The organism is Moraxella sp. CTOTU49803 (genome assembly GCF_032097965.1).
Taxonomy (GTDB): Bacteria; Pseudomonadota; Gammaproteobacteria; order Pseudomonadales; family Moraxellaceae; genus Faucicola; species Faucicola tetraodonis.
Genome location: NZ_DAMCJP010000001.1, coordinates 865,073 through 922,743 on the forward strand (window position 1 = coordinate 865,073; position 57,671 = coordinate 922,743).

The 57,671-nt window shown below is 44.9% G+C and carries 46 protein-coding genes, 1 tRNA gene and 1 other RNA gene (2 of these 48 running past the window's edge); 22 read left to right on the plus strand and 26 right to left on the minus strand.

Features of this window, described 5'->3' with window-relative positions:
• Nucleotides 1-579, minus strand: the 5' portion of a protein-coding gene (locus RT422_RS03795) for an NAD(P)H-binding protein (protein ID WP_313421347.1). The gene continues 135 nt to the left of window position 1, outside the view; only the first 579 of its 714 coding nucleotides appear in the window; its start codon is at nucleotides 577-579; its stop codon lies off the left edge, out of view.
• Between the two features lie 350 nt (nucleotides 580-929).
• On the opposite strand from RT422_RS03795, the gene rpsT reads away from it, so the two are divergent.
• Nucleotides 930-1,199 (plus strand): 30S ribosomal protein S20, encoded by a 270-nt coding sequence (gene rpsT / locus RT422_RS03800; RefSeq protein ID WP_007117302.1) that lies wholly within the window; start codon nucleotides 930-932, stop codon nucleotides 1,197-1,199.
• Nucleotides 1,200-1,363: 164 nt separating this feature from the next.
• Here rpsT and adk read toward each other — a convergent pair whose 3' ends face one another.
• The 6 genes from adk to RT422_RS03830 form a co-directional block, all read right to left on the minus strand.
• Nucleotides 1,364-2,020, minus strand: a complete 657-nt coding sequence (gene adk, locus RT422_RS03805; protein ID WP_007115277.1) for an adenylate kinase — start codon at nucleotides 2,018-2,020, stop codon at nucleotides 1,364-1,366.
• Between the two features lie 245 nt (nucleotides 2,021-2,265).
• Complete coding sequence (ccmI, locus tag RT422_RS03810) at nucleotides 2,266-3,546, minus strand: c-type cytochrome biogenesis protein CcmI (protein WP_313421348.1); 1,281 nt, start codon at nucleotides 3,544-3,546, stop codon at nucleotides 2,266-2,268.
• Nucleotides 3,546-4,121 (minus strand): cytochrome c-type biogenesis protein, encoded by a 576-nt coding sequence (locus tag RT422_RS03815; RefSeq protein WP_313062576.1) that lies wholly within the window; start codon nucleotides 4,119-4,121, stop codon nucleotides 3,546-3,548. Before RT422_RS03815 ends, ccmI begins: the two co-directional genes overlap by 1 nt.
• Entirely contained in the window at nucleotides 4,118-4,693 is a 576-nt protein-coding gene (locus RT422_RS03820; RefSeq protein ID WP_203171998.1) for a DsbE family thiol:disulfide interchange protein, read from the minus strand. Before RT422_RS03820 ends, RT422_RS03815 begins: the two co-directional genes overlap by 4 nt.
• Nucleotides 4,680-6,764 carry a heme lyase CcmF/NrfE family subunit gene (locus RT422_RS03825; RefSeq protein WP_309596583.1) on the minus strand — a complete coding sequence of 695 codons (2,085 nt, stop codon included), beginning with the start codon at nucleotides 6,762-6,764 and terminating at the stop codon, nucleotides 4,680-4,682. Before RT422_RS03825 ends, RT422_RS03820 begins: the two co-directional genes overlap by 14 nt.
• Nucleotides 6,765-6,834: 70 nt before the next feature.
• The gene (locus tag RT422_RS03830; protein WP_050325582.1) at nucleotides 6,835-8,145 is read right to left on the minus strand and encodes a hypothetical protein; all 1,311 of its coding nucleotides are present in this window, start codon (nucleotides 8,143-8,145) and stop codon (nucleotides 6,835-6,837) included.
• 482 nt (nucleotides 8,146-8,627) lie between these two features.
• Here RT422_RS03830 and mrdA point away from each other — a divergent pair, with 482 nt between their 5' ends.
• Together mrdA and rsmD are read left to right on the plus strand one after the other, a co-directional pair.
• Nucleotides 8,628-10,607, plus strand: a complete 1,980-nt coding sequence (mrdA, locus tag RT422_RS03835; RefSeq protein ID WP_144917782.1) for a penicillin-binding protein 2 — start codon at nucleotides 8,628-8,630, stop codon at nucleotides 10,605-10,607.
• Nucleotides 10,608-10,642: 35 nt separating this feature from the next.
• On the plus strand, nucleotides 10,643-11,266 hold the full coding sequence (gene rsmD, locus RT422_RS03840; protein ID WP_313421350.1) for a 16S rRNA (guanine(966)-N(2))-methyltransferase RsmD: 624 nt from the start codon (nucleotides 10,643-10,645) through the stop codon (nucleotides 11,264-11,266).
• 108 nt (nucleotides 11,267-11,374) lie between these two features.
• Here the strand turns inward: rsmD and RT422_RS03845 are convergent, their stop codons facing one another.
• The gene (locus RT422_RS03845; protein WP_007115268.1) at nucleotides 11,375-11,620 is read right to left on the minus strand and encodes a hypothetical protein; all 246 of its coding nucleotides are present in this window, start codon (nucleotides 11,618-11,620) and stop codon (nucleotides 11,375-11,377) included.
• Nucleotides 11,621-12,009: 389 nt separating this feature from the next.
• Between RT422_RS03845 and RT422_RS03850 the strand changes: the two genes are divergently transcribed.
• Both RT422_RS03850 and RT422_RS03855 read left to right on the plus strand, forming a co-directional pair.
• Nucleotides 12,010-13,398 (plus strand): deoxyguanosinetriphosphate triphosphohydrolase, encoded by a 1,389-nt coding sequence (locus tag RT422_RS03850; protein WP_313421352.1) that lies wholly within the window; start codon nucleotides 12,010-12,012, stop codon nucleotides 13,396-13,398.
• 94 nt (nucleotides 13,399-13,492) lie between these two features.
• Entirely contained in the window at nucleotides 13,493-14,116 is a 624-nt protein-coding gene (locus tag RT422_RS03855) for a TetR family transcriptional regulator (protein ID WP_062330883.1), read from the plus strand.
• A gap of 97 nt (nucleotides 14,117-14,213) precedes the next feature.
• On the opposite strand, the gene RT422_RS03860 is transcribed toward RT422_RS03855, so the two are convergent.
• Both RT422_RS03860 and RT422_RS03865 read right to left on the minus strand, forming a co-directional pair.
• Complete coding sequence (locus tag RT422_RS03860; RefSeq protein ID WP_284034168.1) at nucleotides 14,214-18,995, minus strand: translocation/assembly module TamB domain-containing protein; 4,782 nt, start codon at nucleotides 18,993-18,995, stop codon at nucleotides 14,214-14,216.
• A 160-nt stretch (nucleotides 18,996-19,155) separates the two neighbouring features.
• On the minus strand, nucleotides 19,156-22,452 hold the full coding sequence (locus RT422_RS03865; protein ID WP_313421353.1) for a BamA/TamA family outer membrane protein: 3,297 nt from the start codon (nucleotides 22,450-22,452) through the stop codon (nucleotides 19,156-19,158).
• Between the two features lie 129 nt (nucleotides 22,453-22,581).
• On the opposite strand from RT422_RS03865, the gene RT422_RS03870 reads away from it, so the two are divergent.
• Entirely contained in the window at nucleotides 22,582-23,904 is a 1,323-nt protein-coding gene (locus RT422_RS03870; RefSeq protein ID WP_313421355.1) for an MFS transporter, read from the plus strand.
• 262 nt (nucleotides 23,905-24,166) lie between these two features.
• Complete coding sequence (locus RT422_RS03875; protein WP_313421356.1) at nucleotides 24,167-24,979, plus strand: peptidoglycan DD-metalloendopeptidase family protein; 813 nt, start codon at nucleotides 24,167-24,169, stop codon at nucleotides 24,977-24,979.
• Between the two features lie 87 nt (nucleotides 24,980-25,066).
• Here the strand turns inward: RT422_RS03875 and pdxA are convergent, their stop codons facing one another.
• Entirely contained in the window at nucleotides 25,067-26,119 is a 1,053-nt protein-coding gene (gene pdxA, locus RT422_RS03880) for a 4-hydroxythreonine-4-phosphate dehydrogenase PdxA (RefSeq protein WP_313421357.1), read from the minus strand.
• Between the two features lie 313 nt (nucleotides 26,120-26,432).
• On the opposite strand from pdxA, the gene RT422_RS03885 reads away from it, so the two are divergent.
• Entirely contained in the window at nucleotides 26,433-26,834 is a 402-nt protein-coding gene (locus tag RT422_RS03885; protein WP_007115259.1) for a hypothetical protein, read from the plus strand.
• A 76-nt stretch (nucleotides 26,835-26,910) separates the two neighbouring features.
• Here the strand turns inward: RT422_RS03885 and RT422_RS03890 are convergent.
• Nucleotides 26,911-26,986: transfer RNA gene (locus RT422_RS03890), tRNA-Arg, on the minus strand.
• 147 nt (nucleotides 26,987-27,133) lie between these two features.
• Between RT422_RS03890 and dnaE the strand changes: the two genes are divergently transcribed.
• The 5 genes from dnaE (at nucleotide 27,134) to cysE (ending at nucleotide 34,308) form a co-directional block, all read left to right on the plus strand.
• Entirely contained in the window at nucleotides 27,134-30,694 is a 3,561-nt protein-coding gene (gene dnaE / locus RT422_RS03895; protein ID WP_313421358.1) for a DNA polymerase III subunit alpha, read from the plus strand.
• 172 nt (nucleotides 30,695-30,866) lie between these two features.
• Nucleotides 30,867-31,211, plus strand: a complete 345-nt coding sequence (locus RT422_RS03900; RefSeq protein ID WP_203172009.1) for an Hpt domain-containing protein — start codon at nucleotides 30,867-30,869, stop codon at nucleotides 31,209-31,211.
• Nucleotides 31,212-31,235: 24 nt separating this feature from the next.
• The gene (locus RT422_RS03905; RefSeq protein WP_313421360.1) at nucleotides 31,236-32,072 is read left to right on the plus strand and encodes an RNA methyltransferase; all 837 of its coding nucleotides are present in this window, start codon (nucleotides 31,236-31,238) and stop codon (nucleotides 32,070-32,072) included.
• 48 nt (nucleotides 32,073-32,120) lie between these two features.
• Entirely contained in the window at nucleotides 32,121-33,269 is a 1,149-nt protein-coding gene (locus RT422_RS03910; RefSeq protein ID WP_313421361.1) for an acyltransferase, read from the plus strand.
• A 112-nt stretch (nucleotides 33,270-33,381) separates the two neighbouring features.
• Complete coding sequence (gene cysE / locus RT422_RS03915; protein WP_409520108.1) at nucleotides 33,382-34,308, plus strand: serine O-acetyltransferase; 927 nt, start codon at nucleotides 33,382-33,384, stop codon at nucleotides 34,306-34,308.
• 59 nt (nucleotides 34,309-34,367) lie between these two features.
• On the opposite strand, the gene RT422_RS03920 is transcribed toward cysE, so the two are convergent.
• Together RT422_RS03920 and gpmI are read right to left on the minus strand one after the other, a co-directional pair.
• On the minus strand, nucleotides 34,368-35,870 hold the full coding sequence (locus RT422_RS03920) for a S41 family peptidase (RefSeq protein WP_313421363.1): 1,503 nt from the start codon (nucleotides 35,868-35,870) through the stop codon (nucleotides 34,368-34,370).
• A gap of 23 nt (nucleotides 35,871-35,893) precedes the next feature.
• Nucleotides 35,894-37,516 (minus strand): 2,3-bisphosphoglycerate-independent phosphoglycerate mutase, encoded by a 1,623-nt coding sequence (gene gpmI / locus RT422_RS03925; RefSeq protein ID WP_313421364.1) that lies wholly within the window; start codon nucleotides 37,514-37,516, stop codon nucleotides 35,894-35,896.
• 303 nt (nucleotides 37,517-37,819) lie between these two features.
• On the opposite strand from gpmI, the gene ssrS reads away from it, so the two are divergent.
• Nucleotides 37,820-38,017, plus strand: a non-coding RNA gene (ssrS, locus tag RT422_RS03930) — 6S RNA.
• A 62-nt stretch (nucleotides 38,018-38,079) separates the two neighbouring features.
• Here the strand turns inward: ssrS and RT422_RS03935 are convergent.
• The 8 genes from RT422_RS03935 to hemW form a co-directional block, all read right to left on the minus strand.
• The gene (locus RT422_RS03935) at nucleotides 38,080-39,378 is read right to left on the minus strand and encodes an NCS2 family permease (RefSeq protein ID WP_060995436.1); all 1,299 of its coding nucleotides are present in this window, start codon (nucleotides 39,376-39,378) and stop codon (nucleotides 38,080-38,082) included.
• A gap of 230 nt (nucleotides 39,379-39,608) precedes the next feature.
• The gene (gene gspK, locus RT422_RS03940) at nucleotides 39,609-40,832 is read right to left on the minus strand and encodes a type II secretion system minor pseudopilin GspK (RefSeq protein WP_313421365.1); all 1,224 of its coding nucleotides are present in this window, start codon (nucleotides 40,830-40,832) and stop codon (nucleotides 39,609-39,611) included.
• A gap of 26 nt (nucleotides 40,833-40,858) precedes the next feature.
• Nucleotides 40,859-41,671 carry a type II secretion system minor pseudopilin GspJ gene (gene gspJ, locus RT422_RS03945; protein WP_313421366.1) on the minus strand — a complete coding sequence of 271 codons (813 nt, stop codon included), beginning with the start codon at nucleotides 41,669-41,671 and terminating at the stop codon, nucleotides 40,859-40,861.
• A complete protein-coding gene (gene gspI / locus RT422_RS03950; RefSeq protein ID WP_313421368.1) occupies nucleotides 41,668-42,090 on the minus strand; it encodes a type II secretion system minor pseudopilin GspI in 423 nt (140 codons plus the stop codon). The genes gspJ and gspI overlap by 4 nt, the downstream gene beginning before the upstream one ends.
• Nucleotides 42,087-42,749, minus strand: coding sequence for a prepilin-type N-terminal cleavage/methylation domain-containing protein (locus tag RT422_RS03955; RefSeq protein WP_313421369.1), 663 nt, complete (start codon nucleotides 42,747-42,749; stop codon nucleotides 42,087-42,089). Before RT422_RS03955 ends, gspI begins: the two co-directional genes overlap by 4 nt.
• A 97-nt stretch (nucleotides 42,750-42,846) precedes the next feature.
• Nucleotides 42,847-43,548 (minus strand): TetR/AcrR family transcriptional regulator, encoded by a 702-nt coding sequence (locus tag RT422_RS03960; protein ID WP_313421371.1) that lies wholly within the window; start codon nucleotides 43,546-43,548, stop codon nucleotides 42,847-42,849.
• A 275-nt stretch (nucleotides 43,549-43,823) separates the two neighbouring features.
• Nucleotides 43,824-44,609 (minus strand): TatD family hydrolase, encoded by a 786-nt coding sequence (locus RT422_RS03965; RefSeq protein ID WP_313421372.1) that lies wholly within the window; start codon nucleotides 44,607-44,609, stop codon nucleotides 43,824-43,826.
• Nucleotides 44,610-44,687: 78 nt separating this feature from the next.
• Nucleotides 44,688-45,836, minus strand: a complete 1,149-nt coding sequence (gene hemW / locus RT422_RS03970; RefSeq protein ID WP_313421373.1) for a radical SAM family heme chaperone HemW — start codon at nucleotides 45,834-45,836, stop codon at nucleotides 44,688-44,690.
• Nucleotides 45,837-46,330: 494 nt separating this feature from the next.
• On the opposite strand from hemW, the gene RT422_RS03975 reads away from it, so the two are divergent.
• Nucleotides 46,331-47,701 carry an MATE family efflux transporter gene (locus RT422_RS03975; RefSeq protein WP_313421374.1) on the plus strand — a complete coding sequence of 457 codons (1,371 nt, stop codon included), beginning with the start codon at nucleotides 46,331-46,333 and terminating at the stop codon, nucleotides 47,699-47,701.
• A 194-nt stretch (nucleotides 47,702-47,895) separates the two neighbouring features.
• On the opposite strand, the gene cysK is transcribed toward RT422_RS03975, so the two are convergent.
• Both cysK and RT422_RS03985 read right to left on the minus strand, forming a co-directional pair.
• Nucleotides 47,896-48,912 carry a cysteine synthase A gene (gene cysK / locus RT422_RS03980; RefSeq protein ID WP_313421376.1) on the minus strand — a complete coding sequence of 339 codons (1,017 nt, stop codon included), beginning with the start codon at nucleotides 48,910-48,912 and terminating at the stop codon, nucleotides 47,896-47,898.
• A gap of 198 nt (nucleotides 48,913-49,110) precedes the next feature.
• Nucleotides 49,111-50,010 (minus strand): LysR family transcriptional regulator, encoded by a 900-nt coding sequence (locus RT422_RS03985; RefSeq protein WP_313421377.1) that lies wholly within the window; start codon nucleotides 50,008-50,010, stop codon nucleotides 49,111-49,113.
• Nucleotides 50,011-50,187: 177 nt separating this feature from the next.
• On the opposite strand from RT422_RS03985, the gene RT422_RS03990 reads away from it, so the two are divergent.
• The 7 genes from RT422_RS03990 to purB all read left to right on the plus strand — a co-directional run bounded on the left by RT422_RS03990 (nucleotide 50,188) and on the right by purB (nucleotide 56,216).
• Nucleotides 50,188-50,679 (plus strand): CidA/LrgA family protein, encoded by a 492-nt coding sequence (locus RT422_RS03990; protein WP_313421378.1) that lies wholly within the window; start codon nucleotides 50,188-50,190, stop codon nucleotides 50,677-50,679.
• A 56-nt stretch (nucleotides 50,680-50,735) separates the two neighbouring features.
• Nucleotides 50,736-51,425: an LrgB family protein gene (locus RT422_RS03995; RefSeq protein WP_313421380.1), complete on the plus strand. Its 690-nt coding sequence runs from the start codon at nucleotides 50,736-50,738 to the stop codon at nucleotides 51,423-51,425.
• A 147-nt stretch (nucleotides 51,426-51,572) separates the two neighbouring features.
• On the plus strand, nucleotides 51,573-52,394 hold the full coding sequence (gene dapD, locus RT422_RS04000; RefSeq protein ID WP_313421382.1) for a 2,3,4,5-tetrahydropyridine-2,6-dicarboxylate N-succinyltransferase: 822 nt from the start codon (nucleotides 51,573-51,575) through the stop codon (nucleotides 52,392-52,394).
• 73 nt (nucleotides 52,395-52,467) lie between these two features.
• Nucleotides 52,468-52,872: a carboxymuconolactone decarboxylase family protein gene (locus RT422_RS04005; RefSeq protein WP_313421383.1), complete on the plus strand. Its 405-nt coding sequence runs from the start codon at nucleotides 52,468-52,470 to the stop codon at nucleotides 52,870-52,872.
• A 74-nt stretch (nucleotides 52,873-52,946) separates the two neighbouring features.
• Nucleotides 52,947-53,669: a 7-carboxy-7-deazaguanine synthase QueE gene (gene queE, locus RT422_RS04010; protein ID WP_313421384.1), complete on the plus strand. Its 723-nt coding sequence runs from the start codon at nucleotides 52,947-52,949 to the stop codon at nucleotides 53,667-53,669.
• Nucleotides 53,670-53,742: 73 nt separating this feature from the next.
• Entirely contained in the window at nucleotides 53,743-54,753 is a 1,011-nt protein-coding gene (locus tag RT422_RS04015; RefSeq protein WP_312176708.1) for a multidrug resistance efflux transporter family protein, read from the plus strand.
• A gap of 80 nt (nucleotides 54,754-54,833) precedes the next feature.
• A complete protein-coding gene (purB, locus tag RT422_RS04020) occupies nucleotides 54,834-56,216 on the plus strand; it encodes an adenylosuccinate lyase (RefSeq protein ID WP_313421385.1) in 1,383 nt (460 codons plus the stop codon).
• Nucleotides 56,217-56,330: 114 nt separating this feature from the next.
• On the opposite strand, the gene nfsA is transcribed toward purB, so the two are convergent.
• Together nfsA and RT422_RS04030 are read right to left on the minus strand one after the other, a co-directional pair.
• A complete protein-coding gene (nfsA, locus tag RT422_RS04025; protein WP_313421386.1) occupies nucleotides 56,331-57,107 on the minus strand; it encodes an oxygen-insensitive NADPH nitroreductase in 777 nt (258 codons plus the stop codon).
• A 55-nt stretch (nucleotides 57,108-57,162) separates the two neighbouring features.
• Nucleotides 57,163-57,671 carry the 3' portion of a CoA ester lyase gene (locus tag RT422_RS04030; protein WP_313421387.1) on the minus strand. The gene runs 355 nt beyond the window's last position, so the window shows 509 of its 864 coding nt (coding positions 356-864); its start codon lies beyond the right edge, outside the window — the gene reads right to left on this strand; its stop codon occupies nucleotides 57,163-57,165.

Genomic DNA, 57,671 nt, shown 5'->3' on the forward strand with positions numbered 1-57,671 from the left:
CATCGCTACCCTATCGGCTTCTATGGGACGGACAGGCAGTTTTTTGGGTACGATAGGTTTGATGAGTTTGTACGCCGTCTGCGCGATGGTTTCAAGTTTACGATCATCGTGTTTGCCAAGCAGCAAAGAGGGACGAAAAATTGCTAATTCTTGAAACCCTAAATTGTCAATCGCAGTCTCAAGCTCACCTTTGACACGGTTATAAAAAAAGCGACTGTCAGCATTGGCGCCCATCGCCGATAACAAAAAAAACCGCTCTACGCCTTTTTGTTTGCAAGCTTTTGCAAAGGCCACATTATAGGTAAAGTCGATTTGTCGAAAGGCGGCTTCACTACCTGCTTCCTTAATGGTGGTACCCAGACAGCTAAAAGCATCGGTGTCTTTACCAATCGACAGCGCAGACACAAATTCATGCATTTGATTAAAATCTTTGAGCTGGTAGAAATGCATCGAGTCACTCAACCCTTTTGGCTGAGAGCGCGCAATGATAATGACTTTTTGATACAAACTGCCAAGTTGAGTGAGTAATGAATTGCCTACCAAGCCGGTTGCACCGATGATTAATGCTGTGCGCTGCATAAAACAATGACCTCAGTATGAATATTTTATGAGTTTGTAATGTCATTTTATTTAATCACAGATAATCAAAACTTTCACCTACAAATACGTTTTTTTCAGCGTTGATGAGCATTGCGCGATGGTTTTTTAGCCAATAGACGAAATACGCTGAATAATCTGCCGAATAAGTTGTTATTGTAGCGTGAGTTTGCTAAAATAGCGGGCTTTAAATCCGCTTGATATCGTTAATTGTGTTTCCGTGTCTAGTGATTCAAGGATTCAAGCAACCCTAACTACCCGTGTCTGTAATAAGCGAATGGCTGCTCACTTACTAACAGATCGATTTATATTGCAAATCCAAGGAGATTTACGTGGCAAATTCTGCACAAGCTCGCAAACGCGCTCGTCAAAACGTTAAACGTCGTCAATTAAAAGCATCACAACGTTCTATGGTTCGTACTTTCATCAAACATGTGGTAAAAGCCGTTGAAGATAAAAACTACGAAGCAGCGACTGAAGCTTACAAAAAAGCAGTTCCAGTGATTGACCGTATTGCTGATAAAGGCGTGATTCACAAAAACAAAGCAGCACGTCATAAAAGCCGCTTAAACAAAGCAATTAAAGCCCTTAAAACTGCTTAATTGTTTGTTTCATTAAAAAAGCCAATTCATATTGAATTGGCTTTTTTATTGAGACTGATTTAGCTATAAAATTGATTTAATTATAAAAAAAGCTGAAATCGAAATTTCAGCTTTTTTTATTTAGCTTACCTAAAGCCCATTGATGCGTTTCATCATGGTTTTAATTATGCTTTTAACTCAGCAAGGACTTGTTCACTGACTTTATCAATCGCTTGTGTACCATCAAATTTGGCATAGCGTGGCGCGTTTTGACCCGATTTTGCCAAGTCTTGATAAAAACCAACCAAAGCTTCTGTTTGGTTATGATAAGTCGCTAAACGATCACGGATGGTATCTTCTTTATCATCCTCACGCTGAACCAAATCTTCACCGGTTTCGTCATCTTTACCTTCCACTTTGGGTGGATTATAGATCACATGGTACACGCGACCTGAAGCAGGATGAGAGCGACGACCTGACAAACGAGACACGATGTCTTCATCAGGTACGGCAATTTCTACCACGTTATCGATGTGTACGCCTGCATCGGCTAACGCTTGTGCTTGTGGAATGGTACGGGGAAAGCCATCAAAAATGCAGCCGTTGGCGCAATCTGGCTGCGCAATACGGGCTTTAACTAGGTTGATAATTAAATCATCTGAGACAAGTCCACCGGCATCCATGATACTTTTGGCTTGTTTGCCAAGCTCAGTACCTTCTTTGATAGCGGCACGTAGCATATCACCTGTTGAAATTTGTGGAATATTAAATTCCTTGGTGATGATTTGTGCTTGGGTACCCTTACCAGCGCCAGGTGGCCCTAAAAGAATAATACGCTTCATAAACCTATTCCTTAAGTCGAAATTATTAAAATCGCCCTATCTCATTACTGCAATAGCAAAAAAGACCCACAAATGGTGTGTTCGAATAACTAACAGTTTTGAAATACTGGGTTAACAATACTCGTTAACCGCTAAAATCTCAAGCAATTTTTGCAAAATAATTTAAATTGATAGGGGTATTAAAAATAAAAATGTGGCAAGATTTAACTCACCACCTATTTAATTAAGAGATTTTTTATAACGATTTAAGGCACGATTTTATCAATCAATACCGTTGTCGAGTCAGCCGTTTTCTCTAGCGGTACGGGGTTACTCGTCAAGTCACCGCTTTGCGGCATGGCATCACCTGAGGCACTAACACGGGCAGTAATCACCAATGGCTCATTCGTGCTAATTGCCGAACTTAAGGTCATGGTCGGCATGATGCTATCGTTATCGCTGATGTTAATTGCCATACCATTGATGGTTAAGCTATCTGCTGACAGTTTTTTGGCAGCAACAGGGGGACCACCTGCCATCTTACGCACATTAACAAATAAGCTTTCCCCTTTTTTCACCCGTCCCAATATCTCAGGGGTGACTTTGACATTGACTATAATCGCCTGTTCGCCTTGGGCTTCACGCTGGTTGATAGTCTGCTCAAGTTCAGATAAGCTGCTTAGGGCTTGGGTATGATCGCCAGGACGCGCTTGGATTTCAGTGCGTAGCAGTTCTACCCATTTTCGAGACTGCGCGTAGTTGCCCGCCCGCATTTCGCCCATTGCCATCAGCATTTGTGCGCCTTGGTGTTTGGGACTTTTGGCTAGAATATGCTCAACCACTTGACGGGTTTTGTCATCCATTACCCCGCCTTGGGTAAAAAAGCTAGTTTGGGCGTAGGTGATGGCAACTTTTTCATCATCAGGATTGAGACGATACGCCCTTGCCAAGGCTTCAATTGCTTGCTCGGGTGCTTGCAAAGCTACAAACACTTCAGACAGACGGAACCAACGTAGCGGATCGGTGGCATGATGATGCACATTGGTTTGCATGGCACTAATGAGTCCCACACTGTCTTTGGTCGCCCATTCGGGTGGCGTATCGATTTTTGCGGTCAGCAAATCATCTGCGACTTGTCCCAAGCGATTTTGTGCATCCCATAACTGATAGACGGGCGTGCGGTCGGCAATCATCACATAAGCCATCGCAGATAACAGCGGAATCCAGATGATAAATATCAGACGGCTTTTCCAATTGGGGGTAAAATGGCTGGTATCTTGATTGTCACTGATGTCTAGTAATTGACGCTCTAACGCCAGTTTTTGGGTTTGATAAGTCGCCTCATCGATTTGACCCTCGCCAAAATCGGCATCAAGTTCTACCAACCGTTGTTTAAATACTTCAATATTGAGCGTTAGTAACTGATTATCAGCGCGATTGGCGATGGCGTGATGGTCTTGGGTTTGCAACCAAGGTAACAAGATAAATACCGCAAGCGTGATAGCAAACAAAAGCGCGACAATGATAAAAATAATTAGCGTTGACATTAATTTTCCTTAGCCGCTGCTTGATTGATTTCACTAGTTTTAGCATTGGCAGCGTTATCATTGGCGTTTAACAAATCTTGTAATCGCTGTTGTTCGGCGGCTGAGAGTGGCGCATAGCCGTCTTCTATGGGATTAGCGATGACAGCGGCACGTTTTGACGAATTACGGTTACGAATAAACCAAGCCAGCATCACAAATACCAACAACACCGGCGGAAAAAACCATAAAATCCAGGTGGATGGGCGCACAGGTGGTTTGTAGCTAATAAAGTCACCGTAGCGCTCATTCATATACTGGCGAATTTCGGCGTCGGAACGACCGTCTTTGACCATATCATAAGTCTTTTGTTTCAAATCTTGTGCAATGGGCGCATCGGAACCTGCCAAGTTTTGGTTTTGACATTTTGGACAACGGAATTCTTCAATGAGCGCACGATACTGGGCTTCTTGGCGCGGGTTGTCAAATTGGTAGGTATCAATATTTGCCCAAGCCGACATGGATAACCCTGCGACTAGCAACACCATAGCCATCGCCCTGACTATCAAATGAAGAATTTTTGCAAATGTGATACTCATTGACACACCTCAAGAATTTTAGCATCAGCGGCTTGTTCACGTAGCGCAGTCATACAAGGCAATACTTGTTTGTTGTAGCGCTCTTCGTTGATTTCACCCAAGATATGCTGGCGCACATTACCTTTGCCATCAACCACAAACGACTCTGGTACACCTGTCAGACCCAAATCAATGCCAAAATTCCCTTCTTTATCTTGCACATTGAGGGTAAATGGGTCTTCATGGGTGTTGAGATAATCGAGCGCGTCTTTGGTTTCATCTTTATAATTGACCCCAACAATCGGTACGCCTGCTTTTGACATTTGCAATAAAAATGGGTGTTCAACTTTACAAGTCACACACCAAGATGCCCATACATTGAGTAAAAATGGCTGTTTGGGTAACTGCGCTTGGGTAATCATTTGTGATGGGTTACCCAAAGACGGTAAACTAAAACTTGGCAAAGCGCGATTGAGCGAGGTGTTGGTGACTACCGTGGTATCTTTGCCCAACCGCGTATAAAACAGTGCAATGATAATCAAAAAAAGCACCAAAGGAATCAAAAACCAAAGTTGTCTTTTACGCATTGCCATGAGCACTCTCCTGACCTAACTCACTGTCATTTTTTACTAATACGGGAGCGATTGCCGCTGGGGTGTTAATCGCTGCCAAATTTCCCAATTTGTCATCACCCATATCAGCGAGTCTCGGCAGTTTACGATAACGTTTATCAAACATACTTAAAATCGCACCGAGCGCAATGACAAAACCACCCCACCACACCCAGCGTACGCCAGGTTTGATATAGATACGCACCGCCCATTTAGTGGCATCGGCTTCGCTTTGATTAACCCCTAAAATCGGCTCACCCATTGCCATATAGATATCTCTAAATGGGTTGTACTGGATAGAAGCTTCAGTCATGGGCATTTGACTGACCACATAATGGCGTTTTTCTGGATAAAGGGTCGCAACCACTTGGTTATTTTTACGAACACTGACCACCGCTTGGGTGGCATCAAAGTTGGCGCCGCGAATTTTTTTTAGCTCATCCATCGTGAACTGGTAGCCCTGCACTTCAACCGATTGGTTTTTTTGCATGGCAATGTCTTTTTCGATACTTAAGCTTGTGGTAATGGCAATGCCCATGACGGATAGCAAAATACCCAAATGCGCCAACTGCATTCCCCAATAGCCCATGTGCAGACGTTTCAGCCCAGCGCCCAGCGAGCGCGCGTTACGGGTTTTGTCTTTGATATCAATCACCATCCATACCAACACCCATAAACACAATGCCGCTGACATAAATATGTTGATGTTAATGTTACTGGCCAAGAAATAGCTTAAAACCCCGGCTAACACAAAACAGCTGGCTAAAATCGCTAGACCTGTACCTAACAATGGACGGGTGTCTTTTTTCCAACGGCTGACAGGTCCAATGGCTAAAAATAACAACAACAACCAAGTTAATGGCACAAATAACGCATTAAAGTAAGGCGCACCGACCGATACTTGACCCAGTTTTAACGCATCGGCCAGCATTGGATAAAGTGTGCCAATGACCACCACGATGGTTGCGACTAATATAATAATGTTATTGATGACCAATAACGTCTCACGAGATTTGAGCTGATAATGGCTTTCTTGGGTCAAACGCCAACCGCGCCACGCAAACATCGCCAGACCGCCACCGATTACCACGCCCAAAATCACTAGGATAAACAGACCACGGGTGGGATCTGCGGCAAATGAGTGAACCGACGTAATGACCCCCGAACGTACCAAAAACGTACCCAATAAACTCAAGGCAAAGGTGAAAATCGCCAACATAATTGTCCAAGCTTTGAACACGCCGCGCTTTTCGGTAACTGCCAATGAGTGTAATAATGCCACCCCACCGAGCCAAGGCATAAACGACGCGTTTTCCACAGGGTCCCAAAACCACCAGCCGCCCCAGCCAAGCTCGTTGTATGCCCACATGGAGCCAAACACGATGCCCAGTGTCAAACAGCACCAAGCCGCTAGTGTCCAAGGACGCGACCAACGCGTCCACACCGCATCTAACCGACCTGCCCACAATGCTGCCATGGCAAAGGCAAACGGTACCACCGCGCCCACATAGCCCATATACAGCATCGGCGGGTGAAAAATCAATCCGGGGTCTTGCAGTAGTGGATTCAAATCTTTGCCATCCACTGGGATGCCAGGTAGACTGCGATTAAAAGGTGACGACACAAAAATCACCATGCTTAGCATCATCATTTGCACAAAGGCTATAATCACCAACACGCGTGCGCGCATGGCAAGCGGCAGGCTTCGACTAAAAACGGCTACCGCCGCGCCCCAAGTGGCCAAAATGGTGACCCACAATAACAGTGAACCTTCATGCCCACCCCACGTGGCGGATAGGCGATAGTACCAAGGCAGCAAAGAATTTGACTGATTAGCGACATAAATCAACGTAAAATCATTGGCATAAAACCCATACATCAAGCACAAAAATGACGTGCCGGTTGCCAAAAACTGCGCAATGGCAAAACTTCCCGCCAATCGTTGCCAAGCAGGTTGGTGTTTGAACACCCCCACTGCTGGCAAAATAACCTGTAAAATGGCAATCACCAAGGCTGAAATAAGCGCAAAATAGCCCAATTCAGTAATTAACATACCCACTGCTCCTATTATCGCTGTAGTGGTTATCACATTGTAGAATTTTCACCAAAAAAAATGGGTCAAATTAATAAAACACCAATATCAAATGTATCCAGCCCGCCAAAAACCCTGTCACACCGCCCAAAATAATCAGTGTTAATTCATCTTCACGAAAGGCAGGACGCAACAGATTTTGAAATTCATTGGGCGTCAATGCGCGAATACGGTCTCGAAACAGCCCAAAGATCTTTTCTGCGCGGCTAAGGTTAAGCTCAGGATTACTCATCGGCACCATGGTCGCTGCAATAGATTTATCAATAATCACGTGTCTGAGCTGACCAAACTCTTTACGACCCAAACCAAATTTCAAGCTGGTTTGAATCACCTGTGATTCCAACATTGGGTTTAGGTGTTTTTTAATCAGCTCACGCGTTTGCATCGCACGGCTGCCATACATCATTTCATACATGATGTTTTTGAGCGTGACCAAATCTTTGACCACAATCTCAGCAAACACCTCAGAGACCTCAGGCTGGCGTTTCATAAAACCACCTTGCCAGTTAAATTGTCCCATATGCGGTTTTTCAAAGCGAATAAATGGCAATGATTTGCTAAAACTAAAAAATTTGGGATAGCGATAATAATGCGGCTCAATTGGATTAAATACCATCCAGATGGCAATCCAGTTGGTCAACAGCCCCCAAATCGCGGCAAAAAACGGCACCGTCCAATGCTGCGGCACAAACCAAAAAATCGCCATCTGCAAAATACCAAATACAAACCCAATCAGCGCACTAATATGCCAAATAAAATTAATCTCTTTTTGACCTACTTTCAAAAACATGCGCACCATCAGCGCACGGTCGCTTTCCATCTTGTTGACAATCATCTCGCGCATATCAACCAAGTTTTCGACATTGTAGGTCAAGTCGAGCACCAGATTTTTCATGATAGCTGGCAATTGCTCGTGTCCATAGGCATAGATACGGCGTTTGACAGCAAAAGGCAGATTCGCCCATAGCGTTGCCGAGCGCTCATTCATGATTTCATCAATCAGCAAATCCAAGTTTTGGTTCATGGTTTGGCTGATAAAATCTGCCACTTCTTCAGGGTGCATGGCTTGGAAAAACTCATCGAGCGAGCCAAGCTTGGATAAAGTTTGGTCAACAATAATCCCCGATATTTTACCCGCTTTGCGTGGCACAATGCCCTGCCAGCCGATACCGCCGCCTGGAAATCCTTGAATCTTAATGCCCCAAAAATGAATGGGATAAAATAGCATCTTGAGCGCCATCCATACATGCGCCCAAGTCACGACTGCTGTCACAAAGGGAATGGTCAGCATGGCGAAAAATTGCGGATGGGTTGCAAGCTTGTGCCAAATTTCTGCAAACATATCAAAAAAGCTCACATGGTGAAAAAGCTAAAATCAAAGGACAATAAAACCGAGATGACATTATAAGGTTTGCTTGAAAACGTCTATAATATAAGTGGGTTAATAGGGGTGCGTTCAAACTGCTAGATTTTAGCACAGAAAGATATATTTTGCCTGAAGAAGTTGTATTTTTAGCGGTTTTGCGTCCCTATGTTATTATCCATATTGCCGTCAATGCTGCTATCATAATTTGATACACTTGTTTTGACAGCAGCCGTTAGTTATTTGCGATTTTGACAGGATTTGGGCATGCTTATTTACCACATTTTATGCTAGTATATCGCTCTTAAATTTTGACTTAAGCCATCAGATTTAAGCCACCCATACTTAAGCCACCCATCTAGGAGCTTAGTAACTGGGTGATATCCCTATATTTGCATTAAGCTAAACGTTCATCACACCGCGACCCTTTTTAAAACCGTTCTAATTGCTGTTACCCGCTTATGAAACCACCCCATTCTTCAGATATGCAACGTGAAAATCTCATCTTTCGCCGCCGGGTAATTTTGGCATCGGTGTTTGTGTTTTTGGGCTTGGTTGGCTTGATTGTACGCTATGCTTATCTACAAATTTATACCCATGACCAGTACGTCACCCAGTCTGACAATAATCGTATCAAGCTGGTTTCTGCACCGCCCAGTCGCGGCTACATTTATGACCGGAACGGCGTGATTTTGGCAGATAACCAGCCTGTTTTTACCGCTGTCATCAGTCCTGATGAAATTGACAATCCTGACAATACCTTGGCACTACTCACCCCGATTTTTCAGTTGACACCTGAAGAAATCAGTGAAGCTTCAAAAGCCCTTAAAAAAAGTAAAAACGAACCTGTCACCATTAAAATTGGACTTACCGAACAGCAAGTTGCCCAGTTTAGTGAACGTAAACCGTTTTTTAAAGGCGTGACGATTCAAAGTAAACTCACGCGCACCTATCCCTACAGTGACTTATTTGCCCATGTGATTGGCTATGTTGGGCGTATCAGCGACAACGACAGTAAAAAGCTGGATAAAAAGCTGTATGCAGGCACCGATTTGATTGGTAAAACAGGGATTGAAAAATATTACGAGTCGCTGCTACTGGGCAAACCCGGTTATCAGTCAATTGAAACCAATGCTTATGGCGATATCATCAAAAAACTCGATACCAAACCGCCCATTCCCGGCAATGATATTTATCTAAGCCTTGATTATGGGTTACAAAAATTGACCAGCGATTTATTAAATGGTAAACGCGGCGCGGCGGTGGCAATTGACCCAAGCACTGGCGAGATTTTAGCCTTTGTCAGCAACCCAAGTTTTGACCCCAACCCCTTTATCACTGGAATTAGTAGCAGAGAGTACAAGGCGCTGCAACAAGACCCCGACATGCCACTGTACAACCGTGCGCTACAAGGGCAATACCCCCCGGGTTCTTCTATCAAACCGATTGAGGGGTTGGCAGGGATTCATTACGGCATAATGGGATGGGACAGTAGTATTTATGATCCGGGTTATTTTAGTCTGCCTGGCGATAGCCATAAATTTCGTGACTGGAAAAAATCGGGTCATGGTAACGTCAATTTGCATAAATCCGTGGTCGAATCTGTCGATACCTACTACTACAAGCTGTCTTATCAACTCGGTATTGACCGGCTTCATGATTGGATGACGCGTTTTAATTTTGGCAGTAAAACAGGGATTGATTTGCCGGGAGAAAAAACCGGCGTCTACCCTTCTACTGAGTGGAAAATGAAAACCTACAAAAAAGCCTGGTTGCCTGGGGAAACCATTTCTGTGAGTATCGGGCAAGGGTATTTTTTGGCGACACCCTTACAGATTGCCAATGGTATCGCCATGCTAGCCGGTGATGGACAACATTTAACCCCCCATCTGCTCAAAAAATCCACCGGTGCCGAACATGTCATCCCTATTGAAAAGCCCGATGGGAAAATTCAATACAACGGTAACCCCAATGATTGGCAGCGTATGCACCTAGCCATGGAAGATGTGGTCAAAAAAGGCACAGCGCATAATATCTATACGCCAACTTATCGCATCGCTGGCAAAACAGGCACAGCGCAGGTCAAATCTATCGCACAAGGTAAACGCTATAACGAAGCCGCGCTTGACTCGCGCCACTGGGATCATGGCTGGTTTGTTGGTTTTGCCCCGGTCGAAAACCCGCAAATTGCCATTGCCGTCATCGTAGAAAATGGGCGCCATGGTGGCTGGGTAGCACCGATTGTGCGTAAAATGATGGATTACTGGCTCATTGATAAAATCAAAAAACCGATTGTGCCCCCATCGCCTGAAGAACTTGCCAAAATCAACGCCGAAAAACAAGCCGCCAAATTGCAACGGGCAGCGTTAGTTTTGTCGGGTAAACCTATTATCTCAAAACCCAATACCGCCAAACTCCCTGCGGTGGGTGGCGCTGACTAACGTAATGTAGATGTCCAAACTATGATTTCTAAACCATGATGTCCAAAATTAGCAAACGAGCCAATAAAGCCACCAAATCCCCCCCTATTTCTCACGTCCGTATCATCGGCGGCGAGTATCGGCGGCGTTTGGTAGCGTTTATCGATGCCGATGGGTTACGACCGACACCCGACCGTGTCCGAGAGACAATATTTAACTGGCTTGCCGATGATTTAGTCAATGCCAAGGTACTAGATTGCTGTGCTGGTAGTGGGGTGCTCGGTTTTGAAGCCTTGTCGCGGGGTGCCAAGCAGTTAACTTCTATCGAGCCTAACCATGAGCAATGTAGGCACATTAAAGCCACCCAATCCCTGTTAGGTATTGCTGATACAAAAATTGTGACAATGGAAGCTACGATACAACATGCCTTAACACAATTGGCAAACACTGAGCCGTTTGATGTGGTGTTTATCGACCCGCCTTATCAACTAGCGTTATGGGATACAATTTTGCATGGGTTAATAGACCATCAGTTAATCCATCCGCAGACATTACTGTATATCGAAAGCGATCAAGATCATAGCCACCTGTTAGAATCTTTTACCGCGTCACTTGAGCCACTTAAATATAAAAAAATGGGGCAAATTTTTGCCGGCATTTATCAGCTAAAAGCGCTTTAATTTAAAGCATTTCAATTCAAAGCCCTTGAACTTAGCCATTAAAAAACCGACTGGATTAACCCAGTCGGCAGATATAATAACCATTCACGCCTAATAGCAAACCCACTATTAGCTTTTAATGCATATACCCACTTGTACGGCAGAAGCTGACGGACATAAATATTTTGATGACTGTCCTTTTAAGTTGTTGGCTTCATACAGATAACTGACCCCAACCACCATCAAAAATGTCACCACGAGCGCTAACATAATCACCAGCACAACACTATGAATGTTGATTTTGGATTGATGGCGCGTCACTTCTACACTATCATCGGCATCTTTATCGTTCGTATTGTTAGCTTGATGGATCATAAATTGTGTCCTAAAAAATTTGAAATTTAACCGATTAAATTTCATTGTGTTACTTTTTTTAGCAAACAACCATGGGCTAAAGCTATAGGTTGTATTGCCACAAAAGCTATGTACATATGTACAAAGGTAATCAAACATTACATTTATCTTATATTGATTACATTCTACAATGTATTTGTTACTAAATTATAACAATAATAAAAAATTACACAATTGTTTTATCAGAAAAATTCCTATTTGGTCATTTTTTTGCGATAAATGGTATAGTGTCATCAAACTTTTGAAAAAATATTCATCCAAACTGGTTAATAATCAATTATCTAGCTAGAATCAATTAGCTAGTTAGTTAATCCTATCCACCCCATTTTTCTGTAAGACTGAAAATAATAATGAAAAAAAATACACACAAGCAATGGCAAGCGCTGTTATCTGCCAAACCTATCTATCATGGCAATCAGTTCACCCAATCCAAGAGCTCAAGGACAGCATTTCATAAGGACTATGACAGGCTGGTTTTTTCGCAATCTTTTCGCCAATTGAATCAAAAAACCCAAGTGCATCCGTTAACCCATGAGATGGGTATTCATACCCGCTTAACCCATTCGCTTGAAGTATCTTGTATTGGTCGCTCGCTAGGGATGATGAGCGCGGAGAAACTCGGTAATGACTTGCCAAGCGGCTTTACGATTTCGGACATGGGAGTCATTGTGCAGGCAGCTTGTTTGGCACATGACATCGGTAATCCCCCGTTTGGGCATACGGGTGAACAGGCGATTCGAGATTGGTTTTTTCAGCCTGCCCAGCGCCAGTATCTAAGGCGGCTTACCCCACGCCAGCAAATAGATTTATTAGCGTATGAAGGCAATGCGCAAGGCTTTCGACTGCTGACTCGTAACGAGCATCATCCCGATGAAGGTGGCATGCGCCTGACAGCGGCGACACTGGGCGCTTTTATGAAATACCCTTATCTTTCCACCCCTATCAACCCAGTCAGTGACAGTGACTCACTGCCCTCGCCCTTAACGCTCAAGAAATTTGGCTGTTTTGAAAGTGAAGCGCCGTTTTTGCATGATTTGGCGGAGCAGCTGCAATTAGCCAAGACCCCAAGAGGTTACGCGCGTCATCCATTGGCTTATTTGCTAGAAGCCGCCGATGACATTTGTTATGCGCTAATTGATTTGGAAGATGGGATTTTACTGGGTATGTTAGCGTATCATGAAGTTGAGCCACTACTGCTCAAACTCGTCGGTAAACGGCTTGGGGTACCGCCTGAAGTCACAACCAATGCCCCTATCACCCAAAAATTAGCCGCGCTACGGGGTCGAGCAATGCGGCGATTGGTGGACAAGGTCACTGATGCCTTTGTTGCCAATCAAGCCGCCTTATTGGCAGGTGAGCTGACAGGCAGCTTATTTGACTACTGCCCCAATAATGTACGCAGTAGTATCAGTGAAGCCAAAAGCCTAGCCAATACCCGTATTTTTCAACATCCGAGCAAGGTACGCGTTGAAATCATGTCAAACCGCTGTTTACATACGCTACTTGATGCGTTTATGCCGCTGGCGTTGACGGGTGATTCCACAGACAGTATTTCTCAGTTTGAGCAATTACGCCTGCTTAATCTATTAAATGCCCATTTAAGCAATGTCAGTCGGCAATTAGGGGATGATGTTTATCAAAATATGTTGTGTATTTTAGACATGCTGACTGGCATGAATGATCATGAAGCCTATCGGCTCGCGCAAGCGTTAAAGGGCAATTGGTCGGTGAATATTTAAACCTCATCGCTGAGCATCAATCGTCAACGATTGTATATTTGGCGTTTTCGGCTTAGAATATTTTTCCTTATTTAACCCGCTGATTGGATACCTAATGACTAGCCGTGACTTGCAAAAACGCCAAACCCGTCAAGCCTTTTTTCAATCGGTGCTTCAGTTATCGAGGTCAGGGCATGCGTTTTCGTCGATTTCACTTCGCCAGATTAGCCGCGAAGTGGGCGTGGTGCCGACGGCTTTTTACCGACACTTTCAGGATATCGATGAGCTTGGCACCTGCTTAGTCAATGAAGAACTCGGTCACACGCTGCAAAGTCTGCGCGATCATTTGCAGCTGGGTCGCACCCGAACGCATGAAGGTCAAATTGCCTCAAGCGTGCGTTTCTTTTTGGAAAGTGTGGAGCACGCGTCATTGCACTGGCACTTCATTGTCTCTGAGCGCTATGGTGGTAACCAAGCTGTGCAACATGCACTCGATGAACAAATCAGCTTGTTTGCGCAAATCATGACCGATGATTTGGCCATGCAGCCTGCCTTTGGACATTTAAATCAAGAAGTGCGCCTGTTGATTGCGGATATGGGCGTGAATATGTATTTTTCCTGGGTGTATAAATGGCTCAAATTTGATCCCACAGAGATACAAGGTAAACAAGAGTATCTCAATCGCTGTATCAAACAGGCGCAAGTGCTGTTTTATGGCGTCCGTAATTGGTGCCCTTAACCAAAACTTAAGCTAAAAAACAGTGAAACCAACAAACAGTGAAACCAAAAAAGGCTGAGCATTAACTCAGCCTTTTTTATTACTATTTATTGACCCGTTAATAACGCCAGTTATAAATCAAATCGACAGAATTATTGATGGCGGATTTAGCCTCAATATACAAGCGTCTTGTTAATTGATAACGCATACTGAGCTCAGGCTGCGAGGTGAACACGCCTACCCCATACCGTATAAACAAGTCTGGGGTGATATACCCCGTTAGACTGACCAAAGTGTCATTGCCCGAGCCATTGGCATCTAACGTCAAACGCTGCAACCCAAATGCCCGACCAATTTGGTTGGTAAATTTACGCGTCCCGCTTAAGCCATAACTTAACCCTGCTGCGGCAATGGTATTGTTGACACGGTTTCTAAAGTCTTGTTCGTTGGTATTTTCACCTGAATTGTTATTTAGGCTACCCGTCACCAACGCATTCATCGCCTGCTGTTCACTGAGTCCGCCATTATTGAATACGGTGATACTTGGTGCACTGGCACTGCCTTTGACTTTGACACCCACTTGTACGCCTTGCACGTCTTTTACTGCTTCTACGTTTAGCAGTGGTTTCATCACTTCACCATTGAACCGAACTTGCGCAAAGTTTAGAGTCAAGCTTTGACCAAACACTTCGACTTTTGAGCGGCGTGATACTTGCACCACGCCTTCTGCTTTCATGGTGCCTTGACCGCGCTGGGTGATATGCAGCGCACCCGCCAATGGTAGCCGTGCCCCAAAACCTTGGAAGCTGATGCGATCGCCGAGATCTACACCCACATCCGCGTTGATATTCCAAGGTTGAGTGACTTTTAGTACGTCATCAATCTGACCCATCAAGCGTCTATCAATCACGTTAACATCTGGGGATTTGCTCACCACATTGCCTGTGGCCTCTGGTGGACGAATGGTAGCACGAGGCACATCAATCACGCCGACGATATTCACGTAGCGCTGGCTAGGTTTGACAATCACATCAAAAATTGGATTAATAATGGCAGTAATTGCAGGCGGCTGGCTCACTTGTAAGTCTTTACCTTGCAGCTTCAGCTTGGCTTGCAGCTCACGTGTCCAGTCAACTGTACCGGTAATGGTACCTTGACCATCGCCTGCACTGGCAAACGACCCATCAATAGAGGCTTGATTGCCTGCCACGTGCGATAACACATTAATCTTATCAAAGCGCATCGGCACACCTGTGATGCTAAGACCGGCATCTTGTAGCTCAATATCGCCGACAAATTTGGGCTGCATTAATGAGCCACTGATTTTACCTGCCACTAGACCGTTACCTGTCAAGCGTTCAAAGGATGGGAAGAAAGGTTTAAATACTGCCAAGTCAATATCTTGAAAAACAACAGTGCCTGAAATCGGTTTTGACTGTATGTAGGGATTGACGGTGGCGTCCAAATAACCATTGCCTGCGCCATTGGCGGTTTTGATATCTGCACGAAGTTTTAGCCCTTCTGCGGTTGAACGGGCGATGACACTGATACGCTCATAGGCAATGGTCGTTGGATTTTCTTCAGGGGTTTGTGCGGCAGTGCCAAATACGCCGTTATCGGTGAAGAAGCTGGCATTGATACTGGGTCGTTGGTTCTTCTGCCAATGAACGAGTGCGGTGCCGTTGAGTTTTCCTGACCAAGCGATATCACGCGGCATCACCACAGAGAAAATTTGGCTATCAATTTGTTGCACGCTGACATCGACATTGCCTTGCCCATTACTAACCACAAGGTTGTTTTTTAGACACAGACTGCCGTTCTGACCCACCATTTTCCAGCAGTGTGCCGCCATTTGTACATTCAGGTTTTGCCAGCCAAATAGCATTTGGGCGGGTTGTAGCTGTTGCAACTTGGCATATTTGGTACCAATTTGTCCATTACCGAGCATACCCGACCACTGTTTTTTGGCAAGATCGATACGACCTTTGAGCGTCGCTTGTACTTGTCCTTTAGTACTATCTGCTTTGACATCCAAGGTGTGATTGTCTTGGGTACCGTTAAAATACAGTTGCACAGAGCGCAGCGGTTGATTGGCGATGTTAATACCCGTTGCAGTCAATTGTAACTGACTGGGTGATTTGGCGAGATTGACCAATTTGCCGGTGACTTTAGCATCGAGTACCACAAAGTTTGGCAGTGAAATGTTACGCCCGACTAAATCCACATAGATATTTGGCAGTGCTTGGTTGTTATCTTGGGTTAAGATAATGCCGCCTTTGACAATACCTTTTAGCTGCGGCATTAGCTGATTGAGTGTGCTGATATCGATACTGGTCACCAGTTGATTTTGGTTGCCATTGGCGGTGATGCGATTGCTACCCCATTGTACCAGCAGATTATTGGCTTGCAGACTTTCAATAAGACGGCGGATTTGTCCGTATTTTTGACTATTGGCGCTATTTTCAATGACTTGGCGCAGACTACTTAGGTCTTTTGGCAAATTCAGTTTTGCTGTCAATTGACCCGTCGCCAATAACGGCTGGTTTTTTAGTCTGCCTTTGAGGTTCATATTGGCGATATGAATGTACTGAGCGCCTGCCCGCCAATAGCCATCGGTATTGATGGTACCGGTGATTTGGCTTGGCAGACTTGGCACAAAATAGCTGGCATCAAAATTTTTCATATCAGCATTGATATGCCAGCCGGCACCATTACTCATATCAATGCTACCGTTGGCGTTGATATAGCCTTCTTTACCTTGATGACTAAATTGATTAATTTTGAGCTGTTGTGGCGTGCCTGCAATATCAAATTTAAACGAGCCTGCGGGTACGTTTGGCGCATTGAGGCTACCATCAAATTTGGCGGCGATATAGGATAACTTATTGCCGAGTAGATCGGCACGTACTTTGCCTGTGCCTTTTAACGCTAAGTGTTTTTTACTATTGTTGGCGCCCAATAAATCCCCTGTCATGTCAATTTGGTTAATGGTGACATCATGACGGTTCAACACCGCTCGATTGGCTTGGCGAATACGTTGCAGGGTGCCGCTGGCAACCACATTGCCCGACAAGTCTTGCAGCGGGATGCTATTTAAAATGCTGTGGGCATTTAAATGATTGGTTTTGGCATTGATTTGCCAAGCTAACGGCTGATTGCCGCTGGCAAGTTTGATTTTACCATTGCCTGCCAAATTACCTGCCACACCTTGATACAGCAATTGAGTGATGTCAACTATCTGACCTGTTTTATTGACATTGACTTGATAATTACCGCTTGGGGCTTGATTGAGCTTTAGTATATTGGCATTGACTTGCGCTTGTACACTGCTGGGTCGCTTGCCGTCTGCCGGCTGAAAAATCACCTGCGCTTTGCCATTGGGACTGTTAAGCTCGCCAATATTCGGTAGATTGTGACGTATCAGCTTTTGCCAATTGGCATCGATAGTATAAGGTTTATGGTTGCCTTTGGCTTGTCGGATATCGGCATTGATAATTTCACCATCATCTTGGCGCAGATTTGCGCGTACTTGCATCGGCAATTTATCGGTTGCCACATCATAGACGATGCCTAATTTGCCTGTTAAAGTCTCTGGTGCATACGGTGCGATGTCTTTTGGCAACAACTGACGAATCTTAAAGTCATTACCCGTATTCATTAGGGCAATACGGGTGCGGTCATGCCAATCAATCGTGCCTTGACTCGTCAATGTGCCTTGCGCGACCTTAGCCGTGAGGTATTCGATACTGAGTTTTTGATTGGCAATCACGCCGCGACCTTGATAATGCCCATCGGGGATATCTTTGGCAGTCAAATCAGCATTGATACGCAGCTGTATATTATTGGTCACGCCTGTTGCGGTCGCTAAGCCATTTTTTAGATGGATGTTTTGACTGGTGGCATAGGGCAATAACACATCTTTCCATTCAAGTTTGGCATTAAATGGCGCGTTTTTATCCATCGGCTGCGCTGTTACGTGCCCGGTAACATCCGATTTATTGTATTTACTCTTTATATCCGCGGTCAAAAATTTCAAACTGCCTGTAACATGGGTATCAAGCGCATCGACATACACTTTTGACAATGAATTGACAATAACCAGTCCTGTCACATCCAGCGGATAATCATGCTGCAAATCAATTTTGCCTTTGACTTTATCGACGCTTAATAAATTGTTATACGCCAATTTGCCTTCGCCAACCGTGATTTTAGTATCATACCAAGTAAAATCTTGGATATGCGCTTGTTTAAAATCGATGGGGTCGCGGGTCACTTGCTGATAGCGCACTAAATTCGCTTTTACGTCATCTAAGGTTAAGTTTACAGGCAGTGCAATGCGTGGGTAATCAAAGGGCTTGTTGGTTGGTGGTTTTTTGTAGGTGATAACCATGCGATTGATGTTGGCTTCACGCAAATGCACTTGTTTATGGATGAGCGCGCGCCAGCCAATTTTGACATAGGCTTTATCGACGGTGACTTCGACATAATTTTTGGGGGGATTGTTAGGGATTTTAAGATCGTAAACCCAGATACCATCACGAAGATTGCCTTTGCCGTATGTTAGGCTGATACCTGTTTCTTGAACGATGGCATTGATAAGTAACCGTGTACCCCACGGGGTGCCGACGGCATAATAAGCCCCTAACAAAATTGCAATCAAAATAACGGCTAACACAATAACAATTTTGCTGACAAGACCCTGCCGATACCAGTGCCGAAGCCAACCCACCTCTTTTTTTGCAGGGTCTAAATCTTCACCGTCTGGACTTTTAGTGTCTAGATTTTCAGTGTCTATGTTAGCGTCTAGGTCATTATCTACCAACGATTTATCGTCAGGCTTAGTGACATCTGTATCTGTGCCATCTTCGGGTAACGGTTCGTTGTTGTTGTCGTCTTTCATTAATATCGCAAATTAATCGTTGGCTAACTACAAAAACACAGGTTGTATGCGCTGTATATGGGCAGTATATTGGATAAACCTCACATACTAGCAAACTTTTATCCAAAAATCTTAACTAAAAACCTTGCACAAAATAATGCAATAATTTTTAGCCAAATTATTATAGCGGTGAACCGATAAAGAAATGTAAACGGACATCGTTGTTATCCCCGGTCAGACCTTTTGCCACATCGAGCCGTACCAAGCCTATCGGTGATTGCCAGCGGATTCCTGTACCAATACTGACCGCCGTTGCGTTATCATATTCGCCAGTCGTATCATACGCATTACCAAAGTCGGTAAACACAGCGCCCCGAAAACTCGGTCTAAACTCATAGTTATACTCTGCCGACCCTACTGCTAACGCATCACCGCCGACTAAGAAATTTTCGCCACCATAGGTCGGTCCTAAACTATCGGTGTTGTAGCCGCGGATACTAGAATCACCGCCGGCAAAAAAGCGTGAACGGTAAGGCACATCATAAAAATCACCGCTATATAGATAGCCCAAATCCAGTCGCCCGATCACTTGTTGTTTGTTATCTTTGCCAAAAGTATACATCCCCGTACCACCCGCACGTAGAATGGCCATATTGGTGTCACTCAGCGCCCCTTTAGCACCGACTTCAAGCGAATAACGTTGGCTATAACCCCACGTTGGCGTCAGCATATTGTCTGCTACTGTTTTATTGATTGCATAACCTGCCAACAAAGCTTGTTGGGTATAGTCCGATGCGTAGTTGTTAAAAGGATAAGGCAAGCTATCGGTGCTATATTTTTCAGGGTCGACGGTCAATTTATCGCCGCGGTAGCGCAGTGAATAGGTGCGATTCCAACCACTATCATGATAAATATTGCGGGCGATACTGGCATAGACCGTGTCCGCTTCAAAGGTGTTGACTAGGTCATCAACTTCTTTGTGCTGATAGCCGACTGTGCCTGTCAGCTTATCGTTAAGGGGATGCTTATAGGGTAAACTGGCAGTAAATTCCACCGCTTGATCGACTTTGGATAACGCCACTGATGCCCCAGTCTGCAAGCCACTTCGGTTAACCAAGTTGTTTTGGTATTTACCGGTCAAGCGCACGCCCACATCCGTTTCATAACCCAAACCCACTTGTGCCTCATGGGGTTTGGTGGCATTGAGTACCACATAGGTTGGGATTTGCTTTCTTTCATACACTTGTTGTGGCGTGAGCTTTGGTATGACTTGGCCTTCTCGTGGTTTAATGGGTAAGTCTTTGTCTTTATCCAATTTTTTTGCCGTTTTACTGACCGCATTGGCAATGACCACCAGCGGATTTTTACTTTTATTTTCAGCCTCGGGTGATAACTCCATATCTTCGGGTGCGGCCAATAAATTTTTGGCTTTTCGGCTGATGGCATTGAGACGTTGTTCGGTCGAATCATCGACTTCAAATTGAATCGGCGCGATATCATTGGGGTCTTGCACCTGATTGACGGTTTTTTGCGTCGTGCTATCGACAGTACCTGCGGATTGAAGTTCAGATGAGTTGCTTTGAGCTGATTTACTTTGAGATGCGAGACTTTGATCGGTTGAATTTTCGGGTGAAATACCGGCGGATGTATCAGAAGTGTCCGCGGTATTGTCGGCTGTGGTATTGCTGCTGTTGGCATTGCTGAGCGTCGCCGAGCCCGATTGTTCAAATGCGATATCGCTTGCCGCTTCGTCCGATGGCATGACGACATCCACATCCACCCCATTAAAATAACGGGTGGCAGTCAAATTGTTGGTAAATTCGGTAACAAAGGGTTGATAGTAGGCATCGCCTTTTTGGTACGTCATTAAGGCTTTGATCAGCTTTGGCTTTAAAGGCAGTTTATTTGGGTCATCGGTGAAATTGCCTTGCTTATCAATGCTATATATCTTCACATCATCAAAGTGATAGCGAGTCTTTGTGTCATAAATTAGGTCAACATCGGCGGTATTGTCCGGCAAAATAATATCCACCGAACTATTGAGCCATTTGGCATCAAAGTAACCATTGGTCTGCGCGACGCCTTCAATCGTGGCCTTTGCGGCTTTATAGATACCATGACTGAACACATCCCCTTCTTTGGGCGGGATTTCTTTTTCAATCACAGGATACACCGGCAGCGCGTTATCGCCTTCCCCGCCTTCACCACGGATATCAATGATGCGATTTTGCACGATGACGGGTTTGCCGACCTCTAAGCTGACTTGAATATTGTCTTTGCCTAAATGCTTAAAGGCGATTTTAGTGTCATAAAAACCCACCGCCTCTGCCGCATCTTTGGCAATTTGGCGTAATTTGTTTACACTGGCATTAAAATCCGACACCGATTCGACGGTCACTTTTTCCAACGCCGCTTTGATATTACGCGCAGGCTCGAGTTTGGCATCTGCATTGGCAAAGCTGATATCAATATAGTTTAGCCCTTCGCCGCGACCAATGATTTTGTTCTTCAAACGCGCCATGATGCCTTGCGGCTCTGCGGTCACGGTTGAGTTGGCTTGTGGGGTGGTCAATGCCGTTGTTTGCTGTTGATAGGCGGGCAAGTAATCATTGGGATTGATGGTGTCGGTGGATTTGATATTGCTGACATCATTGGCGACGCCTTGACTAGTCAGATTCTGATTAGCAATATTTTGGTTAGCGATATTTTGATTAGATAAATTGGTTTGCTCGCTCACCTTTTGATTAATCGCGTCGAAATTCTGCTTTTCGCTTGTTAGCTGCTCAGTGATTTGTGCTTGCGCCTGAGTGTTCATGGTTGCCATGGGTGCAGGCTTGCTATTGTTGATTTGATTGGCAACCGACTGCGGTGTTGCTTGGTCTAATGCTTTACTGTAGCCGACACTAGGTTGATTTTGTTTCAACGTCGCCACAGGTTGGTTAAAATTATTAAAGTCTGCCAAGGTCTGATTATCGAGCTGTTGACCAATTTTATCTTCAACGCGCTGCTGATTGAGTTGATACAGATAAGGCTGGGCGGTGTTGGCATCGGTTGTGATGCTATCTTGCGCAGTTGCCGCAGGGATGGCATTTTGCGTTGCCGTTGTGCTCTTGCTATCATTGGCGGTGGTCTGCGCTGCGCTGCTAGTGGTTAGCGTGCTATTCGTCGCTGAGCTATTAGCTAAAGTATTAACTGTGCTGTGAGCTGAAGTATTAGCTAAACTATTAACAGTAGCTGACATTATTGGCGTTTGTGCCCCCCAAGCAGGCACCACACCCACACCAACCAAGGTAATTGCCAAACGTATGGGGGTCAAGCGAAACAGCGAATGGTTTGATACGCTAGACTGGACGGGGCTTTGACGAGGATTTGACGGACAAGGATTTGACGATAGTGGAGAGCTGGCATAAAAAAAACTAAACGGGTTATCGGTCAATGCGGTTGACTGACGATAGGGTAGCAAATTTATTGGTTTCATGATAAAAATCAAATCCTTGAGCGAGCACTAGGCGATTTTAGCATAAACATTTTACTAACCAAACATTTTCGCAACCCTTTGTAAAATATTTGTTAAGATAGTCATCATCAGACATTTCTAGGATTGCTCATGAGTACCCAATTTGCGCTTTTTAAATACAAACGGTTTAGTGCCATGTTTGCCACCCAGTTTTTAGGGGCATTTAATGACAATGTATTTAAGCAAGGTTTGATTTTAGTACTGACCTTTATGGCAGCGGCAAAATTGGGAATGCGTGTCAGTTTGCTCAACAATCTGGCGGCGATGCTGTTTGTGTTGCCGTTTTTTTTGTTTTCCGCCTTGGCGGGTCAAATCGCTGATAAATATGAAAAATCTTGGCTGACAAGGCTGATTAAAATCCTTGAAATCGTCATCATGGTCGTTGCTGCATTTGGGTTTGTGTTTGAGATTTATCCGCTCTTATTTGTTGCGTTATTTTTGATGGGTACCCATTCGACGTTTTTTGGTCCTATCAAATACGCCTATCTACCCCAAGCCATGACTACCGATGAGCTGGTAGGAGCCAATGGGCTGTTTCAAATGGGTACGTCACTGGCTATTTTGACAGGGATGATGCTGGCTGGCGTATTGATGAAGTTAGACAGTCCGCTGTTTTGGATATCTGGGGTGACGGTTTTTGTGGCGATTATTGGCTACTTGGCTTCTCGGTTTATTCCCGTTATGACTGCGCCGCAGCCTGATTTGACCATCGACTGGAATATCTTTCGTACTAGCTGGCAAACCATTGCCAATCTATATCGCTTACCGATTATGTGGTTTACCATTTTGGGTAATAGTTGGTTTTGGTTTTATGGTGCCACGTTTTTGACCCAAGTACCTGAATTTAGCAAGTCTATTTTGCTAGGCGATGAAAGCGTCGTGATATTTTTATTAACACTGTTTTCTGTCGGTACGGCGCTTGGCTCACTGTTATGTAAAACGTTGACCAAAAACCAAGTGAGTTTAAAGCTGTTGCCCTTTGGGATTGCAGGATTGACGATTTTTGCTATTGACTTGTATTTGACGCTTTCAGCGATGCATTTGCCGCCACTCGCCAACAACGCGCACTATAGTATCGGTATGATTTTTGCCACGCAAGGTGCTATTCGTGTGTTTGTCGATTTGTTTTTATTGGGTTTCTCAGGCGGTATTTATATTGTACCTTTATACGCCTATATGCAAGCTTATTCACCTGAAACAAGCCGTGCTCGCATTATCGGTGCCAACAATATTTTAAATGCCGTATTTATGGTGGGTTCGGCGATTTTTTCGATTGTTTGTTTGACGCTAGTTAACGTGAGCCTGCCGATGCTATTTGCGATTGTCGGGGTGATAAATTTGGTCATGGGCATATGGCTATTTTTAAAACTAAAAAAATATAGCCCTGCCAAGCCCATTATGATTCATGAATAACACTCTATCGCCCTATTTAATCGCCCCGTTAAATAGTGAGTACAAATAGTTAGGAATGCTAGGCAACCGATGGATGACAAGTAATGGATAAATAAGGGGTTTTGCGCCATTTTTTCATTTGAGTCCAAAATGTTGCTATTTGTTATCGTTTGGCAAAGAAACGTTGTTGTTAACTTCAGTTACTTTGTAACCGGTTAAAAGTTAGTTACTATACCCTGACTTGTTGTAATTTTTTTTGTATCACTTGCTAGGAATGACTGTTATGTTTGCCACTTATAAAACAATTTGCCCGCCCAAACTGGTAAAACTCAGTGCGATAGCCTGTACGGCGGTGTTGATGACCGCTTGTGCTTCACAGAAGATCACCACCGTAGACAAACGCCCTGTGTATGTACGGGGTGTGCCCAACTATTATATTGTCAAAAGCGGCGATACTTTAAGCAAAATCACCTCTATTTATGGACTGGATTATCGTCGTGTTGGCGCGCTCAACGGGCTCGATAGCAACTATACCATTTATCCAGGGCAACGCTTGATTTTAACCTCAGCAAGCAATCCTACTTCTTATCGCCCAACAACCATTCGCCCTGTGACGGTCAACCAATCATCTCGCCCGTCTAACCCGACTTATTACCCACCTGGACAAGCCAATAATTCATCAACTCCGTTACCGATGCCAAACCAAGTCATCGTGCCAACAAGCAGCTTATCACAAGGTTGGTTACGTCCTACCACTGGCAATTTATTGCGACCGTTTAACCAACAAACAGGTACGCTGGGTATGTGGTTTGGCGGACAAGCGGGCGCAAATGTTGTCGCCAGTCAGCCAGGTACAGTGTTGTATGTCGGTAGTGATTTGCCAGAATATGGCAAATTGATACTGATTCAGCACAATAGCGACTACATTAGTGCCTATGCGCATTTGGGAAATTTTGCTGTACAAGAGCGCCAAACGGTGCAAGCAGGTCAAACCATCGGTACCGTTGGAACGGACAATAATTTGAATCAACCTGCTGTAGAGTTCCAAATCCGTTATCGTGGTACGCCAGTGAACCCTGCCAGTTATTTAAAATAATCAAGCAGCTATTTAAAATCATCGCAATAAAAAAGCCAATCTATGACGATTGGCCTTTTTTGTGAGCGTAATTATCGTTAAGGATGACTAGAGAACAATCGCAGTCGCCATGTTATTGGCATAGCCAATCGCATGATACAGACTATCGGCACTCGCTTTGCCTGTCCCTGCCAAATCCAGTGCCGTGCCATGATCGACTGAGGTGCGAATATAAGGCAACCCTAAAGTGATATTCACGGTTTCGCCAAACCCATGTGATTTGAGCGGCGCCAGTCCCTGATCGTGATACATGGCGATGATAGCATCGGCAGTGGCGATATGTTTTTGGGTAAACAAGGTATCAGCTGGCATCGCCAAACTAATATCGACACCTTGATCGCGATAGTGCTGTAACACAGGATTGATGATGTCAATTTCCTCTCTGCCGAGATAGCCACTCTCCCCGGCATGAGGGTTGAGTCCACAGACCAATATTTTTGGGTGAGTGAGACCAAATTTTTGCTGACAATCTTGAATGACAATATCAACGGTTTTTGCCACTTCTTCGTGGGAAATCGCATCGGCGACCGCTCGCAGGGGCAAATGGGTGGTGACTAACGCCACTTTCATCAGGTTATTGGCGAGCATCATCACCACTTTATCCATCCCCGACTGCTGCATGAAAAATTCGGTATGCCCCATAAAATCTGGTAACGCAGTCATAATCACCGATTTTTGCAGTGGCGCGGTGACAATTGCAGCGACTTGTTTGCTGATGGCGAGCTTATGCGCCAGTTGCAGCTGTGCGATGACCATCGGCGCATTATCGGAATTTAGCTGCCCTGCTACCACAGGTTCTGCTGTCGGCACATCCACTACCAAAATAGTGTCATGCGCTGATGGTTGCGCAATTTGCGGTAAATCTTTTAACTCATGTAACTCTTGCGTCGCTAACTGTTGAATCACCAACCCGTCTTTTACCGCGCCTTTTTGTTTGAGCTCACTATACCTTTGTTGCAGCGCTTTGATATCTGCCAACACAATGACAGCGCGATTGGGCAGGTTTAATTGCTGTCTATCGGCAAGCATCAATATGATATCCATGCCAATACCCGCAGGTTCGCCCGAAGTAATCACTAAGGGAAGACTTTGAATGGTCATTTTTATACCTTTTGATAAACACTGATAAAGCTATCAGTTAATATTTTATGAATTTATTACCAATGATGCGGCTTATAGTTAACTTGATAAAATAGTTTCATGTTCATGAGGTCAACTAAAACCCTGATTACACGGATGATTTTTAGCGATTACCAATGGTTTGATTAAATGAAATCTGATTATTTGCGTAATGTTAAGTAAGTATTGTATACCCAATGAGTTTGCTATTATTAACTTAATTTAAATCAGTGTATAATAGTACTACACTTTACTGTCAATCCTGTATTTTACTGTTGTTATCAATGGAGTCCTTATGGCTACCTACGAACATATTAACCAAAAAGTTGAAAAAATGTGTCAGCAATCTGAAGATTTTTCAGTTCGCGTACCACAAGTCATGCAGCGCCGCATCTATATGATGGCAAGACAAAACCCCCTCAACAATGCCAAAGAAATGAAAGAAATGGAACGTATGGTGACTGAAAAACCCATCGCATTTTTTGAATCTTGGACGCAAATGGCTTGGCAAGCGCTGGTTGCCCAGCAAAATATTGGGCAATTAATGTTTTCAAACTGTATGAAATTAAGCTTGGGTCAACCGATTTCCTTGGAAAATTTCTTTTATGCTGTCAACCAAGAAGCGCTGCATGTATTGGAAAAAGGGATGCACCCTATCTATAGCCGCGTGGCCGCTAATGCCAAACGTTTAAGCTAATTGTTACTTTTTTAAGCCACACCCAATAATTTTTTATTGGGTTTTTTATTTTTAGGGCTTTTGATGTCAAAAAAACTGGTACGCCCAGCGGGACTCGAACCCACGTCGGTCGCTTAGGAGGCAACTGCTCTATCCAGTTAAGCTATAGGCGTAAAGGGCTACTATTTTATCATATTAAATCGTAAATGCTTAGCATCCGCTGATATTTTTAGGCATTTTGTTGCTGATTTTGTAGGTTCGCAGTTTGGCAATTCATAGTATAATAGTGGGCTAAAGATAAACCGCAATAAAGGCAATCCATGGCATTTGTACACTTTGGTATTCACACCGAATTTTCTATCACTGACTCGATTGTACGCATCAAAGCGTTGGTCAAAGCTGCCAAAGCCGACAACCAACTGGCGCTTGCCATTAGTGATTTGTCCAACCTGTATGCCACGGTCAAATTTTATAAAGCTTGCTTGGATGCCGGTATCAAGCCGATTATTGGTTCTGAAGTCTGGCTTGAAAATGATAGTACGACAGTAACGCTACTTGCCAGCAACCAAGTCGGCTACAAGAATTTGACCAATATCGTGTCAAAAGGCTTTGTCGATGGTCAAGTAATGGGCAAACCGATTATTCAGCGTGACTGGATTTTTGAGCGCAGTGAAGGCGTGATTGTGCTGTTCACCGAAAAATCAGACGTCGGTCAAGCCATGTTATCAGGTCACCCAGAAAAAGCCGATAGCCTACTACTACAATGGCAAACTACATTTGCCGATCGTGTCTATTTTGCCATTAAACGCACCCAACGCGCCAACGAAGACCGTTTTATCGAGCAAGCCATTCGCATGTCCAATGCCTTTGATGTGCCTATCATTGCCCATAATGACGTGCGTTTTTTGACAGAAGATGATTTTGAAGCGCACGAAGCACGGGTGTGTATCGCCAATTCGCAAGTGCTTGCCGACCCCAATCGCCCACGTGATTATTCCTCTGAGCAATATTTAAAAACCCAAGATGAGATGACTGCCCTGTTTAGTGACATGCCAGCGGTGATTGATAACACCTTGGATTTGGCAAAACGCTGTAATGTCATTATTCCTATGGGTCATCACGATTTACCTGAATTCCCCATTCCCGAAGGCGATACCATTGAAACCTTTTTCCGGCGCACTGCTCAAGAAGGTCTAGAAAAACGCCTTGAAAAACTCTACCCCATCGAAAAACGCGACGACAGCTGGGCAGAAAAACGCAAGCCGTATGACGCGCGTTTGGAGTTTGAACTCACGACGATTTTGAATATGGGTTTCCCCGGTTATTTCTTAATCGTGATGGATTTTATCCGCTGGTCAAAAGCCAATGATGTGCCTGTAGGTCCTGGTCGTGGCTCAGGCGCGGGATCATTAGTGGCGTATTCGCTCAATATCACCGACTTAGACCCGCTAGAATACGACCTACTGTTTGAACGGTTTTTAAACCCTGAGCGGGTATCCATGCCAGACTTTGACGTCGATTTTTGTATCGAAGGGCGCGACCGCGTCATTGATTATGTGGCGCAAAAATACGGACGAGAAGCGGTATCCCAAATCATCACTTTTGGTACGATGGCGGCAAAAGCGGTGGTGCGTGATGTCGCGCGCGTTCAAGGTAAATCGTACGGGCTTGCTGATAAAATCTCCAAACTCATCCCTAAAACCCCCGGTATTTCGCTGGCTGAAGCGGTTGAAGCCGAACCGCAACTTAAAGATTTGCTTAACAATCCTGACAACATGGATTATGAAGATGCCAATGAGATTTGGGAAATGGCGGTACGGCTCGAAGGGATTACCCGGGGCGTTGGTAAACATGCAGGGGGCGTACTTATCGCGCCGACCAAAATCACCGATTATAGCGCCATCTATTGTGATGAAGAGGGTCATCCCGTCAGTCAGTTTGATAAAGACGATGTGGAAGCAGTGGGCTTGGTCAAATTTGACTTTTTGGGTCTGCGCAATTTAACGGTAATTAATGCGGCAGTCAAAAACATCAACGCACGCCGCGCTAAAGAGCAACAGCCACCGCTTGATCTTGAGACGTTACCCTTAGACGATAAGCCCACCTACTCCCTGCTACAAGATGCCCATACCACCGCTGTATTTCAGCTTGAAAGTACCGGCATGAAAAAATATTTGGCCAAGCTTAGACCGACCAATATTGAAGATGTCATCGCCATGTGCGCGCTGTACCGCCCGGGTCCACTAGATGCCGGAATGGTCGATATGTACATTGACCGTAAACACGGCCGCGAAGAGGTCATCTATGACCATGACCGACTTGAGCCGATACTGGAAAATACGTATGGGGTGATTGTCTATCAAGAACAGGTAATGCAAATCTCGCAAGCGATGGCAGGCTATAGTCTAGGCGGTGCCGATATGCTACGCCGTGCGATGGGTAAGAAAAAACCCGAAGAAATGGCAAAACAGCGCAGTATTTTTGTTGAAGGGGCTATTGGTCAGGGCATCGATGATAAACTTGCAGGCGGCGTGTTTGATTTGATGGAAAAATTTGCCGGCTACGGGTTTAACAAATCACACTCAGCGGCATACGGCGTGTTAGCCTATCAAACTGCCTATTTAAAACACTACTACCCTGCCGAATTTATGGCGGCAGTCATCACCTCGGATATGAATAATACCGATGGCGTGGTGTTTTTTATCAATGATTGCCGCGAAAATTTTGGTTTAAAAGTAGAAAATCCCAGTGTTAACCACTCCAATTGGGCGTTTGTGCCGATTAACCCGACGACCATTGTGTATGGGTTAGGCGGTATCAAAGGTGTCGGTGAAGGTGCCGTAGAGTCTATCGTGGAAGCGCGAAACGCGGGCGGTGAGTTTACCGATTTGTATGATTTTTGCCGCCGTGTTGACACACGAAAAGTCAATAAACGCACCCTTGAAGCATTGGTTAAAGCAGGCTGTTTTGATAGTTTTGCGCCAAAATTACGACCTGATTTGCCTGCGGATGAAGCTTATCACATTCGTGGCGCGTTACTTGCCGAATTGCCAAAAGCGGTACAAGCAGCCGAGCAACAGCGTAGCAATGACAGCCTAGGGATGATTGATTTATTTAGCGATATACAAGAAGTCACTGCGCCGCCCCCATTGCCCCGTGAGCCAGTCTGGACAGATGCTGAACGCTTAAAAGGCGAAAAAGACACGCTAGGACTTTATCTCACCGGCCACCCGATTGATAGTTATCGCGATGAGTTAAAACGCTATACGCCAAAGACATTGGGTGATTTGAGCGAAACCAGCTATGGCGAAACCGTATTTTTTGCAGGCTTGATACTCGATGTTGCAAACTTTGGTAATCGCTCAGTGATTACGCTGGATGACGGCACAGGTCGTATCGAAGTGAGTTGTTATGCCGAGCGCTTTGCCCGCGTCAAAGATAAGCTTAAGGTGGAAACCGTGGTAATTATCGACGGCTCTATTCGTGAACGCGATGGCACGTTTTATGCCAGCCTACAAGAGGTAATGACCTTAACCGATGCGCGCAAACGCTGGCTCAAAAAAATCAGCATCAAAATTGCAGGTCATGATATGGCTTTGTTTGAACAGATACAGCAATTGTTAGCGACCGCCAATAACTCAACGATTCACTATTTATCGCATCAATTTAATCACCCTGCCGATAATGCCCAATTTGCGGACAGTCAGACCGCCAATGCATCGGGTCAATTAGGGGTACCGATTAACCTATGTGTGTATAACGACTATGCGATTGCCCATCTTAATATGCCAACGCATTGGCAAATTGTGCCGACAGAAGAGAATTTTGGCAAACTCAAAAGCTTGGTCAATGAAGAAGATTTGCATTTACATTTTAGTTAGCGTCTGATTTTGGTGAATTTAGCCGATAAATCCATCATGTGATAAACGTTTGTATCCTTTAAACTGACTTTCATCAAAGTTTTGATAAAATTCAATGAGATATGGGCTAAAATAAGCCAATCAAATTTAATCAATGATGTTTTATTCAATGTCCCATCAACAGGAAACTCATATGACTCAGCCATCCCATATCAGCCTACCCCAGTTCGAAGAATTAAGAGCGTTACTTGACGAAGATTTTGTCGATTTGATTCATACTTATATGGAAGATAGTTTACAACGTTTATCGGAAATGGAGACAGCTTATGCCACCTTAGACAACCGTTTGGGGTATAATGCAGCGCACGGCTTAAAAGGCGCTAGCTCTAATCTTGGCGCTACCGAGTTGACCGAACTTTGTTATAAACTGCAAGAAATCTGCCGCACAGGTCATATCCACCAACATGAACAATTGATTGAAGAAATCAAAGCGGAATGCCAAGCAGTGAATGACCAAATACAATCGCTTATTGCGTAACGACTGGCTAAGATTTGACAACCCATGGTAACGACTGACACTAACGCTTTCCAGCAACCCTTCTCAACCCTTGCGGCATTTTTAGCCGGTATTCGCATTGTGATGGTGAATACCACCTTGCCTGCCAATATTGGCTCTGCCGCCCGCGCCATGCACACCATGGGACTAACGCAGCTCACGGTGGTGGCGCCCAAACTACCGATTGACGAAGATGCCTATGCCCATGCGGCAGGTGCCAAAGCAATTTTAGATGCTGTGACCATTTGTGACACCCTTGAGGAAGCCTTGCAAGATTGCCACTGGGTAATAGCTACCAGTAGTCGCCAACGCCATATTCCAAGACCCGTGCTATCGCCCCGACAAGCGGCTGAATTGATGGTCACTAATTTTCAAAACCTTGGCGATTTAATGACAGATGCTGCGCATCGCAATTGGCAACTTGCCATTGTGTTTGGTCGTGAAGATCGGGGTTTAACAAATGAAGAACTGCAATTGGCTGACTACCATATTCAAATTCCTGCCAATCCGCAGTATGGGGTGTTAAATGTGGCGGCTGCGGTTCAAGTGATTGCCAGCATTTTTTACGAAACTGCCGAATTGGCATTGACAGCAAAAACAGCGGCTGAAAAATCGATTGATTTGACTTTTCGCCAGCAGTGGGATGAGCCGCCTATCTCAAATGAGCAGCGTTTACAGCTAGAAAATAGGCTGTTGGCATTGCTAGAGAATTTAGATATCTACAACCCAGCCCAATCTAAAGTGATGCCTCAGCGTATTAATCGACTCCTTAGTAGATTACAGCTTGATATCAAAGAATATCAGTTACTGCAAGCCACCATCGCAAAATTACTGAAACGATAAAGCATTACTCAAACGATAAATTATAAACCTGTTAAGCGCTCAAAGTTTATGTCTGCCACTGTTTTGCTTGCTGTTATATTTGTGCTGAGCTTAACGCTTGTTACTTGGCTACTCAATCAACTGCCCCAACGGATGATTGTGGGGTTTGATGCCAGCCATCGCCATTCCCCATTAGATGGTATCCGTGGCATTTTAGCGTTATCGGTGTTTACTCATCACTTTTTTAAAAATTATTTCTTTCAAACGACGGGGCGCTGGCAGTCACCCAATATTGATTTTTTTACCAACTTGGGCAGTGTGCCGGTATCGCTGTTTTTTTTAATCACCGGATATTTATTTTTTGGTAAGCTCAGACAGCCGCGGATGGATTGGCAATACCTTTATCGCTCTCGGCTGCAGCGCATTGTGCCGCTGTATTTGTTTTTGGGCATTTGTATCGTCACTATCTATTTCACCCAGCAACACCCGCCGTTAGCCCGGTCTGAGTGGCAACAATGGACGCTACGCTGGTTAAGCTTTAACAATCAGTCGCTTAAAGATTTTTACGCTTGGCCGCTGGTCGCAGGCGCGGCTTGGACGCTACTTTATGAGTGGGGTTTTTATTTTAGCTTACCGTTACTGTTTTTATTGGTGCATCCCAAACAACTAAGCCATTGGCAAAACATCGCGATGCTGATGATAAGTTTGCCTGTGTTGTATTACGTTTTCACACATACTATTATCAAGCTGTATGGGTTATTTTTGTTGGCTTTTTTTGCGGTTTGGTTGCAAGATTTTTTTAAAGATGTATTGGCAAAATTTCCTACGCTTATTTCCATCGCTTTATGCCTACTCACCCTGTTTATTTTATTTGCAACATCAGCGTATTCTTATGGGCAAATGCTACTTTGTAGTCTACTTTTTTGTTTTATCGCCAACGGTTTTACGTATTTTGGGGTGTTATACCAACAAGGTCTAAAGGTTCTGGGTGAATTAAGTTATAGCTTGTATCTGACCCATGGTTTGGTCATGTATGTTTGGTTTAACTTATTACACTTGCATGACTTTAGCCAATCGATGACCGCGTATGTGTGGACGTACCCGCTGGTGTTGGTATTCGTTGTTATGTTTGCTGTTATAGGCTACAACTATATTGAAAAACCTTTGATGCATCGACCTAACTATCGCCGTGATGCGACAACAGTATTGCAATCATAGCCAATCATAGCGTAGCTTAATGAGTTCGTGATATCATAATCACTTAAAATTTTTAAAATCGGTAGTCAGTATGTTGTCCGTCATCCAAAATTTATCCAAAAAAACCCAGACCATCAAAGCAGAATTACAAGAGGACATCCAAGCGGTGTTTGACCGTGACCCTGCGGCACGTAACACGCTTGAAGTGCTGTTGACTTATCCTGGCGTGCATGCGCTGTTGATTCACCGCGTCGCTCACAGTATGTGGCAACACAATAACAAAGGCTTGGCACGGTTTGTATCCTTTGGCAATCGATTTTTGACCGGGATTGAGATTCACCCTGCAGCAAAAATTGGGCGTCGATTCTTTATTGACCATGGCATGGGTGTGGTCATTGGTGAAACTGCTGAAATCGGTGATGACGTCACCTTGTATCACGGCGTCACGCTCGGTGGGGTATCATTAAATGAAGGCAAACGCCATCCCACCCTGGAAGATGGCGTGGTTGTCGGTGCAGGTGCCAAAGTATTAGGCGGCTTTACCGTGGGTAAATATGCCAAAATCGGCTCCAATGCTGTGGTGGTCAAAGAAGTGCCTGCCGGTGCGACCATGGTAGGCGGTGCCGCGCGTTTGATTCATGATAAAGCCAAAGCGGAGCAAATGGGGCTTGATAGCTTGGCAAATAATGGGGTAACCCCAGCTGACGATTATATCGAAAAAACCGTCATCGAAAAAACAACCGATGCTGAGCGGATGAAAGCGGTTGAACAAACCTCTATCAATACCTCTGCTAGCAATGAGGATGATTGCAATAAAATTAAGCTAGAGCAAGCGGGCGTTTTTCATCAATATGGGATTGACCCCAACACCCAAGACCCTGTGGCAATGACTTTTATCAAAATGCTTGAGCACATTCGCCAGTCTGAAGCACGCCTTGATGAATTGCAAAGTGCGATGTGCAAATTGGATCCAAATTTCTGCAAAAAACAATATACCAAACTTGATGTGCGTGATTTGGATGCCGTCGATCCGCAATTTTTTATGGAAGATGAATTGTAAAATAAATTCCACCCGATGATAAATATGAGATATATTGGGTGGCGGCTTAGGGGATTAGCTTAAAAAGACTGAGGCGTTGGTGTGGGTTTAAGTAAAAATTGGTTGCTTCGTTTGGTAGTTTGCAAATCCGCTAATACCTTATCTTGCCAACTCGTTTCTGCACCCGTCAAAGTCACATCGGGTTTGACGCCTACGCCATCAATTTTCTCGCCTTTACTTGAGTAATAATGAGCGACCGTTAGTTTTACCGCTTCGTTGTCATTGATGGGTACAATGCTTTGGATAGAGCCTTTACCATAGCTGGTTTCGCCATATACCTTGGCACGTTGGTTGTTTTGTAGCGCACTGGCTAATACTTCAGCCGCCGAAGCGGAATAACGATTTTGCAACACGACCAGCGGCAAATCGGCAAATTGGGCTTTGCCATGTGTGCGCATCACCTCTTGTATGCCTTGGCGATTTTTAATCTGCACCACCACTTTATCGTTCATAAATAAGCTTGCGATATCATTGGCAGCTGACAACACGCCACCTGGGTTATTGCGCAAATCGAGTACCAGCACGCTAAAGGGCTGATTTAATTTGGTGAGCGCCATTAAAAATTGCTGCTGGGTATTGTTTTGAAATACAGGGATTTGCACCACCGCAACACCATTAATGATGTTGGCACTCATGGCTTGTTGTTGTACCAAGGTTCTTTGCACCACCACCAGATGTTTACGACGACCTTTATCCGATACTAACAAGCGAGCCGTTGTCCCTGCGATACCTGTCAGTAGCTGATCGACATCTTGCGAGGTTCGTGTGTTGTCTAGCTTATTATCATTGATTTGATGCAAATAATTGCCGCGCTGAATACCGGCTTTTGCGGCAGGCGAGTTGGGCAGCACATCATCAAACACCCAGCTATCTACATCGGCATGAAAACTCACACTCACACCAATACTACCAATATCGCCTTCGGTAAATAACCTTAAGTTTTCAAACGCGTTCGCATCCAGATATTCAGAATAAGGATCGAGCGCCGCTAAAGTGCCTGCCATTGCATTGGCAAACAGGGATTCATCATCGACATTTGTCACATAGTTTTGACGGATGATATCAATCATTTTGACAAATTTTTCGACTGTGACGGGTGATACTGCCCCCAACGCCACTTGCTGGATTTGCTCAGAAGCTGGCGCGATGGGCTGAGTGGCGGGATTAGTCACCATAGGCGTGGTTGACGTAATATCCACTTCCCCGCCATCGTCAGCGCCGTCATCCGTCAAATTGTCGTCATCAGCGGCATCTGGTACACCATTAGGTGCATTCACTTCACTGATGGGCACGGCAGTGTTAGAACTGGCACCCGCAATCGCCTGAGTGATTGCAGGTGTTAATGCCGTTTTATTGGTTTTTGCCGCAACTGAGGCAGCAGAATTAACAGGTGGTTTGACAGGCGCACTGACAGTCGGTCGGTTAGCAGCATAACCCAATGAACCTATCCCCCATAATGCCAGCGCTACAATATGTCTATTGAAAGTAGGGTTAGATAGTGGTTTGAGACGCTGCATTACCATAGGATAGTTGCACCCATTAACTGTTAGTTTGCTACGATTAAGCTTTCACCTGTCATTTCGGCAGGTTTAGCAAGGTGCATTAAGTCCAATAATGTTGGCGCGACATCCGATAGCTTACCACCCGTGCGAATGTGCACGGTATTAGGCGCTTGCTCATTGACATAAATAAATGGTACTAGCTCTGTGGTGTGCTGGGTGTGCACCTGTCCGCTATCATAATCCTGCATTTGCTCCACGTTGCCATGGTCAGCGGTAATCAGTAAATGCCCATGATTGGCAATCACACAATCGGCGATGGTTTTTACACAGTTATCCAACGTTTCGACGGCTTTGACAGCGGCATCGAACACACCTGTGTGCCCTACCATATCGCCATTGGCATAATTCACAATCAGTACATCATACGCACCTGAATTAATGGCATGGGTTAATTTTTCAGTGACTTCTGGCGCACTCATTTCGGGTTGTAAATCATAAGTAGCAACCGAAGGCGAGTTGACCAAAATACGCTGCTCTCCCTCAAACTCTGCTTCACGCCCACCACTAAAGAAGAAAGTCACGTGGGCGTATTTTTCGGTTTCAGCAATGCGCAGTTGGGTTTTGCCTTGCGACTGCAAATATTCACCTAAGGTGTTGGTCAGCGATGTCGGTTCAAAAGCGATACTGGTCACGCCATTGTTTTGTAATTCATCGGAGTATTTGGTCAGCATCACAAATTTTGACAGCGTTGGCAATTTTTCACGCGTAAAGCCATCAAAATCAGCGGACACCAGTGCTTGGCTGATTTCACGAGCGCGGTCGGCACGAAAATTCATAAAAATCACACTGTCATTGTTTTGGATAGTACCAAAGTCAGCGTTTTGGTTAACATAACGCACCCAAGTCGGTTTGACGAACTCGTCACTTTCACCTGCGCCATACGCTGCGCTAATCGCTTCAGCACCTGATTGCACCACCCGTTCAGCTTTGGCTTGGGTCAGCAAATCATACGCTTGCTGTACCCGATCCCAACGTTTATCCCGATCCATCGCAAAGTAGCGACCAATAAGACTCACCAAATAAGCCGTGCCCTCATATCGCTGATTAAGCGTGGCAAGCGCTTGTTCTAATTGTGCGACATAATTGTCCGCACTTTTAGGCGGCGTATCACGCCCGTCCAAAAATGTATGGATAAAGACCAGCTTTGCACCCTGCTGCAATGCCAGCTCCACCATCGCGACAATATGATCTTGATGCGAATGAACACCCCCATCGGATAACAATCCCATGATATGCACATTGGCGTGTCGGTGATTGGCAAGCTGCACCGCTTCGGTTAATGCAGGGTTGCTAAAAAATTGCTGTTCGCGGATTTCTTTGTGAATACGGGTAGAGTCTTGATACAAAATACGACCTGCACCCAAATTCATATGCCCGACTTCAGAGTTACCAAATTGCCCTGCGGGTAAACCCACGTCTTCACCTGATCCTGAAATCAAGCCATGGGGATAATGCTGATACAAATAATCAAGGTTTGGGGTGTGCGCCGCGGCAATCGCATTATCACGCTGATCTTCGCGATATCCAAAACCATCTAAAATCATCAACACATGGGGGATTTTTTTAACCGTCGATTGATGGGTAACCGAGTTAGATGCTTGATTCATTGTTGCCTCTAGAAAAGCTAAAATAAGGAAAATACGAAACTAGTATTAAAAAAATTTTGAAAATTATAGCATAGCTCGCTCCATCTCTTTAACCCTGATTTTGCGTCATTCTGTTAACTGCAAAGCCTGTTAACTGCTAAGCCTGTTAACTGTTAACTGCTAAGCAATATGATGACAACAAAAAACCTTGTGATGTGTTTTGACGATTTGAATGGTATTTTGACCGTCAAGTGTGATTAATTTAATCAATCATTGAATTAACGAGCGAGCTTTTGCATCATCTTAGGTAATCTGCTACAATAAGTGCATCTGGGGTATTCGCCAGTTTATGGTTTTACCTGAGCTGATAATTTATATAAGGGTATGCGTTCTTTTCACTTGTTGTGCAAGCCTGCATCCAGCTACGCTGCGATGATTCAGGAAGCCTTAAGAGTGGTTGCCATACCCACCCTGAACGTTACAGTTCATGGGTTCACATAGACAGCGGTACTCTGGACCAAAATTTAATAAAAAAAACCATCTAACCCAATTCGGCTAGATGGTTTTTTTTGCTCAGCCATTGATTAACTTAAAAAAATCAATTTTGCCAATAAAATCACCGTTAACACCCAAACCGCAGGGCTAACTTCTTTATAACGTCCACTCACCAATTTGGCAATGGTATAGGTGATAAAACCTAACGCAATCCCATCCGCGATTGAGAAGGTAAGCGGCGTCAACAGCAGCACTACCGCGACAGGTGACGCTTCGGTCAAGTCATCCCAATCAATCTCACGCAGCGTAAATAACATCAATACCGCGACATAAAAAATCGCCCCTGCTGTCGCATACGCAGGAATCATCCCAGCCAATGGCGCAAAAAATAACGCCAATAAAAATAACACACCCACCACAATTGCGGTCAAACCGGTGCGTCCACCTGCTGCCACCCCTGCTGTGCTCTCTACATAACTCGTTACCGATGAAGTCCCTAGCAATGACCCTGCTACAGCCGCCGTTGAATCAGCAAACAAGGCTTTACCTAGATTCGGGATTTGACCGTCGGTAGACATTAACCCGGCTTTTTTGGTCACGCCAATTAATGTGCCTGATGTATCAAATAACACCACAAATAAAAAGGCAAAAATCACGCTAACCATACTCACATCAAGTGCGCCTGCAATATCTAACTGCATAAACGTCGGTGCAATCGATGGCGGCATTGACACAATCCCTGAGTAATGGGTTTCCCCTGCCAACAAGCTAATCACCGTCACAATTAAAATTGACAACATCACTGCCGCAGGGACTTTACGCTGCACAAATACGACAATCAGAAAAAAACTTAAAATCGCCATCGCAGGACCAAAATCGGTGAGTTTGCCCATGGTCACAAATGTGGCGGGACTCGCCACGATGATGCCCGAGCTTTTAAGCGCGATAAACGCTAAAAACGCCCCAATCCCTGCCACGATACCTTGTTTAAGGGTATAAGGAATGGCGTTGATAATCCATTCACGCAGTTTAAAGGCACTAATCAGCACAAAGAGCAAGCCTGAAATAAATACCGCCCCCAACGCCACTTGCCAGCTTTTACCCATCCCCAAGACGACGGTAAAGGTAAAAAACGCATTCAAACCCATGCCAGGTGCCAATGCCACGGGCAAACGCGCAATCAATCCCATCAAAAAACAGCCCAGCGCTGAGGCTAGACACGTCGCCACAAATACTGCCCCTTTATCCATCCCGGCTTTTGCCAGCATGTCGGGATTGACAAAGATAATATAAGCCATGGTCAAAAAGGTTGTCAGACCTGCCAGAATTTCAGTTTTTATCGTTGTATTGCGGCCATCTATGCCAAAATAGCGCTCGATTACATTCATCTGTATTCACCCAATTTATTCATCCAATTTATGCGTCTAGGTTACATCTAGGTTGCATCTGTATCCGTTGTGTAGACAACGCTTTTGTGCCCGTTTTCTGCCCCATCGTCATTCAACAACGTCCAAGAAAAACCCCTTATTTTACCCTAGAATATGCCAGCAACAAATAACTGATTAAAATAAATACAAAATAACTGGGAATTTTGAAGCCAATTTATTGCGCTGCTGCGTTATTGGGCAAAGGGTAAAAATTGGCGGTTGTAAGTGATAAGTTGCGGCGGCGTATTATTTTGCTTGCCATTTTGCATATTGACTGGTGCTGGCATGGGTGTCGCTGGCACACCAGAAGCAGCTGCTGGGTCATTGTCAGCTTTGGGTAAAATCTTAGCAATTTGGCTCTGCAAAAAAAGCTGCTTATCGTCACTTTTGACACTGACAACGACGTGAAAACTTTGACTTTGGTTGGATAACAGCTTGGCGATGCGTGATTTGTTACGCTCGTCAATCTGGGCAAAACTTGGCACTGCCCACAGTTGAGTCAAGTTTTGCACCGGTAGGTTGTTTCCTCGGGCATTCGCCCAATTGGTGATTGCCGTATCGTCGATTTGGTGGGTAGCTGCCACATTCGAAGCTGCGCTAGTGTCTTGCCCAGATTGTGAGTTGCCATCACTGTCCGAACGGTTTGAGCCTTGCGGATGGTTGCCATTGGCTTCGGTAGGTGAATTCACCAGTATGCTTAATAGTTCGGGCTTCACTGTGTTGATATTCATGGGCAGATAGTATGGCACTGCGGTCAAGTAAGGCGCTAATTTTTGCAATGCTTCGCTATCCATACCGCGCACATGTTGCAATTCATTGACTGAGATAAACGGCTGGTTGGCAATACCCATCGCCATTTTTTTGCCCGTACTTTGGTAGTAGGCTGCTTCTGCGCCACCATCGGCACGGGTGTCACTGTCTGGGTCTTGCCAATCGAGCACCGCCATCGCAATATTGGGCGATAAGCCATTGGCTTGTAACAGCGCTTGAAAAAATGCCAGTGCGGTATCATCCACTTTGCCATCGTGATACAGGTTGTTAATATTAAAACGGCTGGCATCATCGTCGATTTTAATGTTGACTTTGACTTGATTCATGGTTTGCTCTGCCAGCGGTTTTGCCCAAGCGTCTGCTAAACTATCGACTTGGTTGACTTGGCTGTCTTGCGCGATCAAATTGGTCGCCATAGCTTCCCCTGCCAAAGCATATTCTTTAAGCTGCCCTTGACCTTTGGTCAGCTCAAATTCTCGAATCATCACTTTTTGATTGGCAAGCATACTGCCTGCCACGATGGTAATCGCCACCACCAACAACAAAATAGTCAGTAGCGCCATTCCTTGTTGCCCATGCCGATATGGCGGGTTTGCTATGGCAACATTTGCAAAAATTTTAGACGGAGAGCGGTTTGTTGGCATGGTGTATTTGCTAAAATTTGATTGAATTATGGGTTGGGCGCGTTTGGCGGAGTACTGGGTAATGCAAATCGCCAAGTAATCGGCTCGCCTTGGTAACTAAAATTAAGCTCGATGCCGCGTGGTAACTGCTGATAAGGCGTCAAGTCTATACTGTTTTGCAAATTGCCATTTTGATCTGTTGTGTTATCAGGCGTGTTAGGAATCGGGTTGGTTGAAGCATTGGCCGTTTGATTGGTGTTTTTTTGCGCTTGTATTTGCTGAACTTTTTGCAGCGTGGCTTCATCTGGAAACACACTCACCGCATCAGGCGTCAATGCTCGCCAACTGGCATCCTTGATACCTGTCAATAATACACTGGTTGCAGGGGTTTCGTTGTTGTCGTCTAACTGGTAAAAACGCCGTTTTGTCAGTGTTTCCCCCGCCACCGAATACTGTATTTTTGCTAGCATAGGTGACGGCTGATAACGCGGATCGGGGGCAGCAAAACGGATAAAACTCATTTGTGACGCATTTAATACAAAGGTGGGTGTCATAGCGGCGGTATTCGCCGATGTCGTATCATTGGCAGTCGCGGATAGGATTGGCACTGCCACATAGTTACTGGTTTGCGCCAAATCTTGCGACAGCTGTAAATAAGCATAATCAAGCTGTGATAATGATTTTTGATGTTGGTAGCCACGCTCGCGACTTTTGGTCAGACTATCCATAATCTGCCATCCCGCCAATGCCAGCATCGCAAAAATCACCAACGCAATCATCAGTTCGATTAAGGTAAAGCCTTGCTGGGATGTTTTAGGCGGTGCTATTGCAGGAGAGGAAGAAATATAAAAAGGGCTCACGGCGTTGTCCCCATATCCTTTACTAGCACCGCATCAATATCCACCACGTCTTTTTTTGCGCTGCCATCAACAATAGGCGCGACGCGAATATGAATGGGTTGGACAAAGCCTTGACTGGTTTGTATGGTTTGCGGTGAGATAACCACTTGCCACTGACGGCCTTGCGAGGTGATTTGCCGAGTATCGGATGCGGTGAGCCAAGTTTTTTGTACTCGTAATTCTGCCAGCGTGTTTTGTGCCACATAATAGCCAAAGGTTCGTATTTTCATGTTATCCACGGACTGCACATAACTGCGACTGGCTTGGCTGGCTGATATCGCAACCACCGCCAAAATCGCTAATGCCACCATGACTTCAAGTAACGTAAATCCTTGCTGATGCTGCCTGATAGCCAGTCTATTTGAGGTAGCCACAGTCATTTTGCCACCTCGATTGCCCCAGCTTGGTTGACGATGATGGGATTGCCAACCACAAAAGTTTGTTTGTCGGCATTGGTTTTTTGGATGCTGATTTGCACCGGTGTCGCCTCACCTGTCCCAAACCACACCACAGGCGGTGCTTCGCTGCCGCTCAACCAGCTGGCGGCAGGTTGGGTACTTTGGGCAGCGTTAGTATTAAATGGATTATCCAGTGGGCGGATTTTGACGTCAAGGTTGTCTGGCACATCTAGCGGTGCGATTTGTTTTTCTATCACCCATTGTGGGGGCGCAGGTTGCGAGGTTGTTGCGGCATTGGCATTGCGAACAGCACTTTGAGAATAGGAAAAGGCGTTTTCTAATTTAACCACCACCAGCTGATTGGGCGCGTCATTTTGCGGCAGTTTGATTGCCAACCCATAGGGCTGCATGCGTTCCGTTGATAACAAGCGTACATAATCAAGATTACTGCTCAGACGCTCATAAAACGCCGTGTTTCTACGATTTTCACTACCGCCCACCGATAAACTCATCATCCCAGCAAAAATAGATAAAATGACGATGACTACCATGATTTCGATTAAAGTAAAACCTTGTTGCCCACCCATCGCACTGGGTGCGGGAGTGAAAGTTTTACAAGACCGACCAACCAGCAATCGCATCGTCATGCACTCAGACAAAACAGGGATAGTTTATAAAGCTTAACCGGGGGTGATGATAGTTAACTAGTATTCTTTGACATCTACTATTTGACACTTATTATTTGACATTGCGCGGCGTCAGGTTTGATTCAGTCTGTGAATTTGCCGTATCAGTAGCAGCGTTTGATTGACTCGCCCCAGTAGGCGCATCGACTGATTGTACCGCAGCAGGGTATTGCTTGGGAATGTCTAAAATATGCTGAACCAAGGCAAAGCGTAAGGTATCGCGGCGACCGAGATAGCGTTGGTAAAAACTAGAATTTAGCAGTCCTGCACCCCCTTGACCCATCGCCCAAATGGTTGACAGATAGTCTCGGGTACTCATGGTACTGTGTAGTGATTGCAGGTATTCAGCCGTGGTATTGATCAATCGCTTCATGCGTTCACGGCGAATTTCATACAACTGTGAAAAAAGCTTATTAAGCCCTACGGCAGAATTGGCTAAGCGTTCTTCAATTTGGTTGAGTAATATGGCTTTTTGCGGATTGATCAGTTGAAACAGGGTAAGACGCGCAACACCTGCGGCAGGACAATCGCCGACTTCGCTTAGCGCAAGTAGTTGTTGCTCATGACGGATAATGATGCGTAAAAACAATTCATCTTTGCTGGTAAAGTGCTTGTATAGCGTACCTTTGGCTAAGTCTAGCTGCTCGGCTAAACTATCTAGGGTGATATCGCCTTCCCCAGACTCTAATAGCAACTGCTCGGCAACTGCCAATATAACTTCTTCACGATTTTTGAATTGTTGTTGACGACTCATTGATTACTCCATCAGTCTGTTCTAGTAGCCCCTATTGTTGACGAGACCCGTTACATCAACCCATCTACGCACAACTGTTAAATTAAATGATAAAAAATGCTTGCATAGTAATCTAGCTTACTAACCTCGCATAGTACCTAGCTTAGCAACCTCGCTTAGTAACATTGGAGCAAGGTTGCTACGTATGATACATGACTGATGAGTCATTGCCAAATGTTTTATCACATAAATTTTATTACCTACTTAATAAAGTATAAAGATTTCGTTAACTATTTTTAAGCATACTGATGTAATAATGCGTCAAAATTTTGATGAGTTAAGTGCGCGAATTCATCCACTGGCATATCATAATGCTTGGCGAGAAAATCCGCCACATAGGGCACAAAAGCAGGCTCGTTAGATTTACCACGTTTGGGCACTGGCGCCAGATATGGGCTGTCGGTTTCAATCAAAATGCGATCTTTAGGCAGTTTTTTCGCCACTGCTTGTAATTCAGTGGCGTTTTTAAAAGTCACAATCCCTGATAAAGAAATATAAAAACCCAAGTCCAAGGCTCTTTTGGCGGTGTCATAATCTTCTGTAAAGCAATGAATAATGCCATGCTCGGCTTTTTCTGCTTTTAATAAATCCAATGTATCGTGTTTCGCCTCACGGGTATGGACGATAATAGGTTTTTTTAAGTGCTGACTGGCATGAATATGGCGGGCAAAGCTGGCTTTTTGTTCTATGCTGTTTTCTGTTGACCAATAATAATCAAGCCCAGTCTCGCCAATCGCCCAAACATGCGGCTGATTTGCCATTTCAACGAGTGTCTCAACCGTGGCACTTTTTAGCATGGCAAGGTCTTCGCACGGATGTACGCCCACACTCATACCCAACATTAGCCCGTCAATTTTTGTATTGATAATCTCATAAATAGCATCGTATTCATCCAGCTCACACATAATCGCCATAATCCGCTGCACATTGGCATCCTTGGCGGCTTGTAAGGCTTGACGGATATCACCTTGATATTTTTCTAAATCCAAACGGTTTAAATGCGCATGGGTATCGGTAAACATATCACTCTCTTTTTTTAATTGATTGACGCTTAAATAAGGCTGCGGCGCATAAATTCAATCAAATGCGCCGTCAAAGCGTTAGTCATTGGGTAAAAATTCTTGCAGCACTTGGTTTAAAAATAAAAATCCTTGCGCTGTGCAGTGGATATGGTCACCGCTTAACTCAACCAAACCCCGATTGTGTAGTTTTATCAATTGCGGTTCAATAACTGACCATGCCAAGCCTGTTCTCTGTGTCCAAAACTGTTTGGGCACGCCATTTTTTAGCCTCAGCCCATTCATCATAAATTCAAACGGTAAATCAGCAGGCTTGATGGCTTGCCAACCTATCGCCGACTGATTAACCCTATAATCTTTTGGTAAGCGAGATTTGCTAAACCGGTAAATGCCGTCAGGCCGCGTGACTTTACCATGCGCGCCTGCCCCAATTGCCAGATAATCGCCAAACTGCCAATAGTTGAGATTATGCTGACTGGGCTGAAAATCTGCCTGCCTTGACCATGCGGACACTTCGTATTGCACAAACCCATTGGCTTTCAAAAGCTGAGCGCCTTGCTCAAAAATATCCACTAATATCTCGTCATCGGGCAAAATCGGCGTATTGCGATAAAACACGGTATTGGGCTCAATGGTGAGCTGATACCACGAAATATGCGAAACGCCCAAATCAATCGCTTGCTGCAAATCGCTCAGGGCGTCTGTCAGTGTTTGGTTGGGCAAGCCATGCATTAAGTCGACATTTAACTTTTTAAACCCTGCTTGCTGGGCATTGGCAATAGCTAAAAGCGCTTGCTGCGGGTTATGAATCCGCCCCAAGGCAGCAAGTTTTTGGGTTTGAAAACTTTGCACACCGAGCGACAACCGATTGATACCGACCGCTAGATACTCATGAAATGGCGCATGCTCCACGGTGGCAGGATTGGCTTCCATGGTGATTTCACAGTCGTCAGTCAGTGTTAACTGGGCATTGATACCCGCAAAAAGCTGCTGATATTGCGCAATCGGCAGTAGCGATGGCGTGCCGCCCCCAATAAAAATGGTGGAAATCTTGCGCCCTTGTACAAAGCTTAGCTGGGTTTTTAAATCGTCTAATAAGGCATCGACATAGCCTACAAAATCAATCGGTGTACGGCTTTCATGTGAATTAAAATCACAATACGGGCATTTTTTAACACACCAAGGAATATGGATATAAAGCGACAAAGGGATAAGGGTTGGATTTGGCATTAATCAGTAACTAATTCATTTGATTGATAATTTGACACACTATAGCCAGCAATTTTTTGATGATAATCGTTACTATTTGGCTATACTTTAAAAAATAACAATGGTAGCATAGCCCCAAACTTTTATTTTGATTTTATTTAATAATTTATCGCTATTTGTTATTGCTATTTTATTTATTCTCGAGGATTGTCATCATGTCATACACCCAAGCGCCTGATAAAAAAGCCTCTTATAAAATAGGCATGCTAAACTGACAGGCTATCAAGCCATGATTAAAGCGCTTTAAAAGCTATTGTTGAAAAAAGCCTTTATCAAATTGTAGCGACATTTGATAAAGGCTTTTTTATGTTGATGCTATCACACTCAAACGCTAACTTTTTTGACCTGTTAATTTGCTGACCTGTTAAACAACAAATTAAACAATAAAAAATCATGCCGCAAAATCTGTTAAACTGCCGCCTTTATTGAATTTTCTACGCATATTTGGTCATTACATGCTGTCAGCTATTGCTCGTCAAGACTTAAAACAATTATTTGTCTTGACCTTACCTATTTTAATCACCCAGATTTGCCAATCAGGGCTTGCTTTGGTTGATACTTTACTCGCTGGACAAGTCTCTGCGCTAGATTTATCAGGCGTGGCAATCGGCGCGGGTATTTGGATGCCCACCTTTTTGCTGGCGGTTGGTATTTTGCTTGCCACCACACCATTGATTGGAGAAGCGATTGGTCAGCAGCAACTACAAAAAGTGCCGTTTATTACCCAACAATCGCTGTGGCTGGCGCTTATCATCGGTATGATAGGGTTTGTGCTGGTCAATCAGCTGCATTATTTGTTTGATTGGATGAAGGTACCGAAGGATATTCAGCATATCGCGCAAAAATTCTTGTTTGGTATCTCTTTTGGGTTTCCTGCGGTCTGTCTATACACTTCGCTGCGCTGCTACACCGAAAGCTTAAAACATCCCACCGTGGTCATGGTGATTAGCCTGATTGGTTTGATTTTAAATGTGCCGCTTAGCTATGCGTTTATTCATGGCGTCACCCTCGGTGAAACTGTGCTAATTCCTGCTATGGGCGGTGCGGGCTGTGGTTTTGCCTCTGGGATTGCGTTATGGATAAATCTACTGATGTTGGTAAGCTATTTGACTTTAAGCCCCCAGCCAGATTTTGCCAACCAGCGCTTTTTTGCCAATTTTGCCGGCATGGATTTTGCTCAGTTGCGTCAGCAATTATCGATTGGTATTCCCATTGGTATGTCGATTTTTTTTGAAGTGAGCGCGTTTAGTCTAGCCTCCATTATCATCAGTCCACTGGGTGAAATCGCGGTGGCAAGCCATCAGGTAGCGTTGACGATTTCATCGCAGTTATTTATGTTCCCGTTTTCAGTGGCGATGGCGCTCACCATCATGGTATCAAATCGCTATGGCGCCAAAGATTACCGAGCGCTTAAACGCATCAAGCTCATTGGCATTGCCGTAGCCACGTCATTTGCGGTGATTAGCATGCTGTCAACTGCCATTTTTCGGCAAACCCTGCCAACTTTCTTTAGTGAAAATCCCCAAGTGATTCAGCAAGCTGCGCTGTTGTTATGGTTTGCCACCGTGTATCAGCTGTTTGATGCCTGGCAGGTCAATTTTGCGGGAATTTTGCGCGGTATGCAAGATACCACAGTGCCGATGTTTATCACCTTGTTTTGCTATTGGGTGGTGGCGATTCCGCTGGGTACCTATTTGGTGCGCCATACCGATATGGGGGCTAAAGGATTTTGGATCGCGCTGGTTGCAGCGCTGGGATTGGCGTCACTGCTGTTAGGGACGCGTTTATTACGTCAGCAAAAACGCTTAAAAATGGCTTGGCAATAAAAACGACTTGAAAAAAATGAGTGGCAATGATTAGCAAATTCGCTTAGGCTATTTATTGTGGGTTATTCGTTATCGGTCACGGGTTGATGACTATGTGTAAGGTATTAAACCGATGATTTTTATAGCGATTTTAAATTAAAAATAAAGTAAAAAAGGGCGAAATAACACCCTTTTTTATCTTTCATGAAAATTTATTAATTAAAGTTTTCGCCAGTGAAGATACCATCAAATAGCACACTGGTTAAATAACGCTCACCACTATCTGGCAAAATAACCACAATGGTTTTGCCTTGCATCTCAGGGCGGCTTGCTAGTTGATACGTCGCCTGCAGCGCTGCACCGCAAGAGATACCACATAAAATACCTTCTTGGGTCATCGCCCGTCTTGCCCATGCAATCGCATCATCGCCAGTTACCGTGATGACTTCATCGAGCAAATCAAGTGCAAGATTTTTTGGGATAAAGTTGGCGCCAATCCCTTGGATTTTATGCGGACCGGGAGTGATGGGCTTGCCTTCACGCGTCTGGGTAATAATCGGTGATTCTGCAGGCTCAACCGCGACAGTATAAAGCGGCTGATGTTTGACTTGTTTAAAATAACGGGCGATACCCGAAATCGTCCCGCCTGTACCCACGCCTGCCACTAGCGCATCGACCTTACCCGCGGTGGCATTAAAAATCTCAGGTGCGGTGGTTTTGACATGGGTGTCTGGGTTGGCAGGGTTATCAAATTGTTGCGGCAAAAAGTATTCGCCAGGATGGTTGTCATGGATTTCTTGCGCAGCTTCCACCGCGCCTTTCATACCTAGCGAAGGCTCAGTTAGCACCAAGTGTGCGCCCAAGGCGGCCAGCACTTTACGGCGCTCCATACTCATCGAGGCTGGCATGGTCAGCGTGATTTTATACCCTTTGGCTGCTGCCACAAACGCCAGCGCAATCCCCGTGTTACCGCTGGTGGGCTCGATGATTTGCATACCTGGCTTTAATAACCCTGCTTGCTCGGCGGCTTGCACCATGCCCGCACCGATTCGGCATTTGACCGAAAACGCCGGGTTACGGCTTTCGATTTTGGCAAGCACGGTCACCCCCTGTGGCATGATATGATTAAGACGCACCAGCGGCGTGTTACCAATAGCATCGGCATTGTTGGCATATACCGCTGTGCCAAGGTTGGCAGGTGCGGTGTAGTGATCATCAGGTTGTTGTAGCATAAGTATTCCCTTTTTTTTGAGGTATTGTTGAATGATTTTACGGCAGTGATTTTGCGGTGTCTAACGCCATTTGGTAAATTCCATATATCAAAAAGCATTAACACACGGGTCTATAATACAAGGCTGTAACACGAAGCCGTAATATGGTGCTTAAAAAGGTTTATCAAATATTTATAGCCCGTCGATTAAACTTTCCTATTAAACTTTATTATTAGCTTGGCGCTGTACTATGTTTAACCAAGCTTGCATCGCTGGGGTCAGCGGTCGGTGTTTTCGCCATGCCATCACCATTTGCCAAGTCAAATTGGGCTGGACAAGCGGCAGGCAAACCAGCTGTTTGTCATCGAGTTTATCGGTATAATATTTGGGTAGTAGCGTCACCCCCATGTTTTTTTTCAACAAGGTTGTCAGTAGCTGCCATTGGTTGGTGTGGCAAACGATATTGGGTTCAAAGCCAAGTTTTTGGCACTCTTCGACAATCATTGAGGTAAATGACGAATGGGACGCAAACAACATTAACGACGCATTTTTTAAAGATTTTAAAGTCACTTGTTTGATGGTATTGCCCATATGCTGCCGGTGTGCCACCATCATAATGGGATAATCGCATACTGGGATACAATCAAAGTCCGCTTCAATCGGTTGCATCAAGGTACACACATCAAGCGTATCATCGAGCAAGGCTTGTTTTAACGACTCTGCGCCATCTTCTAGCAACGACAGCTCAATATGGCGATGGGTTTGATAAAACTCAAAAATCGCATCGCTCAACAACTCACCCCCAAGCGGTGACAACCCTAGCCGCAGCTGCCCGCGATCCATGTGCTGATATTGTGTCACCGTCTGCTCAAGGTGGCCGACATGTTGCAGCACCGTCTGCGCCTGCTCATATACCAATGCGCCAATTTCGGTCAGCGCAATATCCCGCTTGCGGCTCATCAGTTGCTTATCAAACAGCGCTACCCCCAACGTATCTTCCAGATTGGAAATGGCTTTGGTGACGGTTGGCTGCGTCAAATTCAATGTATCGGCAGCATGAGAAAAGCCGCCAGTTTTCACCACAGTGATAAAGCATTGAAGTTGTTTTAAGGTCATCATGTTTTTGCACTGCCCAAAATAGCGTTATAGCTTTGTTTTGTAGCTTTATAATTTTATAGTTTTGTAGCTTTATAGATTTTACGCATAATTTTAAAAATATTATTCATATTTTTTGTTAATGGGTTTTTTATACTAGATATCTTCATTGTTGATAACTTGTTTACCATGAAACGCGCTATGAATCTTCCGACTTTTCAGCATATTTTGCCCCATAAACTGGTGCCCAATAAACTGCTACGCCATACAGTGTTACCCCAAAAAATAGACCCTATGTTACAACAGCCACTGGTCAAAATTTTACTGCAAATCACCCTCATTGGTTTGGTATGGGGCTCAGCTGACATCCTAAAAAAATTATTTAACCTACCTATGTCATCTGGCATCGTAGGGCTGTTTTTGATGCTGGGATTGCTATTGACTGGGGTCATTAAACTCAACTGGGTCAATGTCGGCGCGAAGTTTATCTTGGGCGAGTTGGTGCTGTTATTTATTCCGCTGATGATGTCGATTACCCAATATCAGCAGTTATTTTTTGCTAAAGGTTGGCAGTTGATGATTACCATTGTCGTGAGTACGGCATTGGTGATGCTGAGCTCTGCCCTCACTTTTATGCTAGGCAATCGTGTCAAACGCGTGTTGTATCGACGCACACACCATGCACATCACTAATCAAAAATCATGAATCAAATACCATTAATCATTAATCATACCAATCGTAATTTACTATGAATATTATCTCTATCGGCTGTTTAATCTGGACTATCTTGGCGTATGTTTTAGCAAAGCGGGTCTATGCCCGTTTCCCAAAATTTTGGCTCAATCCTGCCATCACGGTGGCGACGGTAACGATTGTATTGATGATTGTGCTTGGGATTTCTTACCAAACCTATTTTGCCGATACCGCTTGGATTGTTGAGCTGTTGGGCCCTGCAACCGTGGCATTTGCCATACCGATTTATCAGTATCGTCAATTGATTTATCGCTATGCTGCTGTGCTTGCGGTGTCGATTGTGGTGGGCATGTTGGTGGGTATTGCTAGCATTATGGTGTTTGCTAGCGTGTTTAAATTTGATGCCACCCTCACCTACAGCTTGATGGCACGGTCAATTTCCACCCCATTTGCGATTGATTTGGCGCAGCAGATTCATGGTTCAGCGGCGCTGGTATCGCTATTTACTTTAATTACTGGGGTGGTCGGCATGGTGATTGGCGATATGGTACTGGCCTGGTCAAAAATCCGTTTTCATCTTGCCCACGGCGTGGCATTTGGTAATGCGTCACATGGTTTTGGTACTGCAAGAGCCAGTCAGCGCCATGAAAGCGAAGGCGTGATTGCCAGTTTGACGATGGTATTGGCAGGGTTGTTTATGGTGTTTTTTGGCCCTGCGCTGATTCATTTAATGACGGCTATTTAACCCATGCTTTTTAATACCTGCTGTGATTTTACAACCCATCAAAGCTATCTACTCATGAAAACTTGCCAAAATGACGTATTAATATTTGCCAAACAAAATAAAATTAGCGACAATGACCTACCTTTTTTTGGATTGTAGGAAAAAATTATGTCATTACAACAGATTATTGAAGATGCGTTTGAAAACCGTGCCAACCTCAACCCCAATGATGCCACCGACGATGTGCGTGCCGCCGTCAATGATGTGCTCGCCCAGCTCGATGCGGGTACCTTGCGCGTGGCAGAAAAAAAAGACGGTGAATGGATCGTCAACCAATGGGTCAAAAAAGCGGTATTATTATCCTTTCGACTGAACGACAACCGCATCATGAATGGCGGTCGTGACCTGCAGTTCTTTGATAAAGTCGAAACCAAATTTTCAGACTGGGGCGATGAACAATTTGCCAAAGCGGGCGTGCGCGTGGTACCACCTGCCGTCGCGCGTAAAGGCTCATACATTGCCAAAGGCGCTATCTTGATGCCATCTTACGTCAATATCGGCGCCTATGTCGATGAAGGCACCATGGTCGATACGTGGGCGACGGTGGGGTCATGCGCCCAAATCGGTAAAAACGTGCATCTATCAGGCGGTGTCGGTATTGGCGGTGTCCTTGAGCCGCTACAAGCCAATCCAACTATTATTGAAGACAACTGCTTTATCGGTGCGCGCTCAGAAATCGTTGAAGGTGTAATTGTTGAGGAAGGCTCGGTGATTTCGATGGGCGTATATATCGGTCAATCAACCAAAATCCTAGACCGCGAAACAAGCGAAATCAGTTACGGCCGTATTCCTGCAGGGTCAGTGGTTGTGTCGGGTAGTTTGCCAAGCAAAGATGGCTCACACTCGCTTTACTGCGCAGTAATTGTGAAAAAAGTCGATGCGCAAACCCGCTCAAAAACCTCGATCAATGACTTGTTAAGAATGGACTAAAATAAACGTCAATAAAACAAAAGCAAATCAACCATGGTTTGCTTTTTTTATCGGTTTGATAACAGGAAAAGTTATGTCATCACAAAAAAATGAAAATTATGAAAACGGTATTAACGTCCGCAAACAAGTCATGGGTGAAGCACATGTAGAGCGTGCCTTGTCACAAGTCACCGAATTTACTGCCCCACTACAAGACTGGATTAATGAACACGCGTGGGGCTCAACATGGCAACGCGACGACACTGATGGAAAAGGAATAGACCGCAAAACCCGCTCGCTAGTCACCATGGCATTTTTAATCGCGCAAAAATCCCCAACAGAACTAAAAGGGCATATTCGCGGGGCGATTAATAACGGCGCAAGTGTAGCAGAAATTCAAGAAGTGCTACTGCATAGTTTACCTTACTGCGGTGCACCAGCGGCACAAGAAGCGTTTCGGGCAGCCGTTGAAGTTTTGGGCGATATGAAACTGCTTTAACCGGTTAATCCAAAAGATTTATTGGCATAAATTTGATAAAATAGCCACTCATTGTCATTAGCTAAATCAACTCTATGCCAAACCAAACCAAATCATTACGCAACATCCATATCCCTACCACCGATCCCGAAGCAGGTCTTAAAATCACTGAGATTTTTTACTCGCTGCAAGGTGAAGCCTTGACTGCAGGATTACCGACGATTTTTATTCGCTTGACGGGCTGCCCGCTGCGCTGCGTGTATTGTGATACCGAATATGCCTTTGTCGGCGGCGAGCGCATGAGTTTGGCAGGGATTTTGGCAGTGTGTCAGAGTTTTCCGTGCCAGCGTATTTGTTTGACAGGTGGCGAACCTTTAGCCCAGCCCAATGCAATCGCTTTGATGAACTTGCTACTGGCGCATGGCTACGAGATTTCGCTTGAAACTTCGGGCGCGCTGTCCGTGGCAGAGGTGCCAACGGCAGTCTCTAAGGTCATGGATATCAAAACCCCAAGCTCTCAAGAAGCTGATAAAAATCTGTGGCAAAACATCCCCTACTTAACTGCCCATGACCAAATCAAATTTGTCATTATGAATCGCGACGACTATGACTGGTCAAAACAAATCCTAGCAGACTACCAACTGGATAAAAAAGTCGCGACGGTATGGTTTTCTCCGATGTTTAATGTGGAAGAACGTCAAACCAATATACCTACCCTTGCCACTGACTTGGCAGAATGGATACTTGCCGATGCGCTGCCAGTGCGTTTTCAACTGCAACTGCATAAAATCATTTGGGCAGATGCCAAAGGCAAATAGCCGCTGCCAAATAGCCACTGCCAAATAGCCACTGCCAAATCGTTAGAATACAACTTAGGGAAATATCAAGCCAATGGGAAAAATGATTGTTTGGGGGCTGATTGCGTCGGCTTTTTTTAGCACGTCGTTTGTACTGTATCAATTGATGAGTGTACAAGGCGGACATTGGTTTTGGTCAGCAAGTTTTCGCTGTTTTTTTATGTGGCTGTTGTTATCGGTTTTTATTTTGCTGCAAAACAAATTGAATCCGTCCAAGCTGATAGCGCTATGTAAACTATTTGCCAGTCATTGGCAGTTTTGGTGTGTGACGGGCGGTATTGGGCTTGGCACATATGGACTGCTGGCGTTTGCGGCGGATTATGCGCAAGGGTGGGTGCTTGCCGCGACCTATTTATTCACTGTGGTGGCAAGCTTGGTGGTACTGAGTTTTTTTGGGCAATCATTTCAAAAAAAAGTTATTGTCTATTCGGTGATTGTATTTATCGGTGTGGTACTTGCCAATGTGGGTGAAGGATTAAGGCATAGCACGAGCCAAGGCACTGATTGGCATGCTTTGTTGCTATTTGGTGCGCTGCCTGCCTTTATCGCCAGTTTTTGTTTTCCCTTAGGTAATCAATTGATTTGGCAAGCAGGACAACCCAAAGGGGACTCCACCCATCCTACTACTAATGAAATGAGCAAATTGGCAACGCGCAAATTGCTACAAAAAGTGCCGCAAGTAACTTCCCCACTGCTATCAAATCCCTTGCATAAAGTCTGGCTGATGTCGCTAGGGTCATTGCCGATGTGGTTGGTATTAGGCTTTCTGGTACAACCGCCCGCGCCCAGTGTCTCACAAATGACCATTAGTTTTTTGGTTGCCTTGATGGCAGGTGTGCTAGGTACGACCACTTTTTTACATGCCCGTAGTCTTGCCAAACAGCCTCAACAACTGGCCGCCGTCGATGCCACACAAGGCAGTGAAATTATTTTTGCGTTGTTAGGCGGTATGTTGCTGCTGCACACGCCCATGCCATCAGGCTTAAGTTTTGTGGGGATTGCATTGGTAATTATTGGGCTTGGGCTGTTTGCCAAGCAACGCTAGCGGTAGTCCAGGTTGTGATAGTTTGCTATAATGCAGGCACTTTTATTTTAACCCTTTATTTAACCGATTAGGATTATTTGATGAATACTTTGACCGCTCTTTCACCTATTGATGGTCGCTATGCCAGTAAAGTGGATAGTTTACGTCCTTACCTGTCAGAATTTGGCTTGATTCATGCCCGTGTGACGGTGGAAGTACGCTGGTTGCAGACCCTTGCCAATCATGCAGATATTCATGAAATTCAGCCTTTTTCGGCAGCGACCAATGAGCGCCTAGACGCGATTGTAGCCAATTTTAGCGAAGCAGACGCGATGCGTATCAAAGACATCGAACGCACTACCAACCATGATGTCAAAGCCGTTGAATACTTTTTAAAAGAAAAAATTGCCGATATCGATGCGCTAAAAGACGCGGGTGAATTTATCCATTTTGCCTGTACCTCTGAAGACATCAATAACTTATCACACGCGTTGATGCTAAAATCCGGTCGCGACGTACTGGCGCAATCGATGCAAAAAATCATTGATGAGATTGCAGCCCTCGCCGAAACCCATGCCGACCAACCCATGCTGTCACGCACGCATGGGCAAACCGCGAGCCCAACGACTTTGGGTAAAGAAATGGCAAACGTGGCGTACCGCCTGCATCGCCAACTCAAGCAATTTAATAACGTAGAATTGCTAGGTAAAATCAATGGTGCAGTGGGTAACTACAACGCCCACCTGTCAGCCTATCCACAGATTGACTGGGCAAAAAATGCCGAGCACTTTGTCACTAGCCTTGGGTTGACCTTTAATCCGTATACCACCCAAATTGAGCCACACGACTATATCGCCGAATTGTTTGACGCGCTGCGCCGTTACAATACCATTTTGATTGATTTTAACCGCGATGTATGGACCTATATCTCCTTGGGTTATTTCAAACAAAAACTCAAAGATGGCGAAGTGGGCTCATCCACCATGCCACACAAAGTCAACCCAATTGACTTTGAAAACTCAGAAGGTAATCTAGGTATTGCCAATGCCGTGTTGGCACATTTGGGTGAAAAACTGCCGATTTCTCGTATGCAGCGCGACTTGACCGACTCAACGGTCCTTCGCAATATGGGGGTAGGTTTTGCTCAAAGTTTGATTGCCTTTGACGCCTGCTTAAAAGGTATTGGCAAATTAGAGCTTAACGCTAGTCGTCTCAATGAAGACCTAGAACTTGCACAAGAAGTATTGGCAGAGCCGATCCAAACCGTGATGCGTCGCTACAATGTTGAAAAACCTTATGAGAAACTAAAAGCCTTGACCCGCGGTCAAGCCATGACTCGTGAGATGATGGTCAACTTTGTCAATGGCGATGAGCTGGCAGCAGTGCCAGAAGATGAGCGTCAACGTTTGGCTGATTTGACCCCTGCCACTTATACCGGTAATGCAGCGCAGCAAGCCAAAAACTTGAAAAATTTATTAAAATAAGAGCTTCTCACTGATAAAAAAGGACGCCTAAGCGTCCTTTTTTTACGTGACTTTTTTTTAAATCGAGTTTTTTACAGAATTTTTTTTAGGTGAGTTTGTTGATTAAACTTTGGGTTATTTTTTGGCATAGCCTTGTTGGTTAAGATAAGGCAGCACCTCGGGACGTACGGGTTTATCCAAATAACTTTCAATGGTTTGCACCCAATCCGACCCTGCTTGACCACGCGCCGCATAATAATCTGCAACGGTTTGGTTATACTGGTCTAATGCGGATTTGTCAGCGGGTTCATATTGGTTGGTGGAAACTACCAAGGCCTTTGGCAAACGTGGACGCATGGCAGGGTTTTGGTCAGGATAACCCAATGCCATGCCAAATAGCGGCACCACGCCTTGTGGCAGTTTGAGTATGTCGCCCATCCGTCTGATGTCATTGCGGACGCTGCCCAAATACACACCACCCAATCCAATGCTCTCAGCCGCTAGCAGCAGATTTTGCGCCATAATGGCTGCATCAACCGCCCCAACAATGGTGACTTCAGTCCAATCAATTTGCGCATTGGGTACAAGGGTTTGGTGGCGGTGGTTGTCCATACAAAAAATTAGTAGCTCGGCACAGTGCTCCACATAGGGATGACCGTATTTTTCCCCGTCTTTGGCTTGCTGGGCATCGGCGCAAATACGGCGGATGTCATAGCGCTGCTTTGGATCTGTCACCCGAATGATGCTCGCCGACTGCAGAAATCCCGATGATGAGCCTGCCATCCCCGCTTCGATAAGCTGCTCAAACGTCGCTTCATCTATTGGCTGATTGGTGAATTTGCGAATCGAGCGATGATTGAGTATCGTCTCTAGGGTGGGTTTACTGTCATTATGCTCACTATGTGTTGTCATGATTTTCCTTGTTATGGTTTGTGTTGTTATAAGTTGGGTTAGGGTTTGATTAGCCTTAGGGTTGGTATTTTTGAATCAGCTTTTGCGCTTGCACAATCACCGGAGTATCGACCATCTGTCCATCCATGGCAAATGCGGCAAGCCCTGTCTGTGCATAATGGTCAGCCACTTTTTTGGCAAAGGCAAGCTGTGCTTGGCTGGGTCTAGCCAGTGCATTGACAATAGCGACTTGGTTTGGATGAATACATAGCATCCCTGAAAAACCCAAATCGCGCCACCCATTGACACGCTGGGTCAAACCGTCATCATCATTGAAAGGCGGGTATACGCATTCAATCGGTGGGGTGAGCGCATTGATAGCACTATGCAAGCTTAGCTGATAACGGATTTGGTTGGCAACCATCTGACCTGCCTCGCTGTCTGCGCGCACGCCCAATTTTTCACAGATATCCAAAAAGCCAAAACTGAGCGCAGTCAATCCTGCTGCAGCGGCGATGTCAGGTATATTTGCCATGCCTTTGGGCGTCTCAATTAACGCAATCATGGGTTTGGCGAGGGCATGAC

Bases quoted from the DNA above. Each gene is read 5' to 3' on its own strand.
- RT422_RS03850 (WP_313421352.1), top strand. From the start codon at position 12,010: ATGAAAAAAAATACACACAAGCAATGGCAAGCGCTGTTATCTGCCAAA.
- RT422_RS03820 (WP_203171998.1), bottom strand. From the start codon at position 4,693: ATGGCAATGCGTAAAAGACAACTTTGGTTTTTGATTCCTTTGGTGCTT.
- RT422_RS04005 (WP_313421383.1), top strand. From the start codon at position 52,468: ATGTCATCACAAAAAAATGAAAATTATGAAAACGGTATTAACGTCCGC.
- RT422_RS03875 (WP_313421356.1), top strand. From the start codon at position 24,167: ATGTTTGCCACTTATAAAACAATTTGCCCGCCCAAACTGGTAAAACTC.
- dapD (WP_313421382.1), top strand. From the start codon at position 51,573: ATGTCATTACAACAGATTATTGAAGATGCGTTTGAAAACCGTGCCAAC.
- RT422_RS03855 (WP_062330883.1), top strand. From the start codon at position 13,493: ATGACTAGCCGTGACTTGCAAAAACGCCAAACCCGTCAAGCCTTTTTT.
- RT422_RS03955 (WP_313421369.1), bottom strand. From the start codon at position 42,749: ATGCGATTGCTGGTTGGTCGGTCTTGTAAAACTTTCACTCCCGCACCC.
- dnaE (WP_313421358.1), top strand. From the start codon at position 27,134: ATGGCATTTGTACACTTTGGTATTCACACCGAATTTTCTATCACTGAC.
- RT422_RS03885 (WP_007115259.1), top strand. From the start codon at position 26,433: ATGGCTACCTACGAACATATTAACCAAAAAGTTGAAAAAATGTGTCAG.
- RT422_RS03815 (WP_313062576.1), bottom strand. From the start codon at position 4,121: ATGAGTATCACATTTGCAAAAATTCTTCATTTGATAGTCAGGGCGATG.
- RT422_RS03870 (WP_313421355.1), top strand. From the start codon at position 22,582: ATGAGTACCCAATTTGCGCTTTTTAAATACAAACGGTTTAGTGCCATG.
- RT422_RS03985 (WP_313421377.1), bottom strand. From the start codon at position 50,010: ATGATGACCTTAAAACAACTTCAATGCTTTATCACTGTGGTGAAAACT.
- RT422_RS03960 (WP_313421371.1), bottom strand. From the start codon at position 43,548: ATGAGTCGTCAACAACAATTCAAAAATCGTGAAGAAGTTATATTGGCA.
- gspI (WP_313421368.1), bottom strand. From the start codon at position 42,090: ATGACTGTGGCTACCTCAAATAGACTGGCTATCAGGCAGCATCAGCAA.
- queE (WP_313421384.1), top strand. From the start codon at position 52,947: ATGCCAAACCAAACCAAATCATTACGCAACATCCATATCCCTACCACC.
- RT422_RS03965 (WP_313421372.1), bottom strand. From the start codon at position 44,609: ATGTTTACCGATACCCATGCGCATTTAAACCGTTTGGATTTAGAAAAA.
- gpmI (WP_313421364.1), bottom strand. From the start codon at position 37,516: ATGAATCAAGCATCTAACTCGGTTACCCATCAATCGACGGTTAAAAAA.
- RT422_RS03825 (WP_309596583.1), bottom strand. From the start codon at position 6,764: ATGTTAATTACTGAATTGGGCTATTTTGCGCTTATTTCAGCCTTGGTG.
- nfsA (WP_313421386.1), bottom strand. From the start codon at position 57,107: ATGACAACACATAGTGAGCATAATGACAGTAAACCCACCCTAGAGACG.
- gspK (WP_313421365.1), bottom strand. From the start codon at position 40,832: ATGCCAACAAACCGCTCTCCGTCTAAAATTTTTGCAAATGTTGCCATA.
- adk (WP_007115277.1), bottom strand. From the start codon at position 2,020: ATGAAGCGTATTATTCTTTTAGGGCCACCTGGCGCTGGTAAGGGTACC.
- ccmI (WP_313421348.1), bottom strand. From the start codon at position 3,546: ATGTCAACGCTAATTATTTTTATCATTGTCGCGCTTTTGTTTGCTATC.
- RT422_RS04015 (WP_312176708.1), top strand. From the start codon at position 53,743: ATGGGAAAAATGATTGTTTGGGGGCTGATTGCGTCGGCTTTTTTTAGC.
- RT422_RS03910 (WP_313421361.1), top strand. From the start codon at position 32,121: ATGTCTGCCACTGTTTTGCTTGCTGTTATATTTGTGCTGAGCTTAACG.
- RT422_RS03905 (WP_313421360.1), top strand. From the start codon at position 31,236: ATGGTAACGACTGACACTAACGCTTTCCAGCAACCCTTCTCAACCCTT.
- RT422_RS03990 (WP_313421378.1), top strand. From the start codon at position 50,188: ATGAATCTTCCGACTTTTCAGCATATTTTGCCCCATAAACTGGTGCCC.
- pdxA (WP_313421357.1), bottom strand. From the start codon at position 26,119: ATGACCATTCAAAGTCTTCCCTTAGTGATTACTTCGGGCGAACCTGCG.
- RT422_RS03975 (WP_313421374.1), top strand. From the start codon at position 46,331: ATGCTGTCAGCTATTGCTCGTCAAGACTTAAAACAATTATTTGTCTTG.
- RT422_RS03865 (WP_313421353.1), bottom strand. From the start codon at position 22,452: ATGAAACCAATAAATTTGCTACCCTATCGTCAGTCAACCGCATTGACC.
- cysK (WP_313421376.1), bottom strand. From the start codon at position 48,912: ATGCTACAACAACCTGATGATCACTACACCGCACCTGCCAACCTTGGC.
- mrdA (WP_144917782.1), top strand. From the start codon at position 8,628: ATGAAACCACCCCATTCTTCAGATATGCAACGTGAAAATCTCATCTTT.
- RT422_RS03830 (WP_050325582.1), bottom strand. From the start codon at position 8,145: ATGTTTGCAGAAATTTGGCACAAGCTTGCAACCCATCCGCAATTTTTC.
- purB (WP_313421385.1), top strand. From the start codon at position 54,834: ATGAATACTTTGACCGCTCTTTCACCTATTGATGGTCGCTATGCCAGT.
- hemW (WP_313421373.1), bottom strand. From the start codon at position 45,836: ATGCCAAATCCAACCCTTATCCCTTTGTCGCTTTATATCCATATTCCT.
- RT422_RS03860 (WP_284034168.1), bottom strand. From the start codon at position 18,995: ATGAAAGACGACAACAACAACGAACCGTTACCCGAAGATGGCACAGAT.
- RT422_RS03845 (WP_007115268.1), bottom strand. From the start codon at position 11,620: ATGATCCATCAAGCTAACAATACGAACGATAAAGATGCCGATGATAGT.
- RT422_RS03920 (WP_313421363.1), bottom strand. From the start codon at position 35,870: ATGGTAATGCAGCGTCTCAAACCACTATCTAACCCTACTTTCAATAGA.
- RT422_RS03995 (WP_313421380.1), top strand. From the start codon at position 50,736: ATGAATATTATCTCTATCGGCTGTTTAATCTGGACTATCTTGGCGTAT.
- RT422_RS03935 (WP_060995436.1), bottom strand. From the start codon at position 39,378: ATGAATGTAATCGAGCGCTATTTTGGCATAGATGGCCGCAATACAACG.
- RT422_RS03900 (WP_203172009.1), top strand. From the start codon at position 30,867: ATGACTCAGCCATCCCATATCAGCCTACCCCAGTTCGAAGAATTAAGA.
- rsmD (WP_313421350.1), top strand. From the start codon at position 10,643: ATGATGTCCAAAATTAGCAAACGAGCCAATAAAGCCACCAAATCCCCC.